This is a genomic window from Fictibacillus sp. B-59209, from assembly GCF_036216745.1.
Lineage (GTDB): Bacteria > Bacillota > Bacilli > Bacillales > Fictibacillaceae > Fictibacillus_C > Fictibacillus_C marinisediminis.
Genome location: NZ_JARMMC010000028.1, coordinates 1 through 55,355, shown reverse-complemented (window position 1 = coordinate 55,355; position 55,355 = coordinate 1). Strand labels below are relative to the sequence as shown.

Here is a 55,355-nt window from a genome sequence, read left to right as displayed (position 1 = left end):
TCTCATATAGAAAACGCACGTATTTTGTAGTTGGATCACTTTTTTTAAAAGTTTTTTAGATTTTTTTTAATTAGAGGGAAATGATAGACTACGGGAGAAAAAAATAGAATCTATTCGTCAAATGGGAGGCTATAGATATGAACCAGAATGAAGAAATCAGAAGGCAGCTGTTAGAAACGGTAAGCGGTCTAAGCGATGATCAGTTAAACGAACCGGAAGAGAAGGGCAGATGGTCGATCATGCAGACGCTGCATCATCTATATCTCATGGAAAAATCGATCACCATCATCATATCAAACCGTTTAAAAAGTAAAATAACGGTATCTGCAGAACCGAAACCGATTGAAATGACGGTGGACCGCAGCAGAAAAGTAGATGCTCCTGTTTTTGCTGTTCCCACGAAACGGTATCTGACCCTGGAAAAAATAAAAGAAAAATTGGAAGAATCACGAAATGAGCTGAATAAGGTAGCAAACAGCAATGATCAAGAGGCTTTGGAACAGAAATCCTACCCTCACCCGGTGTTTGGCCCGATGCCATTAAAACAATGGATTCCTTTCGTGGGGTATCATGAAAAGAGACATCTGGCTCAAATTGAAGAAATTAAGGAAAAGGTTCTTTCTTAGACAATTAAGCTAGACATCAACGGGAAGTTATACCTTAGTTGACTTATCAGAATACCTGCATTAAAATTTTACACAATAGAATAAATTGCTGATCAGAAAACTGAAGGCACCGCTATGCACAGCGGTGCCTTTTTGCTGTCCTTTTCTGGTGAGGGAATATTGGAGGTATGTTATGTCTTTCAGCTATGTCAGCCATCTTGAATGTCCAAAGTGCGGCAACATCTATGCTCATCACGAACCTAATCAATTGTGCCAGTGCGGTTCCCCCCTTCTCGTAAACTACGATTTAGAGGAACTGAAAAATGAGAATGAAATTATTAATAAGGAGAGGAATGATCTTTGGAGGTACCATAAGCTTCTTCCTGTTATAGACCCAGATCATGTGGTATCACTGGGAGAGGGGATGACTCCTTTATTATCCATGCCTGCTCTCGGTGAGAAGCTTGGAATTGCAAATCTGCTCATGAAAGATGAGGGCATGGTACCTACCGGGTCTTTTAAGGCCAGGGGAGCGGCAGTCGGCGTTTCAAAAGCCAGAGAGCTCGGTATTACCCGGCTTGCCATGCCGACCAATGGCAACGCAGGAGCCGCCTGGTCACTCTATTGTGCAAGGGCCGGCATAAAGCCGTACATCGTTATGCCAGTGGATGCCCCAGTCATTACGAGAAAAGAAGTGGCGATTTCAGGTGCAGAGCTCTTTCTTGTGAACGGCCTGATCAGTGATGCCGGAAAAATTGTCGCGTCCCTTGTGAAGGAAGAAGGTTTCTATGATGCTTCCACATTAAAAGAACCTTACCGGATTGAAGGCAAGAAAACGATGGGGTATGAAATTTTAGAACAATGCGGAAGCGAGCCACCTGATGTTATTTTATATCCAACAGGCGGAGGAGTGGGGCTGATTGGCATATATAAAGCATTGAAAGAATTCAGGGAACTGGGCTTATTTAAAGGAAGCAGACTGCCGCGTTTAGTCGCTGTCCAGGCTGAAGGATGTGCACCGATCGTAAAAGCATGGGAAGAACACAAGAGTGAATCGAAGTTCTGGGAAAATTCTGAGACAGCCGCTTTTGGTATCAATGTTCCAAAAGCGATCGGAGATTTTCTTGTCCTTGAAGCACTTTATGAAACGGATGGATGCGCCGTTGCCGTTTCAGAAGATGAAATTAGCTTTACTCAGCGCCAAACTGCAGAGCTTGAAGGAAGTTTTATTTGTCCGGAAGGAGCGGCTGTGTTTGCCGCCTCAAAACGATTGAGGGAAAATGGCTGGATCAAAGCAGATGAAAAGGTGATATGCCTAAATACTGGGCAGGGGATTAAATACCCTGATTCGGTTTCTGTAGATCCTCCCGTTTTAGAGCCTGGAGAAATCATTCGAAAATAAAATGAGTTATTGTCTTGACAATAAGATGGAAATCCCTATAATTGAATCCAATATAATACATTTATCTTATATTTCTTATTTAGAGAGGTGGAGGGATCTGGCCCTTTGAAGCCTCGGCAGCGGACTCAATTATGAGCACTGTGCCAATTCCACAAGCAAAACGCTTGAATGATAAGAAGAGTATAACTTACGATGGCGATTCAACCTCTTCTTGTGCGTATTTTTGCTTCCGCAAGAAGAGGTTTTTATTTATGCAAAAAAACCAACTAATTTACTGTGAAATATAAGGATTGCTGATTGGTCAACCAAAGGCGCTTCATCATGAAAATGACGGCGTTTATTTTTTTGTTAAAAGCTTTATCAGCAGAGCTGCAGAGGGAATTGTCAAAATGTCTTTCCAATCCAAGAAATAAACGCGGAACATATTTTTCATCGTCACAAATCCTTTTCAAAGCAATTTAATGAAGATAGCAGTTCTGCATAGTCTTTGTTTCAAACGGAAGTTTATGTAAAGCCCCTTATCAGGTGTTGAAAAGAATTGGACACAGCCGGCCAGGTTATGGTGTACTAATAAAGGAATCTTATTTAATGGAGGAATTCAGATTGAACGAACAAATGGCCAATGAAATTCTTTCTGATCTGCGCAGCGGGAATCTTAGTGAATACGTCGTTATTAAAGAAGAGTTTTTTGTCTTTCGTGAGGTTCTTGTAAAGCAAGAGGATAAGAAAGCATTCCGCGGATTCATCGTCCCGGGCGGTGGGGGGAACGTAAAGTATTTGTATCAGCCTGGCTGGACAGCTTAAACGGAAATATAAAATGAGCTGGATCTGGAGCATTCTGGATCCAACAAAAAAATCGGTACCCTATCTGAAGGGAACCGATTTTTTTATTATTTAACGATAATCACCGGGCATTCTGCTGCATGAGCTACCTGATGGCTGACACTTCCCAATAAGGCTTCTTTTATAAACCCCTTACCTGTGCTCCCCATGACAATGACATCGTACTCGTGTTTTTTTGCATACGAAGTGATGATCTGAGAAGGCTCCCCGTTATAGGCTTGCGTTTCATAGGGAATTCCTGATTCAGAGAGATACTGAATGGCAGGCTGCAATAGTTCTTTGTCCTCTTCTTCCATTATCTCATCCAGATCAAAGTTAAGAAGCGGTTCCTGCAAAGGAAGGTTTTTATTTACATGCAGAATTGTAACCATTTCAGTATTCATCTTATGAGCCAGTTCCACTCCGTGCTGAAGAGCGCGAGCAGAAGGAGCTGAACCATCAAAGGCAATCAGAATTTTATTGTACATTGTAGAGACCTTCCTTTCCTTTAATGAGAAATTGAATCCACATGAGCAAGATGTTTACGGCCAAACGCAACAACCAGCATGGCGAATAGAACAAAAATCGCGCCCGTTACAAATGGTACATGTGGTGAATAGGTTTCAGCCAGTTTATTGGCAAGCCATGGTCCGATCGCACCACCGATGAAACGTACAAAACTGTAGGCAGCCGAGGCGGTTGCCCGCTCAACCGGTGCTACCTGCATAACAGCTGTTGTGATCAATGTATTGTTTGTCCCAAGGAAAAGACCGGCAACGATAACGGCTACGATGACCACTGTGCTTGATTCTGTCCAGATTCCCATAGCCAGCAGTGTCAATGCGAATAAGATCAGCATCGCACACATGGATTTTACTGTACCGAATCTTGCCTGAATTTTTGGTGCAACGAATACAGAAGTTATGGCTAAGCATAAGCCCCATCCGAGGAACACATAGCCGAGGCCATGTTCGTCTAAATTCATAACAAATGGTGAATAGGCCATTAGAGTAAAGAATCCAATGTTATAAAGAAATGCGGTTAGACCCAGTCTAAGAAGTCCTGGATATTTCAATGCTTTAATCGGGTCGAGTACAGAACTTTTAACTTTTGGTTTAGGTACATGCGGCATTTTTAACAATAAGGCAAAGAATGCGATCACCATCAGTACGCTGACGCCGTAAAAAGGTCCGCGCCAAGAAATCGATCCCAGCTCCCCACCAAGTAATGGCCCAACGGAAATCCCCAATCCGATGGCTGCTTCATATAAAATAATGGCTTTTGCAGTACCTCCGATGGATAAACCAACAATGGCGGATAAAGCAGTTGCGATGAATAACGAGTTTCCTAACCCCCAACCGCCGCGAAAACCAACGATTTGGGAAATTTCATTAGAGGAGCCGGCTAAGGCAGAAAAAACGATAATCAATAATATTCCTGACAATAACGTCCACTTGATACCAACCCGGCTGGAAACCACGCCTGTAATCAGCATAGCGATACCGGTAATCAAATTGTAGCTGGAAAATAATAATGAGACCTGGCTCGGAGTAGCGTTAAGCTGATGAGCGATGGCAGGCAAAATAGGATCCACGAGACCCAATCCCATAAAAGAAATAATGGTGGCAAAGAAGATAACCCATATGACCAGAGGCTGTTTGCTTGGCTGTTCCTGGATACTCAATGCTTCTTGTTTCATACCTAAAAACCCCTTTTTCTATTTTAATATAAGTTAAAATAAATCACGTAATAGCATTGTTTACTCAAGAATTATAAAATATATTAACCTTAACGTCAACGTAAACATTTCCTTTTTAATATGCTTTTGTGGTATTTTTTATATTGAGCGATTTTTCGTAGATTTGAACTTTAATGGCAAAGGAGCAAGAAAAATGAATGGGTTAAAAATAGATGATGTGGCTAAGCAGAGCGGGTTAACAAAACGGACGATCCGTTATTATGAACAGATCGGCCTGCTAGCTTCACCTCCGAGGAGTGAGGGGGGAATAAGACTATATTCAGAAGAGCATGTGGAGTTCTTAAAGAAGATCACAAATGCAAAAGAAGTGATGGGCTTTTCGCTTTCGGAGCTACAGGAATTCATTACACTCAGTGACACCTTAGAACTTCAAAAACATGATTACAGACAGTTTAAAGGGACGAGCCAGCAAAAAGAAAAGCTGGAGAAAGTGTATATGACGGTAGAAGAACAATTAAAACTATTAGAACAAAAAAAGAAAAATATTCTCAAGGTGGAGGGAGACTTGGTCTCTCTTCGTGACAGGGCAAAAGCTGCGCTGATTCGGTTTGAACAGGAAAAATAAAAAAGCAGGCGGGAAAGGGTGTAAATAACACCCGTCCAGCCTGCTTTTTTTAATACGTTAATTGGTTTGTTCAATGACGTTTCCTTCTGCAGGAATAGGGTGCTCCTTGAGCAATTTCGCAAAATGAATCAAGTTATGCGCCATGATCTTGGAATGCTGCATCGTAAATTCGTTTTCATAGCCTTTGGACTCGATATAAGAAGGACCAGGGCCAGCTTCTCCGACCCAATACGTATCTACATTCGGAGGGACTGTAAATCCGATATGAGATAAAGCGTAGAGCACTGAACGGCTGACATGCTTGGCGCCGTCTTCGTTTCCTGTTACAACGACACCGCCGACTTTGTTATAGAAGAGATATTGCCCTTTATCGTTCGTTTGGCTGCTTGCCCCATACAGCCTTTCAATTAATACTGTTGTAAGACTGCTCTGCTGTCCTAGCCAGATCGGAGAACCAATAATTAAAATATCGGCTTCCTTTACTTTTTCGAAAATAATCGGCCATTCATCATTGTCGCTGATGGCATCTCCTGTTACTCCGTATTCAATGTTATAGTCTGCAAGGGTAACGAAATCTGTTTCAATTTCTTTTTCATCAAAAATTTTAACCGATTCATCAATGAGTGCTCTTGTATTTGATGTTTGGTTGCTCTTGTTTAAGGTACAGTTAATAACGAGTGCTTTTATGGACATTATTGATTCTACTCTCCTTCTGTTCGATTCTTTTTGATACAATGTACCCTTCTATTCAAACTGAAAACATAAAAAAGCCCGCCGGCTTCCCAGGATCTAGGAAACAGGCGGGCTCTTATTGTTTTATTAGTTCACTCCAACATTCGTCCACGCTGTTTTTACTGCTGTGTATTCAGCGCTTGTGCTGCCATACAGATCAGCAGTAGCGCTTAATAGTGCAGCACGTGCTCCGCTGAAGTTAGTAGTCGGCGTCATATAGCGAGTCAGTGCTCTGTAGTAAATTTTCTCTGCTTTAGCTTTTCCGATCGCAGTGATCGTGTTATAAGCAGCTTTGTTAGGGATACCGCTGTTCGTATGCACTCCGCCATTATCACTTGAAGTGTTGACATATCCGCTCATATTGTCAGGCTGACCATAGAGCTTTGGATTTGAGAGGCTGCGGAGGCCATCTCCAGCTGTTCCAGGAGTATATACATCTTCACCCATCAGCCAGTCGTTTGGATCAAGGAAATATCCGAACACGTCTGACATGGATTCATTTAATGCTCCTGATTGATAGGAATAATTGAGTCCTGCCGTTCGTTCTGTTACCGCATGCGTTAATTCATGGGCAACAACATCAAGTGCACCGGACAATGGACGGAACTGAACGCCATCGCCATCACCGTATACCATCTGTGATCCATTCCAGAATGCGTTGTTGTATTTATAGCTGTAATGAACGGTAGAACTAATGGATGCACCTGCATTATCAAAGCTGTTGCGTCCATGAGTATTTAAATAATAATCATAAACTTTGCCGGCATAGTAGTTCGCATCAACATCTGCACCTTGTGAAGATGAAGTCCAAGCGTTGTTGGAATCTACAGAATACGCTCCTGGAAGGCTTGACCCATTTTGAGCCGTGTAGGTTTCGATGACACCATTCATCGGTTTCGTGGTGTCAAATAAGTAATAATAGCCAGCAGACAGATAGGTGTTTAACGTTTTGCTGTCACCGAGGACACCGTATCCAGAACCGGTGGTCGGTCCATCGTTATTTACAGCGTTAAAGCTCTTAAGGACATCTCCATTGGCTGCATCAACGTAGACTTGCCAGTTTGCAGGATAAGGATCGATGAATTGAAGGGCAACACGGTAGGCAAGTTTGAATTTATCTCCGTCTTTAAACATGACAAGTTTGGACTTTTCGACCGTATCACTTATCTTTGCACCTTTAAAGGCAAGCGGCTTGAGGTTTTCTTTTTTTGGCTGTTCACCTATATGCTTCCAAGCAGCTTTTATGGCGTTCGCCTTTGTCAGCTTTTTAGTAGCTTTAAAATTTTTAGGAAGGTTGGAATGGACGTCTCCATTGATTGCAGTAATTTTTCCTTGCTTGTCCGTATGAACGATGAACGTTGCTCCATCAATTGGAACACCGTTGATCGACTGGTTAAACACATAGTGTGTCATACCTAAATCATCTTTTTCTTGTTTTACTAGAGTGAGATGCTTTGATGCTTCAAACGGAAAGAGTTGTTTATTGCTGTCTAGAAAGGCAAGGATTTCTTTCTTGGAAAGGTATGTACCTTTGGAAAGTTTGCCTGAAATAAAGGATGGAACAGCATTTTCTTTTGATCGAGTAACTTCAACCTGAGAGGTAACGGTTTTGTCATTCTCATGAAGAACCAGCTTTTGAGCTTTTGTTCCAGGCTCATTAGCTGCTGCTGCCTGATAGGCTGAACTGAATAGTAAACCAGCCGATAGTACTGCAATCAAACCTTTTTTCATAAAATACCCTCCTAAAATTCTGTGTAGGGGGCGCCCTTGAATTTATCATAGCACAGGGGCAGTACTTCGGTATTGGGAAAAAAAGGGTGGTTTACTGTGAAATTCAGATTAAAGTTTACACCTGTTTTCCCAAGTGTAAAGATAGTGAAAAAGGAGTATAATTTTGTGTCTTTTTTGTGTCAATTAATAAAAAGTGAATGTGATGGGTATTGCAAAACAATTACAATTCCCGTTCAGGGTATGAATTAAACCTGAAATATGTTATTCTATATAGAAATAATAAAAAATTATTTGGGCAATATAGCTATTTTGAGCTCCCCCTCATAATGGAAAGGGGATTGATGACCATGAATCAATCAAAAATTCAGGACATGCTGCTCGATCTAAAAACGAAACAATACATCGAATCAGATGTAACCCATACGCTAAGTCAAAATAGTATCCCATTAATCTCAATAAGCTACAGTAAATCCGACCATGTTTTTAAAATACAATATTCCGATAACCCCGAGATTGAGTCATACGCTAATATCGACGCAGCGATGGACGCTATCACCTCAGAGTTAAACAGACATAAATAAACACCGTGATTACGGTGTTTTTTCTTTTGCCTTGACACTCGTATTGTTAAGGGTATATCTACTTTTGTACTAGCAGATATGATATAATCACAGGAAAATTAGTAGAAAAGAAAGAGGCTGACAATGCTTACATTTTCAGAAAAAATAAATATTATTGAAGAAAACTTCCCTCAATTAACAAGGAAAGATATTTCCCTTGGGCGCATAAATTACCATCTCGAGGAGAGCAATCGCGACAAAAAAATTGTTATACAGCATCTGCATCCGAACGGGAACGGTTTTGTTTATGCTGGCCATCTGCCTAGAGGCAAGAAGAATGAAAAAGGCATGGTCAACATCCGGGATTATTCGGCTGACGAGCTGATTAACCTCGTACAGAAATCAATGAACTATTTATTAGAAGAAAAGGGTAATTCAGAAGAGGAGTCTAATCCTTCAGAACCGGAAAAAGAAAATTGGATTGGAGGAGTAGACCACGAAAAGCTCCTGCTCGTTCATGAAGATGAACTATGGAATATATATGCGGGCTTAAATTTAGAAGCTGCTTTTGAATCCTATAAAGAAGCACATGACTATTTAGTTGAAGAAGGCTTTCAAAAAATATAGCCAGCCATTTTCATGATACTTAATCTTAATTGAGGAGTTTATAGAGATGGACATAAATCAAGAATTGCATCAATTTCTTCTAAATAGAGCCAGAAATTTAACCGAGGAATGGTATGATTCCCTTGATAAGTCAGGCACGGCTGGAGTATACAGTTCTAATGATCCTGCAGTTATAAAGACGCTGAAAGAACAAAATTATGAATTTCATATTCATTTTTGTGAAGTGCTTGTAAAAGACGAAGAAGCCTTTTTTAAAGATTTTGATGAGTGGATTATTAAAATTGCAAAAGACAATGAACATTTAAAAACACCCATTCATTACATCATAAAAGAATTCATGAGGGTACGGCAGCAGTATCTTGATTATATCAACGAGTTCGTATCGATTCATCCAGAAGACATCGAACAGTTGCAGATCGAAGAATGGAATCGGGTGATGATCAAGGTTTTTGACAATGTCATGCTTCAATTCATTGAGGAGACCCATAAATATTCCACCAATCGGCTGAAAGCACAGCAAGAATTACTGAATGAATTGAGTTCACCTGTCATCTCATTAAATAACGATACCGCTTTACTGCCGCTTGTTGGCGATATTGACACGGCCCGTGCGAAGTTTATTCTGGAGAATACACTAAATCAATGTGTCCAAAAGGGAATTGGCCATCTCTTTATTGATTTATCGGGTGTTGTGATAATTGATACTATGGTAGCTCATGAGATCTTCCAGCTTATTGATGCACTTGATCTCGTCGGTGTGAAGACTACCCTTTCAGGTATTCGTCCAGAAATCGCTGCAACTGCAGTTCAGCTCGGCCTATCCTTTGACAAGGTTTCCATCTCTTCTACATTGGCTCAGGCGATGGACTTCAATAACGAGCAAAAAGGAAATAGCAACTGATATTTGCCAGGCAGCATTACTCATTGTAATGCTGCCTTTTTTATTTGAGTTTGAGGGATAAAAGGGTATGATACTAAATAAAAGGAAGAGTAACGAAAAATGTATTAATAGGAGGCATTATGGAACTAAAAGGAATACACCACGTCTCAGCCATCACGGCATTAGCGGGGAAAAACTATGAGTTTTATACGAAAGTCCTTGGAATGCGGCTGATCAAGAAAACCGTCAATCAGGATGACACCTCTGTGTATCATCTGTTCTATGGCGATGAAAAAGGGAATGCAGGAACTGAATTAACGTTTTTCGAAATCCCCAGAGCAGGAAGGAATCATGATGGGGCTAATAGCATTTCAGAAATATCCCTTCGCGTAAAGAACAATGAAGCGCTGCAATACTGGAAAACACGGTTCGAAGAGAAGAAGGTCGAACATGAGGAATTGTCGGAACGGTTCCGCCGGCTGTCATTAGCTTTTAAAGATGAAGAAGGACAGCGCCTGCGTCTTGTTTCAGACGAAACGAATAGTGGCGTAGCGGGCGGTGTGCCATGGGAAAAAAGCGCTGTTCCAAAGGACTTCGGAATTATCGGTCTTGGTCCGGTCATGCTGACGGTACGTACAAGAGAATTAACCGAAGAAGTCATCACTGAAATTTTAGGATTCAGAAAAAAAGGAGCTTATGCTTCTCAAGTACCTGGTCAGCCGGACATTCTCGTGTACGAAACGGGAGAGGGCGGTACGGGTGCAGAACTTCATATTGAAGAGCGTAAGGACTTGCCTCCTGAACGGCTGGGAAGAGGAGGAGTTCATCATGTGGCGTTCCGTGTGAATGATGAAGAGGAACTCAGACAATGGATCAATAAAATACAGGGCGCCCGAATTCCAAATTCAGATTTTGTAGACCGGTACTATTTTAAGTCGTTATATTTCAGAGAGCTTAATGGGATTTTATTTGAATTAGCGACGGATGGTCCAGGCTTTGCTACGGATGAGGACCTTGAACATCTTGGTGAATCATTGGCATTGCCTCCTTTCCTCGAACCGAAGCGCCAAGAGATTGAAGCCAAACTGAAACCGCTGGATACCAAATTGTCCTAAACTTAATGTAGTGGGTATGAGATTCCCTCCTTTGCATCATATTAACTAAGAAAATCAAACTGCAAAGGAAGGGATAACCTATGGCAACTATACTTTATATCACTGCCCACCCTCATGATGAAACACAATCCTACAGCATGACTGCAGGAAAGGCATTTATTGAATCCTATAGAGATGCAAATCCAAGTGATGAAGTTATCCACTTGGATCTATACAAAGAAAATATTCCTCAGATTGATGCTGATGTATTCAGCGGGTGGGGAAAGCTAAGAACCGGTTCAACGTTTGATCAGCTGTCTGAGAATGAGCAATCCAAGGTTCGGCGGCTATCCGAACTGACCGAGCAATTTGTTGGCGCGGACAAATATGTTTTTGTGACGCCGCTTTGGAATTTTTTGTTTCCACCGGTTATGAAGGCTTATATTGACTCCATCTGTACAGCAGGTAAGACATTTAAGTATACAGAGCAGGGTCCGGTCGGTTTGCTTACTGACAAGAAAGCACTGCATATCCAGGCGCGCGGAGGGATTTATTCGGAAGGCCCAGCCATGGAATTGGAGATGGGGCACCGTTATATTGGCGTAATCATGAATTTCTTTGGTGTTCCTTCTTTTGAAGGTTTATTTGTCGAAGGGCACAATCAATTTCCTGACCGGGCGGAAGAAATTAAACAAAATGCCATTGCGAGAGCAAAGGAAAAAGCCCTGAATTTCTAAATGAATAAAAAACGAAAAGGAAAGCCTTTTACGCAAGTAAAAAGCTTTCCTTTTTCTTTTAGCTTTGTTAAAGCATATTGTAGATTTTCTTTCATAATGGGCCTCGCATACTGATGCTTAAAAGAGACCCTCAAGTCTTTTTCTCCATTAATAAGGCGTGAGCTGGCGATTCAATCACCCCCACTTTCTTTTAAGTAGTAAAGAGCTCTCCTTGTATAGCTTTAATATATCGTTCTGCGGATCTTTGAACAGCTTGTGATGCATTTTCTTGTACGACTCTGTGAAAAGCATTGTACAAGCGATTAAATTTTAAATCCTTAACATTATCGGCAATACGGCTAACAACGGAAGCAGGCAGTGGGATAAGGTTAGGGTAGCTGTACATAAAACTGACCCAGCTGCGGTCAGCCACCACCTGTATGACGTCCCCTGTTAAAAGGACACCCTTACTTTGGCTGCCATCGGCCCAGTGAAGGACTGCTCCTCCCTTAAAGTGGCCGCCCAGATGGTGCAGCGTCAATCCCTTGCTAAGTTCAAGCTTCTCACCTGACCAAAAATGAATATGGCTGCTTGTGCGGGTGACCCATTCTTTATCGTCTTCATGTATGTAGATCGGTACGTTGAACGTTTCTGCCCACGCCACCTGGCTTGAATAATAATGGGGATGGGAAAGGGCAATCGCATCGATACCTCCAAGCTGTTTAACCGCTTCAATCGAAGCGTTGTCCAGGTAGGTAATGCAATCCCATAAAAGATTGAAACCTTCGCCTTGAACAAGGTAAGCCGTCTGTGAGATGGCAAAGTCTGGCTGGGTATGTATACTGTACAGGTTTGGCTCATCTTCCTTGATGGTGTTGTAAAAATCGTCAGCTCTCATTTCTTTGAGTGTTGTCCATTTTTGGCCAGACGGATTAACATACTGCCTCTCTTCATTGCAAATGATGCACTCTGAAGGGGGCTGCTCAGATTGCTGGTACTGAACACCGCATGTGCTGCAAATAAATAATTCCACATCATCAACTCCTAATCTTAAATAAATCTTAATAAATTCTGCACATGATTCTTAAGGTTTGAATCTTATGATAGAACTATAAATTCAAACCAACGGAGTGTGTTACAGTGTCCTTATCTTTTGTTTCTCAATACATCGTTAAGCCAAGAACGGTCGGAGCCATTCTCCCGAGTTCCACATATCTTGCTGCAAAAATGGTAGGAGAAATCGATTTTAACTCTGCCTCCTACATTATTGAACTGGGACCAGGGACGGGAGTCTTCACTGACAAATTGCTTGATAAACGAAATGAGAAAACTACAATCTTGATTATAGAGTATAATAGAGAATTTTATAAGCGATTAGCATATAAATACAAAGATGAGAAAAATTTCTATGTTGTTAATGGTTCTGCGGAAAACCTGCATCTTTATATGAAGATGTACAACATTCCTTATGCAGACGCCATTGTTTCAGGTCTGCCGTTTGCCAGTCTGCCAAAGGAAATGTCAGATTCAATTTTAATAAGTTCAAAAGCCGCGCTTCATCAAGACGGTAAATTTATTACGTTTCAATATACAAAATGGAAAAAGAAAATGATTGAAGAGTTCTTCTCTTCCATTAACGTAAAGAAAGAGCTAAGGAACATGCCGCCGGCCTATGTTTTCAGCTGCAGCAAACAGCTGAAGAACGATAAACATGTTCAGCATGAAGCAAGAGAGGGTTAATCCCTCTCTTTTTTTGTACATATTCATCCTGAATCTACAAACAATAAAAAGAAATCAGGGGTGATGTGATGAGCAAAACGAGCTGCAGTTCTTCAACTGGCCAAGACAGCAAGAGTGGAGACTTAAAATGGTGGCAGCTTTCTTTAATGGGAGTGGGCTGTACGATCGGAACCGGTTATTTTTTAGGTTCTTCTATAGGAATTATGATGACGGGGCCTTCTATCGTCATCTCTTTTATTCTTGCTGCAATCGGTACATATATCGTATTTAATGTTCTCGCCCAAATGACGGCTGAGGATCCTCAGAAAGGTTCTTTTTGTGCGTATTCGAAAAAAGCTTTTGGGCGCTGGGCCGGTTTCAGCTGCGGGTGGAACTATTGGATATCCAATATTCTTGTGATGGGAAGCCAGCTGACGGCATTATCAATTCTATCCCGCTTTTGGTTTCACAGTGTTCCTTTATGGGTGTTTGCCGCAGGTTACGCAATATTGGCTATCGCCGTTGTTTTGACGGGGACAAAAGGATTTGACAAAGTAGAGGATATTCTGGCCATTGTAAAGGTTGCCGCCATTTTGATGTTCATCGTCATTGCGGCAGCAACGATGATGGGCTGGATTGACGGCGATGTGAAAAAGCCGGGTCTTCCGGACAGTACACAAGTATTCTTTCACGATGGATTCAGGGGATTCTGGTCCTCACTCATCTATGCGTTCTATGCGTTTGGAGGGATTGAAGTCATTGGTTTGATGGCCATGCAGCTGAAAAAAAAGGAGGATGGGCCTAAGGCGGGAAAGGCGATGATGTTTCTGCTTACCGGCATCTATGTACTTTCCATGGGGCTTGCGGTAACCATGGTGTTTCAGCATGCATTTGATGATAAAGAAAGTCCTTTTGTTACAGCATTGAGTGATTATCATCTTCCGTTTTTTCCCCATGTGTTTAACGGTGCCATTATCATTGCGGGATTTTCCACGATGACCGCTTCACTGTTTGGAGTAACAAACCTTTTATGTACGATGTCTGAGGATGGAGATGCACCTGGCGTTTTTAGCAAAAAAGTGAAAAAGCTGAAGGACCTCCCCTTGGCCTCACTGGGGATCGGAGCTGCCGGTCTGCTGGCTTCCATCATTACGGCTTTACTTCTGCCGGGAAAGATTTATGAATACATTACAACAGCTGCAGGGATATTGCTTCTTTATAACTGGCTGTTCATTATTGTTTCATCCTTAAAGGTTCTGAAACAAAAGGTGTGGGGTAAAGTATTCTCTATTTTAGGAATCGTTCTTCTTTTAGCGAGCATCAGCGGCACGATGGCTGAGAAGACCATCCGTCCAGGTTTTTATGTGAGCCTTCTTCTTGCGGCAATCATTGGTGCAGCGGCCGTATTCATGGGGAAAGTTTGGAAAAAGGCTGAAGTTAAAGGCGATTGAAAGGCTGTTTCCAAGGAAACTTGGAGAGAGCTTTTTTATTTATGAAAATTATAGGTAAAATAAACGTATTAAAAATTTTAAGAGTAAAATGAACTTATTCTTATTTTTGACGTCATTTTATTAGAAGACAATTCGTTGAGGCAGTTTGTCTAGAAGCGGGTGAATAAAGTGTGGACCACGAACTCCAGCAATTAATCGTAAACGCCAAAAAAGGAGATCAGGATTCCTTTTCAAAAATCGTTCGAAAATATAAAGGGAAAGTGTACCGGCATGCCTTTGCGATGGTCCATGATCAAATGGAAGCGGAAGATATTACTCAGGAAGCTTTCGTAAAAGCTTATTTTTCACTTCATCATTTGAAGCAGGATTATGCCTTCGCCTCTTGGTTAACACGAATCGTTACAAACTTATGTTATGACCGGATAAAGAAAGCTGAAAAGTCGCCTGTGCTGCATGTGGATCCGGAAAAAACAGAACGGCTGCCAAGCACCCATTCTGAAGTTGAAAACGCACAGTTGAAAATGAATCTTCAGTTTGCGATGCAAAAGCTTTCGGCTGAGCATCGTACCGTGATCGTATTACGGGATGTACAAGGATTCTCTTACCAGGAGATTGCAGATATTTTAGAAATACCGGCAGGAACCGTTAAATCCAGAATCAATATGGCTCGAACAGAATTAAGGAGAGAACTCATGAGGGGTGATCGGGATGCATGATGAAGTAAAAGAGCTTCTTTCTGCATATGTGGATGAAGAATTAAACAGGGATGAACGTACAAAGATTGAGGAACATAGCAAGACCTGCAATGAATGCTGGAAAGAGCTGCAAGAACTGAATGAGTTAAAAGAACTGCTGTCTTCTGTTTATCATGGCGCAGAGCCGGATGAATGGCGGATTGAACAGGCGGTGCTTAATCAAATTCAAGCTGAAAGTTCACCTGACCGGCTTCTTTCATGGAAATGGATCTTTGCTACAGGTTTCAGTGCTTTGGTAATCATCAGTATCGTATGGATCATGATACCTGTAATCTATAAAAGCATACACGTTGGAATGACCTTAACTTCTATTTCGTTTAGTCTGCTGCATTCAGCATTTGCCGTTGCAGGCGGACTTCCTAACCTGCTCGAAGTAATTCTTGTTCTTACATTGATTATTTTATTTGCTTCCGGATGGTCCGTACGGCGATTATTAGGCACAAAAACAACAGGGTAGGAGGGCGGCCATGAAAAGATTCCATATTTTTATCTCGTTGATCATCATGTTATTTGCCAGTATGCCGCTGCTTAGCCCTACGGCTTATGCTGCAGAGAAGAACATTATGAAATCAAAAGAAGTCGTTATTCCGTTCAACCAAAGTGTAGAAAATGTGATTGTGTTTGGGCACGATGCGGTCATAAAAGGAAAGGTCAAAACGGCAGTAATCGTTTTTAATGGAGATGTGAACATTAAGCGGCAAGCAAAAATTAAAGAGTTGGTTCTTGTTGTTGGAGGGCATGTCAAACAGGAGCCTGGTTCCAATGTTACAGAGAATATAGTATCGATCAACTTGGACAGTCCATCACAGAATAGCCTGTTTCTTGGGGGAATGGTATTGGTCGGCGGCTGGCTGATGCGGCTCATTGGAAGCATTGTTCTTGTTCTGTTAACCATTTTGGCAGGCCTGTCGTTAAATAAAAGATTCAGCAGCTTTGCAGAAATCACCAAAGGAAAAGCGGCTCGTTTCATTTTGTCAGGAGCTATCACAAGTCTGGCGATCCTGATTTTAAGCCTGTTACTGGGCATTACCGTTATCGGCATCCCGATCTCCATCATTCTTCTGTTGTTCCCTTTGATTTCTTTCATAGCTGGAATGGCGGTTTTAAGTAAAGAAACGGCAAAGAGGATCGCCGGATTAGAGAACAAACCAGCTTGGATCGTCTATTTGACAGGATCTTTTTTAATCGTATCTATTTTTAATTTCCCGGTTATCGGAGGCATCGTCTTTTTTATCCTCTATTGTCTATCACTTGGAATGTCCATTCAATGGCTGTACAGCAGATTGAGGCGGGGGAAATAAATATAAGCATTGAAGTCCTTAACTACTTGTTAAGGACTTTTTTTATTTCTAAATGAACTTTTTGCGATTTTTCTCGTCTTTTTACTAGTGTAGGGACTTTTAAGCAAAATCCATTTATAAAAATAGGTGATGAAGAATGAAGAAAATATTGTTTTTACCGTTTTTGCAAATGCCGTCAGGGCATCATCAGGCTGCCGAGGCGTTAATTGATATGTTGAAGATCAGAAAAAAGGATATCGTCTTAAAGAAAGTGGACTTGTTAAGCTATATGAATGTTTCGCTAGAAAAGATGGTGACGGGAACGTATCTCAAGTGGATCAAACTCATGCCGGGAACCTACGATCTCGTTTATAAAAATTTTACCTATTCAACGATGAGAAAGGTCCATTCGTTCAAGGGTTATGAAATTTTGTTTCTGAAAAAAATGGAAAAGCTTCTGGAGGATGAACAGCCAGACGTTATTGTATGTACACACAGCATCCCGTCTTACCTTTTGAGTGCATTGAAGCGGAAAGGAAAGTGCCAGGTTCCGGTCATGAATGTATATACGGACTTTTTTATCAACGACGTATGGGGCAGGGAAGAAATTGACTATCACTTTGTCCCAAACCAGGATATGAAATCAAAATTAGTGACAGACCATCACATTTCTCATAAAAACATCATCGTATCAGGAATTCCTGTGCATGAGCAATTTACGAAAACAGAAAAACGGAGCAATGAGAGCAGCCGGAGAAAAATCTTGATCTCAGGAGGGAGCAGCGGTTTAGGGGATATTTATGAGTTAATAACAGCTGCTGAAACGTCTGGTGCTTTCGACTATTTTGTGCTTTGCGGAAATAACCGTAAGCTGTATGAAAAAATCAGGCAGCTGGATGCGGATCATATTCATCCTCTTCCATACATTGCTTCAAGGCAAGAGATGAACGAATGGTACGACCGGGTCGATGCTGTAGTGACGAAGCCGGGGGGAATCACAGTGAGTGAAGCGCTGCAGAAAAACCTGCCCATCTTCGTTCATTCCGTGCTACCGGGACAGGAAGAGATCAATCTTGAATATTTGGAAGAAAAGAATCTGGTTTTCCGGCTTGAAAGATCTCAATCCATTGAAGAGCAGCTGCATAGGGTCTTAGGCAATAAACCTGAATTAAAAAAATGGCATGCTGCCAAAAAAGCGTATGAAAAAGGCATAGAGATGCTGTCGCCAGATCAGATGGCAAAGTTTATCCAGTCCATTTTAGAACCGGCGATGTCTTTTACTCAGCACGCTTAACCACTAAAAATGTTTTGCCAATACATCAAGACAGGAGCTTAACGAAATGGTAAGGAGGCCTATATCAAGAGAATCAAAATACTTGTATGGTGCATGGATCATTCTTCTGATCTATCTCTCTCCGCTTTTTATTTTAGGAGAGAATGTTCACATCCGAGTCCATGATAATATGGATTCCAATATTGCGTGGTACCGGGTTCTCGTTCACAGCGGACAGCTGTTTGGAAATATTCACGCTGTCATACCGCAAGTGATCAACGGCCTGCCGAGGGATGCCTTTGAAACGGAATTCAGCGGCATCGTCTGGCTGCATGCGTTGTTTCCAGCAATGCAAGCCTATGCCATATCACAGGCGATAACACGGGTGTTTGCTTTTATTGGGATGTACCTGCTGCTGAAAGATCATTTTGTGAAAGAGCAGGAATTATCGTTTATCCGTGTTGGTGTAGCCTTAGCCTTTGCTTTAACGCCTTTTTGGCCTTCAGGCATGCTGAGCACCCTCGGAATGCCGCTCGCATTATGGGCGTTTTTAAATATTCGCAATCAGGCATCAGGTCGTAAGGAATGGCTGGTCCTTCTCCTGCTGCCCTTTTACTCCAGCTTTGTATTAGGTTTTTTCTTTTTTCTCTTTGCTATGGCTTTATTGTGGATAACAGATGTGTGGAGAAAGAGAAAGTGGAATTTTAAATTCCTCATTAGTATCAGCTTTATGATTTTGATCTACATGGTGACTGAATACCGCCTGGTGTATTCACTTCTGCTTCCACAGGCACCGACGAGCAGGAATGAATTCAAGGAATCTGTCCTTGATTTTTCATCTTCTATAAGGCTGATGCTGAAAAATTTTCTATTGGGCCATACTCATGTGATGACGATTCACACGTACTTCATTTTGCCGCTTTTATTCGTGGCCCTGTGGAAGGTCATTAGACAAAAGACATGGAGAAATGAAACTCTTTTTCTTTTTCTCATGGCATTGAATGCTGTCTTATCAGTATGGTATGGCTTTTGGTTTTTTAAAGGATGGCAGCCGCTGAAAGATCAAGTCTCTCTTTTAAATACGTTTAACTTTTCGAGGTTTCACTTTCTGCATCCGTTAATTTTGTATCTTTTGTTCGCAGTAGGCTTGAAGATTGTTGGGCAGGGGAAGGGTAAATGGAAAAAAACAGCCGTGGTTTTGCTTATCCTTCAGTTGCTATTGCTGTTCACACTGAATGAGGAAATCCGTTATCGAATCGCTGGATACCCTTCGTTCAAGGAATTTTACTCCACTCAGCTCTTTGAGAAAATTGACCGCTATATTGGAAAACCGAAATATACGTATCGGGTAGCAAGCATAGGACTGCATCCCTCGATCTCTCAATACAACGGATTTTACACGCTCGATACCTATAACAATTTTTATCCGCTCTCCTATAAACACCAATTCCGGTCCATTATTTCTAAGGAACTGGACAAGAACCGAAAACTGAAGAACTATTTTGACCACTGGGGCGGCCGATGTTATCTATTCTCAGCAGAACTCGGCAAGCATTATAGTTTTGAGAAAGATTCGGATAAAGAAATCTACCACCTGCAATTAAACACAAAGGCGTTTAAAAAGCTTGGAGGACGGTACATCTTTTCATCTGTTCCTATCGTCAATGCCAGGGAAGATCATTTAACGTATGAAAAAACATTTACGGACCCGCATTCGGTATGGAAAATCTATCTTTACCAGGTGAGATGAGCTAAAAGGGAGTGAATTTGATGAATGAACCTATCTTAACGATTGTTGTTCCCTGCTACAACGAAGAAGAAGTGCTGCAGGAAACAACAAAGCAATTAACCTATCTTCTGGAAGACCTGGAGACAGAAAAGTTGATTCATACACAAAGTAAAATCATGTTTGTGGATGACGGCAGCAAAGACAGGACATGGAACATGATTGAAGAAGAAAGCTTTGTGAATGGTTATGTAACTGGATTGAAATTATCCAGGAATGCCGGCCATCAGAACGCTTTGCTAGCTGGTTTGATGAAAGCAAAGGAATTCTCGGATTGTGTCATTTCCATTGATGCCGATCTGCAGGATGACATCACCGTCATCAGGGAATTTATCCTGAAATACAATGAAGGCTGCGAGATCGTGTATGGTGTCCGAAGAAAAAGAGATACCGATACATTTTTAAAACGAACGACAGCGAATGGTTTCTATCGTTTTATGCAAAAGATTGGAATAGACCTCATTCCTAATCACGCAGATTTTCGTTTAATGAGCAAGAGGGCCTTGGATGAGCTGTGCCGATATGAAGAAAACAACTTATTTTTGAGGGGGATCATTCCTCTCATTGGGTTTAAGTCTGCAAATGTTTATTACGACCGTAAAGAACGGATGGCGGGCACTACAAAATATCCATTACAGAAAATGCTCGCTTTTGCAGTGGATGGGATTACTTCGTTCAGTATTGCTCCGATCCGCTTTGTGACCCTCATCGGATTGATGTCCATCATCCTCAGCGTACTATTAGGAGGATATACCATTGTTCAGGAGGTCTTGGGCCGTACAGAATCAGGATGGTCATCCTTAATGATTTCCATATGGTTTATCGGAGGACTGCAGCTTTTAGGTATAGGGGTAATCGGGGAATACATCGGAAAAATCTTTAAAGAAGTAAAGCGGCGTCCAAAATACTCGATAGAAGCAAATCTTAATCTGGAAGATACGGCAAGAAAACGAGAGATTTTCCATGAAAGCACGGTCCGCTAATACAATAATAAATCCTCTTTCCTTACCAATTGTTAATCTATAAAATGGTAAGGGAGGGGGATTTTTTTATGTATATTTGAATAGCCTTTAACTGAAAATCTCATTTGAAGTACAAAGGTTAAATAAGGTGTGAGCAGCTTCCTTAACGGGAAGAATGATGTTGAACTCTATACATAAAATAAAAAATTAGAGAGTGAGGAACTAATGGGGCAGCTATTTAAACACTTAAAAAACGGAAATAAGTCCGCATTTTTAGCGGCAATCGTCAACACCATCATTGCCATCATTAAAGGCGGCGCCTATCTCAGTACAGGGAATGTGGCAATGTTTGCAGAAACGATGCACAGTCTAGGTGATGCTGCCAATCAATTCTTTGTATTCATCGGTTCTGCATTAAGCAAAAAAGGGGCAACAGACCGTTTTCCTAATGGGTTTGGAAGACTTGTGAACCTCGTGCTGCTGGGCGCCGTTCTGATTGTTGGGATCATGTCGTTTGAAACAGTTAAAGAAGGATTTACACACATCTTTCACCCGACGGAATCGACTGGCTTTGCCATCAATCTGGCTGTGCTGGGAGCGGCGGTCCTGCTCGAGGCATTCGTCCTTTTTAAAGCAATGAAAGAGATCATGCATGATGCAGGGGACACCACGAGCGGTTTTGCCGTATTCGCTAAAAGTTTCGGTTATCTTCCAAAAGCCAAACCAGCTACAAAACTTGTTTTTATGGAAGATATGGTAGCCACTGCAGGCGGACTGCTCGCTATCATAGCCATTGTCATCGCCCACTACACACCGTTTCACCAAGCGGAAGGCATCGCGTCAATACTGATCGGCCTTATGATGTTCTTTGTTGTCGGAAAAGTATTTCTTGATAATGCTGCAGGGGCTCTTGGAGAAGCGGATGAGGAAATGGAAGACAAAATTGGTGATTTGGTCTTGCGTGATCCTGATGTAAAAGATGTGGTCGGAGTAACCGTCATTAAAGAAGGCGAAGAGCTTCATGTCGAACTTGAAGTCGAAGTAGATCCATCGCTGACCGTCGCCCAGGCAGACGACATAAAAGACCGTCTTGAAGAGCAGATCTTATTGGAAAAAGGCGTAGCAGATGTCACCATTGAGTTTGATGAAGACGATGGTGTTCAGCAATGGCAGGAACACCGCAAAAACATGAATAAAACTGAAAAATGAGTAAAAAAACAAAGGATTTCTCCATGCTTTATGGAGGAATCCTTTGTTTTTGATGTTGATGAAGAGAAGAAATTGGAAGGTAAATGGAAATGCAAGCCGAAACAATAGATTTACATGCCGAAATCATCAGTTTACCGTCCAGAATTTAAATTCACCCGCCAAAATGGAGCAAATACCCGCCAAATGCCTATTATGGTCAACTAACTAGACTAAAACATTCCGGGATAGCCGTAATATGGGTAAAATACCTGCTGGCTTTGCTGTCCCTGCCCGCCTTGCTGCTGCCCGCCCGGCATCCCGGGGAACAAGCCAGGAAACTGCGGCATCTGCTGCTGTCCGCCCTGTCCTTGCTGAGGCTGCTGCCCGCCTTGCTGCTGTCCCCCAGGCATACCCGGAAACAGTCCCGGAAACTGCGGCATCTGCTGCTGTCCGCCCTGTCCTTGCTGAGGCTGCTGCCCTTGCTGTCCGCCTTGCTGCTGTCCCCCAGGCATACCCGGAAACAGTCCCGGAAATTGCGGCATCTGCTGCTGTCCGCCCTGTCCTTGCTGAGGCTGTTGCCCTTGCTGTCCGCCTTGCTGGGTCTGGCCGCCCTGCTGCTGCCCGCCCGGCATCTGTTGCTGTCCGCCCTGTCCCTGCTGAGACTGCTGACCTTGCTGTGCGCCTTGCTGGGTCTGGCCGCCTGGCATCCCGGGGAACATCCCAGGAAATTGTGGCATCTGAGGCTGCCCGCCTAATCCTTGCTGACTGGGTTGACCCTGGCCATAAAATCCATGGAATCCAGGTGTCTGCTGTCCTGATCCCTGGCCAGCCCCTTGTCCGGGAAATTGGGGATACATTCTTTTGCAATAATGATTCATCCAGAAACCTCCTTATTTAAATACAAACTATCCTATTCTGCCTTACAGTGGTTGGACACTGATTCTAAAGACCAGGTGAAAAACAGGGCATTGGTCACAAGAAAGAAAGGGTTAATTTTACGAAGAGGGGGAATCTTCAGGCTGAGGGGAAATTTGTAAGGAATATCAAATACATACAAAAAAGGGAGATGGCAAAATGAAAAAAATACTTGCTAGTTTGGCAGTTGTCATCATGGCCTGGGGGATTTCATTTTCAACAGCATCAGCTTCAGCGCCAGGATTTCATCACCCGGTGGACTGGGATAAAAATTCAATTTTACGCAAGGATTCGCGTGGTGTGGAAGTTAAAAACATGCAGTATATTATCAATGTTCTCAGATTTTATACCGATTCGTCAGTCATTGACTCCGATGGGATCTTTGGTCCAAAAACCGAAGCCGCTGTTAAACAATATCAAAAAACGCACAACCTGGTCGTTGATGGTGTAGTGGGGCCGAGGACATGGGACAGCTTCTCTCAATTCATTGAAAAGAGAGGAAAGAACACTTATGGAGCCGGTGGATACATGGCCCTAAGAATCCATTGGAAATACGATAGCTCTAATTTCTACGCGCCCTCCAAAGCATATATCTATGGAAATGGCGAAACATTAACCGATACGTATCGGTTATATGCCAATTAAATGTACTTAGGAATAACAATATCCTTATAAGCTTTCCTTCAAAGAGAACGTGCCTTATTCAGGCACGTTTTTCTTTGTTTTGCAATACTGAAGCTCTTAGCGTGCAAGGAATAAATCCTTTCTGACGGACGTACCTATAAAGTAGGAGGTGTATGATGTTTGGTCATCGAATGAAATTGCGGAAAGGACCTCTGCCGTTTAAACGTGTGCTGTTATACTCGTTGATCATGCTCCTCGGTATGACCATTTTTGCATTTTGGTTAGTGGACCATAAAATTGAACCCATCTTAAAAAACATCGCCCGTTCGGAAGTCCATAACATCGCGGATGAAGCCATCAATGATGCCATTCTTAAAACTACAAATCAATATGATATGAATAAATTGATTGTTATCCATGAACAAAAAGGCCAGCATCCGGCCTACAGTCTAAATTATCAAATGTTTAATAAGGTTTTGGGGAAAATGACGGAAAGTATTCATGATGAAATAAAGAGTCAGCAGCATACCAAAAAAGATAGATTCGGAAACAGACTTAACTCGATTGTCTATCAAATCCCGTTAGGTGCAGCATTTAACAACTCCTTGCTATCTGATGTAGGGCCTCCCGTACCAGTAGAAATGAGTGTGGTTGGAAACGTGGATTCAGAGCTGAAAACCAAGCCAATGAACGTAGGAATTAATAATCCATATCTTGAGGTTTATGTACATTTAAAAGTAAACGTACAGGTTGTTGTACCATTTTCTTCAGAGAAAGTAACCGTAGCGAACAATGTAAAACTTGGTGATCTTTTCTTGCCGCAAGACGTTCCAGAGTATTACGGAGACGGCGGAGGCTTATTCAAACCAGCAGTTATTGGCAATAAAGCGAAAAAGAACGATTAAACTCTATCCCTGGATCAGGATAGAGTTTTTTTACTTCTAATATATGGAATTTTACTGGTGGAGATATAATGAAAGTACAGATAAAAAGGAGAATATGAATCATGAAACTCATTTCTAATTATAAAGATCATGATAGATTTAGATGCAGCTTTAATAACCTTGCTCAAAAAACGTTCGGTATTAGCTTCGAACAATGGTATCAAGCCGGATACTGGACAGATAAGTATATTATTTACTTATTAACGGTCAAATCACCAAAGCAATCCAAATCGGCACTGTCATGACCCATCCGAATTACAGATATCAGGGGCTTTCCCGCAGGCTGATGGAAAGGGTGATGAATGATTATCATAATACAGATGCGTTCTACTTATTTGCCAATCGCGAGGTTCTTGAGTTTTATCCGAAATTTGGTTTTACAAGAATGGAAGAATTTCAGTTTGCGATGCCTGTTGAAAAGAAAAAAGAAACGAAAAATACATCGAGTGTGATAAAGCTTAATGCTGTCCATCAAGCAGACCGCAGCTTTATTTATGGTTTGGCAGCAGAACGAGTGCCGGCTTCCAAAAGATTCAGCACGGTTCATACGGCAGAACTTTTTATGTATTATTGTATGTATGTTTTCAAGGACAATATCTACTATTTGGAACAAGAAAATTGTATCTTGCTTTGTAAAACTATCGGTGAAGAACTGCACATGTTTGACGTGTTAAGCCAGAAAGGGAGAATTGACTGGTTTTACGTTGCTGAGCTATTGGGAACGTCAGAAACTACAAAACTGGTATTTCACTTTATCTTTGATGATCAGGGATATCCAGTTCAGTTCGTTCCTTACAAGGATGACCATGTTCTATTTGTACAGACGAAACAAGGAGTAGAATGGCCCGGCAACGCAAAACATCCGTTGACCTCCCAGGCTAGATGGCAACTATAAACGGCTTGCTGTGGGATTTATAACGTAAAATAAACGACGTGGTCCGTGCCCTCACAAAAAAAGCTGCCTCCTGCGATATGCGGGAGGCAGCTTTTTTTACTTTTCTTCCTCAGTTTCTGTCACAATTCCAAGTTCTTCTGCATCTTCAATTCTATAGCTGATCAATACATATTGATAAGTACCGACTTTGTTGGCTTCTTCTTCGGACAGTATCTTTTTTCCCGGGCGTTCCGGCCAGTCGAACTCTTTTTTATCCTTTTTTCCAAGAGCTTTCATAATGTGAGGAAAGGACTCCTGCCATTCTTTAGCCGTCATGCGGTCGCTCGAGGAATTGATCGTTACATGATAGGGGAGTTCATTCAGTTCAACACCCTGCTTTTTTTCTTCTCTTACCTTCGCAAGAGATCTTTCATACAGCTTTAACGCAGGTTCGATTAATTGATAGGTTAGTGAAAGTGCTACTTCGGGCTGTTCGGCCTGTGCCTGGAGATCACCTCTGTAAAGCACACCTTCCATATTAACGGTTTTATAATACTTCTCCACAAGATTACCGAGCTGCTTTGTTTCTGCCACTTCCAGAAGTTCCGCTTCTTCAAGCTTTTTCACGTGATAATACAGCCTGGAAGGGTGTTCGTTCAGTTCCGACGCGAGAAGTTTTACCGTGATCGGCTGTTCGGATGCAAGGTGAAGAATTCTCAGTCTCCTTGGATCGGAGAAGATTTTCATTAAATCGATCGATTGTGTTTTCCATTGAGCCATGTGACATCCCACCTAAACATTATCTTTATTAAAAAGAATACCACAAATTCAAGGGATAACGAGATGCCCAATTGTATGATTAGTCCATCGTTCGGATCACTTTGCTTCTCCAAAGCACGAGAACCACAAACATGGTAAGGACCACGCTTGAAACCAAAATAATTTTGTCAATCGGAATTCCTCCTGATAGTAAAGAGGATACAAGAGCGAATGAGAGTGGGACGAATCCCATAGAAGCTGTAGCCATTAAGCTTTGCACTCTGCCCATCATGTGTTTATCCGTCATCTCCTGAACTAAGGACGGAGAGATAATATTTGAGATGGATAAGCATACACCTGCCATTGATAGAAGCAAAATACCATGCCAGAGAGCGGACATTTGGCTTAAGAAAATATTAAAGACCGAGAGAAGAGCGATTAGAGAAAGGCTGATGACCGGCCGTTTTCTTTTTATGTTCAATAGCCCAGTAAGCAGTGCTCCCACTACCATGCCGCCAGCAAGCGAGCTTTCCAGATAGCTTAACGCCAAGACATCTCCTTTTAAATACTGATCCACCATTAGAGGCAATCCGATATTGAGAGGGCCGACCAAGAACAGATTGACAAAAATTGAAGTGGCCATCGTTATGAGCAGGTAGGGGACGCTTTTGACGTAGACAATGCCTTCCTTTAACTGCTGAAATGTGGATTCTCTTTTTTTTGTTTCTTTTGATTGCTGATCTGGATAGCGGATTTGCGAGATAAGAATGCTGCTGCAGATGAGCAGGATAGAAGTGCAGCCGAAAACGCCGCTGAAGGAGCCAAATTTAATGATAAAGCCGGCGATGACCGGGCCAGTTAATAAAGATAGCTGATTGGTGGTCTGCATGAGAGAGTTGGAGCGTACGATATGCTCCTTTTCAACGATGGTGGGAAGCATGGATTGGTTCGCCGGCCAGTAAAAGGCATCAAGTACACCAAAACAAAGAGCAAATATACCGAGGAAAATCAGGTTCATACTGTCGTTCATGATCAAAAGCACTAAGCCAAGTACAAGTAATCCTCTCGTCAGATTGGAAATGAAGATCACATGCGACCGCTTCATCCGGTCAGCGAGAACGCCGCCGATTGACATGAGCAGTACCCGTGGAATGGTGGTGAGCATCATAATAATTCCAAGCTTTGATGGGGCTTCTAGTGCACGTATAACAAACCAGGTCTCTGAAATTAAATAGATAGAGAACGACAGCCCTGTAAAAATACTGGCAATCCATAAAAATAAAAACTGCCGGTTGGCAAAAACCTCTCCAAATGATGCCTTTTTTATAAGCTTTGCTTCCTGTGCCAAACTGCTTTCCATACAAAAACTCCTCTCACAATTAAAATTTATTTATCGTTAAAATTTATTTTAATGGTAAAATCCTTTTTAGTGAATATTAATCGTTCGACAAAAGGCATAAAACATGAGAGCAATAGAGTTTGAAAAGCAGTTTGTGACAGCTGGAATTATCCTGAAACAAAAGTGAGGGCACAGGATTCACAAGGAATGGCTCCCGTTCTGATTAAAGGTGTATACGGTGAATATTCTGTCATGTACTTTGAGGAGTCCATGGATAAGCCTGTACCATCTTCTGAAGCGAAAGCGATTGTATTATTGAAACCGGCAGATATTGTGATAATTTGCAGCAGGACGCTGACTTTTGGTGAGTATATAGCCCGCAATGGAATTGTTGTAGAAAGAGAGAAGATGGACCGTAATCTTAATCTGGTGCCCTTTCCGCAGCTTCGTTTTTTATCCAGGCTGTTAAATGATGAATCAGAGTGGCTCAAGGGTCTTTTTAATATGAAAATCTAGCAATAGAATTAGCCCAAAGTGGATTCGAAAATTGATTCAAAGAGGTTTTCTATAAGTACCGTTAAACAGTTAGTTGAGCTAACTGTTTTTGTTTTGAAAATTTTATAAAATAAACAAAAGGATGTTTGGTGATATTTGTTATGATACCAATGGATTATGGCAAAGGGGTGCGGTCCATGAGCGATACAATCACTGCTGGTCGAAGATGATCTCTCGATACAAGAAACGGTAGAACGTTTTTTAGTAAAAGAAGGATATCAAGTAACAGCTGCAAGTAATGGGGAATAGGCTTTTCAACTCTAATCCATCACTTGGGCAGCCGTTTGCTTGCTTTTAAGGGAAAATAAAAAAGCCCAGCATTACGCTGAGCTGTAAATTTAAATTATTGAAATAGTCCGGAATGCAGAACTTCATTCACTGCAGAAACAACATTGAACAAGAAAGCTCCCCACCATACTAGACGGCCTCGGGAAGAAACTTTGCTCCATCTTGCTCCCTTGCCGTGTTCTTTGAAATAAATAAGAGCAGCAAGGGCCGTTATATTAAAGAAGATCATGCTCCAGCGGGCTACAACAAGGTAAGTCGGACTTACTAATCCACCGGCAAGCAGCAATCCATTGATTAAGAACAGCATATAGAAAAACGGAAGACTTTTCATGTCATCACTTCTCTCCAAGATGATCAAATCCTCGTTTATTCTAACACCGCAATTATGAAATTGGAATGGGTTTGCTCAATGGTTAACAATGTTGACACATTTCTTATCCGAGCGGAAGAATCAATGTTTTTTCGAAGGAACATGTATGACATCAGAAGATGAAATCATCACCATCATGCTCCCTCCATAGGTTTTGGCCCGGATTAGGATCGGCTGGTTATAACGGTTCTGAAAACGGAAATCAGGCCCGTACCAGCTTACGGTTGCATCCCTGCCTTTTGGAACATAAGGTACACTTCGGCTGTGTGAAAAACGCTGCACAATATGAAGTCCAGCCCGGTCCACGGCATTAAAAAGAGTAGAGGAGACCTGGCAGATTCCTCCGCCAACTCCCTCTGAAAGCTCTCCACGAACAATAACAGGTGCACGCATGTACCCTTTGTCCGTAGTCCGTCTGCCTACGACCCCGTTAAAGGAAAAGGTCTCTCCAGGAAACACGACTTGATTATCAATCGCTTTTGCGGCAAGTGAAATATTATGGGTCCTGGATGAATGAGAACTGTTAAAATAAGTGACATACTGAGCAAGGTGATTGGTCCTGATATTTCCAAGCAGCTCACTGTCAACCCTGGGGTGGACGGTTAATAGAGGGACTTCAAGTTTATGAGGCCCCTTGCTGAAAAAGCTGGCATAGAATTGCTCTTTAAACGCTTTTTTGTAGAGCATGGAACCATTTTCTCCAGGAGTAATTCCTCCTAAATCATTAATTCTTGCATTAAGGGGCGGACGGTAAACCTGACCTTCCAATTTTGCAGCAAAAGACTCGAATTTTTCACCGTCTATGATAGGCGTACCTGGCAGCGGGACCATAAAGTCTTTTCGATCAATAATTGCGATGGTTTGGCCTTGCTGAATCAATGATATACTCTCAGGCGTATAGACAGGCTGTACGGCCAGAAGAATACCGGTTAACCATGAAAGTAACATAACAAAACAACCTCCCAAAAGATAGTATGAGGAAGGACGGCTGGATTTATGTAGTAAGCATTCACGTAATAATATTTAGATTTTTCAAAAAAGTTATTGACTTTCCATTGCATACCTGTTTTAATAACAATTAATCCGATGAGGATTATATGAATTAAAAACTCCATAAATTTTTTCTTATTCTGAGAGGTGGAGGGAATTGGCCCTGCGAAACCTCGGCAGCGGACTCTTTAACGAGAGAACTGTGCCAAATCCAACAAGCATCAGCTTGGACGATAAGAGAAGTAGAACGCTATTTAACTTCTTCTTACACGTCCATGAGATGTAAGAGGAAGTTTTTTATTGAGTAAAAAAATATCGTGCAGCTGATTGGTAAACCAAAGGCCGTGTCTCAACATTAGCAGACATGGCCTTTTGGTTTTCTTTTTTTCATAAACTGTTTCCGTTTGAAAGGGGGATTTTATTCGCTGCAAATGTTCAAAACGTTTCGTCGACCGGACAACCGGAGGCTTTCCTTAAAAAGGAGGTTTCCGGTTGTTTTCTTTTTGCAAAAACGCAGGGAAGAAGGGAGATATGATATGACTTTACTGCAAATTAGTAAACTCAATCGGAGTTTTGAAACAGGAAAAGGCGTGACAAAAGCACTTGAGCAAATAGATCTCGATGTGAATCAAGGAGAATTTATTACAGTGATCGGCCCGAGCGGCTGCGGAAAAAGCACATTATTAAAAATAATTGCTGGATTGGATACAAGGCATGAGGGCTCTGTATTGCTGGATAACCAAAAAGTATCCGGGCCGAGCATTGATAAAGGGTTTATTTTTCAAGAACCCAGGCTGTTTCCCTGGCTGACCGTGGAAAAAAATATCGCGGCCAACTTGCCTGTGAAAGAAAGTGCTACACAAGAAAAAGTTCGCGAGCTGATTAAGCTGGTACGGTTGGAGGACTTTGAAAATGCCTATCCAAAAGAGCTGTCGGGAGGAATGGCACAGCGGGTATCCATCGCAAGAGCCCTGCTTAGAAATCCTAAGATTCTTCTCTTAGATGAACCATTTGGAGCGTTAGATGCCTTTACCCGGTCACATATGCAAGAGGTACTGCTCAATATCTGGCAGAAGAACCGGACGACGATGATATTTGTGACTCACGACATCGATGAGGCCATTTATCTCGCCAGCACTATAGTGATCATGAATCCCCGGCCAGGCACAGTCAGGGAGGTCATACCGATTGAACTGCCTCATCCACGGAGAAAAACAGATCTTGCTTTCCAGGAAATACGAAAGCGGGTATTGAGTGAATTTGAAAAAGTGGAGGAAAGCGAGCGAGCAGCAACCGTCCGATAACGATATAAAGGAGATGGAAAAATGAGCAATCAGACTGGGGTATTAACGAGAACGACTGTAGAACGAAAACAAAGCATCAAGGAAACAGCATCAAAAAAACAGAGGAAAAACCCATTTCTATCCCATTGGGCACGAGGATTGGCATTTCCCGTTTTTATCATCATTATTTGGGAACTGTCAGGTGCTTACGGACTTATTTCTGCCACCTTGCTGCCAAGGCCGAGTGAAATCCTTATCGCATTTAAGGACTTAATCCGTACCGGGGAATTATTCACCCATTTTAAAATCAGCTTGTTCCGGGCACTTACAGGATTTTTAATTGGCGGGGGACTAGGACTTCTGGCCGGGCTGGCAGTTGGTTTCTCGAGCAAAACAGAGCAATCGCTTGATCCTACGTTTCAGATGCTGCGGACTATTCCATCGTTAGCTGTAATTCCTTTATTCATTCTCTGGTTTGGCTTTGGCGAGCTGTCAAAAATATTGCTGATCTCAAAATCTGCGTTCTTTCCGCTTTATGTGAATGCGTTCCTAGGGATACGCGGTGTGGACTCTAAACTGTTTGATGTAGCGAAGGTGCTTGAATTCAGCAAATGGAAACAGATCACAAAACTCATTCTCCCTGCTGCACTACCAAATATTCTGCTCGGTTTACGGCTGTCATTAGGTGCGGCGTGGCTGGCTTTGGTCGCAGCTGAACTGATGGGATCGAGTGAAGGCATCGGATATCTTATCATGGATGCGAGGCAATTTTCTCAAACGTCCATCGTTTTTGTAGGCATTATCATTTTTGCGGTTTTCGGCAAAGCATCAGATTCACTGGTCCGATATTTTGAAAAGCGGCTTCTGAAATGGCGTGACAGCTATATCGGCTGATCAAAATCTTACATAACAGGAGAGGAGAAAACGGATGAAATTAACGAAGAGAAAAATAGCTGCGGGTGTATTAACACTGATTTTATTGCTAAATATGCTTTCCGGCTGCAGTGAGAAAACCACCACCGCGGAGCAGAAAGGGAATGTTACGGTCAACATCGGAGTTCAGGGAAGTACCGGTGTTCTGCCGTATGCACGTGAGAAGAAATATTTTGAAAAAGCGTTTGAGAAAGAAGGCGTAAAAGTAAAATGGAGTGAATTTGAAAGCGGCCCTCCTCACTTTGAGGCATTGGCATCTGGAAGGCTGGATTTCGGTGCAACCGGAGGAACTCCTCTTATTGCCGGACAGTCGGGCAACGTTGATTTTAAAGCGATCGCGGTAACTACGAATGGAAAAAAGGGAAATTCAATCATCATACCAAAAGGAAGCAAGATTAAAGAGTTAAAAGATTTAAAAGGAAAGAAAATTGCGGTGGCTAAAGGAAGCAGTGCCTATAACTTTCTTTATATGGCGCTTGATCAAGCAGGGTTGACGGACAAGGATATTAAAATTGTACAGTTGCAGCCAGATGAAGCAAGACCTGCCCTTGATAACGGTTCCGTGGATGCCTGGTCAACATGGGAACCGTATGCCACCACAGCCATCTATCAAACGGGAGCGAAGTCATTGGCTGATGGAGAAGACCTTAAAATTAATGCGCCCAGCTTTTTGGTGGCAAGGACTCAGTTCACAAAGGAACATCCTGATTTAACGGTACTGTTCCTAAAGACATATGAGAAAGTCAGACAAGAGTTTATCAACCATCCGGATGAAGTGACGGTAGATATCGCTAAAAAAGAGAAACTTGAACCGGAAATCGTCAGCACGGTCTTAAAGCGGGCCGATTTGATTCTTTCTCCGACAACCAAAGAATTTGCAAAAGCTCATCAGCAACAAGCTGATTTTCTATACAACGTAGGTGGCATCAAGACAAAGCTGGATACTTCAAAAGTCATAGAGAACAAGTTTGTTGAGAAGGTTTTAAAGAAGCAATGACCAGACGCCAACATTTGATGGAGGGATAAACATGGGAGAGACGTCTTTGAGAGAATGGCAGCGACCCAAAGACTTTATTGCATCGATTACGAAGGAACAGCTGAACTTTGTGAATTTGACAGATCTTCAGTTCACAGGGCTTTGCAAGGAAAAATACGGAGTGAATAAAGGGTTGTACAACACGATCGAAAACTACTTTGCAAAGAAAGGAATACGCAACATTCTCTATCGGAGAGTGTACATTCTTGAATTCCTGAACGATGTCCAGAGGAGAAAAGGCAAAGAATGCCGTGAAACACACGTTACGTTCGGTTCAGGAGGGCTGGCAAAAGCGCTCCACAACTTTTTTATTAAAAACATTTAAGGGAGGATTTTATTGTGGCAGATATTGTAACCATATCAGGCAGCCCTTCTGTAACCTCAAGAACGGGAATCGTCCTTCGATATTTAAGTGAATTGTCCCAGAAAGGGGGGCTTGAAACAGAATCTTTTTCAGTACTTGATGTCCCGCCGGAAGATCTTGTTCTTGGCCATTTTCAGAGTCCTCATCTGAAAGCCATTGAGAAGAGCATAATACAAGCAAAAGCTGTCATTATTGGAACACCTGTGTACAAGGCAGCCTATTCAGGAGTCCTTAAGTCGCTGTTGGATCTGCTGCCACAAGATATCCTCTCTGGAAAAAGTGTATTGCCCATTGCAACGGGCGGTACGATCGCCCATCTTCTGAGCATCGATTACGCGTTAAAGCCTGTTCTTTATGCCATTGGAGCAAGGAACATATTAAATGGAATTTATTTAATCGATCTGCAGCTGCAGCATAACAATGGCCGTGAAGTTGCGTTTGATCAGGAAATCGAGAAGCGGCTGATTGTATCATTATACGAACTGATCGATGAGGTAAAGAAAGATACGTACATCAAGGACTTAGAAAAAGCGGAGCTGCAAATTGCGGGAAACATTGATGGAAAGGGGAATAAAGCATGAACGTATATTGGTTTTTGCCGACACATGGAGACAGCCGGTATTTGGGAACATCAGAAGGAGGACGGCCTATCACGCTTTCCTATCTTCGCCAGATTGCGCAGGCGGCAGATAGCCTTGGCTTTAAAGGAGCACTCCTGCCGACAGGGCACTCCTGCGAAGATGCTTGGGTTACCGCTTCTTCCTTAATTCAGGCCACCGAAAAGATGAAATTCCTCATCGCTGTACGTCCGGGTTTGATCTCTCCCTCTCTAGCGGCACGAATGGCTTCAACCTTTGACCGGCTTTCTGATGGAAGGTTATTAATTAATGTTGTGACAGGAGGAGATCCGGTAGAGCTTGCCGGTGACGGATTGCACTTATCGCATAGTGAACGCTATAAACTGACGGATGAATTTTTAACCATCTGGAGGGAGCTGCTGGCCGGAGAAGAGGTTGACTATGAGGGTAATCACCTTAAGGTAAAAAAAGGAAAAAATCTTCTTCCTTCAGAGCAAGAGCCTTTTCCGCCACTGTATTTCGGAGGGTCGTCGGATGCGGCGCTTGAAGTGGCTGCCAAGCATATTGACGTTTATCTGACTTGGGGAGAGCCGCCTGAACAGGTCAGAGAAAAGATTGATAGAGTCAGAAAGCTGGCAGCTCAGCAGGGGAGAACTGTGAGCTTCGGAATCCGGCTCCATGTGATTGTCAGGGAAACAGAAGAAGAGGCTTGGGCTGCGGCTGATTCGTTAATTCAATATGTAGATGAAGAAACCATCATTGCTTCACAAAAAGTCTTTTCACGTTATGATTCAGTCGGACAGAAACGGATGGCTGCTCTTCACAACGGAAAAAGAGATTCTCTTGAGATCAGCCCAAACCTTTGGACCGGCATAGGCTTGGTGAGAGGCGGGGCTGGAACCGCACTTGTCGGTGATGCAGACACGGTTGCGGAGCGAATGAAAGAATACCAGGAAATCGGGATTGATCATTTTATCTTCTCAGGCTATCCGCATCTTGAAGAAGCATACCGAGTGGCTGAACTCCTTTTTCCTAGGCTTCCGATCTCACATAAAAATCCGGCGGCAAAGCGTTCGCTTCATTCGTTTGGCGAAGTGGTCGCCAATACGTACCTACCGCTGAAAAGCAAAGTAAAATAAAAACTTCTAGTAAACTTGCTCACTTTTTCTTACAGAAAAAAGTAGTTATTGACAAATTTAACCATCTTAAGTAATCTATAAATGGAATTCATACAAAACCAGTCAGAATTATAAGGTTTGAGCTTTTTTTACAGCAAAAACTCATAAGCATGTTTATTGAGTTTTTGCTGTACATAATGATTGGTCCAGTTAAAAATAAAATAACGGGGGTTAGTGTATGAAAAGAGGATTACTCAGTATTACTTTCCTGGTTGTTTTCTCCATGCTTCTTTCCGCATGTGCACTCAACAGCTCAGATAACGAATCAAAGGACAGCAAAGCCAATACTTCTGCTGTTAAAGATAAAAGGCAAAAGCTATAAAGCAACCGATGAGGCTTATTCCATTATATTATTTTTAATAATTTCAAATTTTCTAACTTATTAAGAGAGGTGGAGGGATTTGGCCCTTTGAAGTCTCGGCAGCGGTTCCGGAGAGGGATCTGTGCCAATTCCAACAAGCTTTGGCTTGGACAATAAGAAGGGTAATTTGGTTATGTCTAACCTCTTCTTATTACGTGATCGTAGTAGGAAGAGGTTTTTATTACGGTATAAAACAGAGTAAATCCATAGGGATATTTTTATATTCTTTTTTGCTGCTGATTGAAAAACCAAAGGCAACTCTCTTTTTGGGATGTATGCCTTTGTTTTTTTTATTCAGCTTGAGCAAAAAGAAATAGTTGAAATAAGAGAGAGAAGGGAGATGCTGGTATGTCGTCGTTATTAATTGTTGGTGGAGATCATCTTGGGAAAATTACGAAGAAACTGGAGCATCAAGGGATAAGGGAGATCATTCATGTGAGCGGAAGAAAAGCTAGAATGTCTCAAAAGGATATTCCAAGTCATGTGAACTTGGTTCTGGTCCTGACCGATTTTATAAACCATGAGTTTTCAGCAGCGATCAAGAAAAAGGCGAACAAACAGAGTGTTCCCATCTATTTTTCCAAGAGGTCCTGGTGCTCGATCTATGCTGTACTTGAAAAATCGGAGCTTTTAAGCAATCGCACAAAACGGAAGAAGATAGCCGTTAATTAGTAATAAGAAAACCTGCCTCACAGGGCAGGTTTTCATTCCGTTGAATCAATTTTTACAACTTCAAGCTGAAAGGGAACGCACTCTTCCAGCCTTTCTTTAATCTGTTCGGCTTCCTCTCTGGACAATGGAGTATTTGAGTCTCTTAACGTTTCCAGGCTGAAAGTAAACCGCCCGCTGGATTCAATAACCTTGTATTCTTTCATGGGAATTCCCCTTTCTCCCTTTCATTTGAGATTGCAAAAATGGCACGATGGTATATCTATATACTTCTACATACCCGGTTCGTTCCCTTTTTAGTATTTTGATTGGAGGAATTGAAAAAATATAGTTATAGGAAAATCATCACTCTAATATACATAATCGATGGAATCTCGATGGGAAACCGTGCTGATGGAGGGATGAAGGTATGGCTGTTAAACCACCGATACTGCAGAGAGGGGACACCATCGGGATCGTGACACTAGGAAGCCCTCTGGAGGCCCAAATAATTAATGAAGGATTAACCACGCTGCGAAATTTTGGATTCAATATTGTCCTCGGGAAAAATGTTTACACGAGTACTGGTTTTTTGGCCGGAACGGATGAACAGCGGGCAGCTGATTTAATGGCGATGTTTACGAATAAAAAGGTGAAAATGATTTTGCCGACAAGAGGGGGAGTAGGAGTAGAGGGAATTCTGCCGTATCTGGATTTTGATGTCATCCGGCAGAATCCAAAAATCGTATCAGGATACAGCGATATTACGATCCTGCTGAATGTACTGTATCAATATACCGATTTAATCACCTTTCAGAGCCTTCTCCTGCTGGACTTTAATCCAAATACACCGGCTTATAACTACCAACAGTTTTTCCAGGCAACTTCAACTGTTCAGTCACCCCGGCAAATTGTTAATCCGCCGGGTATTCCTCAAATTAGCAGAGTACAAGGAAATATAACGGGAGAAGTTGTTGGCGGCAATTTGACCTCGCTTGTGGATTCACTTGGAACTCCGTTTGAGATTGATACAGCAGGAAAAATTTTAGTGATAGAGGAGACCCATGAACCGATTAACCAGGTTTACCGGTATCTCAATCATTTAAAAATTGCGGGTAAATTTGATGATTGTGCAGGCATTGTGATGGGTGAATGCACAGCGTGTGAACCGGCGTACGGTGTAACGTATGATCAGCTCATTACTACGTTTGTCGTACCACTTGGGAAGCCGCTCATGACAAATGTTACAACAGCACATGGGTATTATAAGGCAGCCATTCCAATCGGTGCACAAGCGAACCTCGATACCGTTAACAACCGTTTTTCGATTTTAGAGCCGAGTGTGAGCAATATGTAATATAAAAGAGATTATCCAGCTGCCAGCTCCATCCATAAATAAAAGGTGGCATAGGCTCTCCAGCCTGTCCAACTTTGAGACCACTCGATGATTTCTGGAAGGCTTGGCTTGGAGTAGGAACCAAGCACCTTTTTTAACGCGTTATGCAAACCAACGTCTGCAGCAGGAAATCCATCAGGATGGCGCAGGCACCTCATGATGACATAGTTTGCTGACCAGCTCCCTATTCCGCGGATCGAAGTCAATTTCTTTTCCATCTCGTGAAGGGGCAGTTCTTGGAGTCCTGTTTTGGTTAATCTGCTGTTAGAGATTAATTCAGCAGCATCTAACAAGTACTCTGCCTTTCGGTTTGTGAACTTTAGGGAGAGTAAATTTTCTTTAGTAAGATTGGCGACTTTATCAGGCTCAGGAAACATCCAATAATCTTTTCCGTTAAATGCCATGTTTTCTCCGAAGTGTTCAACTAACCGCCTCTTCAATAAATAAGCCACGTGAAGGCTGACTTGCTGCCCCATTATAGACCAGGCCAAGGCTTCAAACAGGTCAGGCACTCCAATGATTCTCAGCCCTTCCCGCCCTGGGACAACCTTACGCAAAATACGGTCTTCTTCTGCCATTTGATAGAAAGGGGTTAAATCCCGTTCCAAATCCATCCAATCGATGACGTGATGAACAATCTCTGCTTTTGTATTGTGATCGGGAACTTCGATTGGAAATGATAGAACGAGGTGCTGATCTGTGGCCTCCAACTGAATCAAAACACACTCTTTTTCACATCTAACCGCCTTTCTTACGGATTTGTTGTCCATATCCACGGAATGCAGCAGTTCATTTTGATTTCGGTTTAAGTAACGAAGACACTCTTCAAAAAGAACATCATGCCGTTTGATCTCAATATATTTTCCTTTGTCACTCCACATAAACAATCTCCTAAGCTTTTTAATATAGGAAGTCGATTAGCTTCCGGCTTCCTCCCGCAGACGGTTGAAGTCTCCTTCATGCCTTGTAGCCACAGCAATATCAAAAAGGGCATGGTTGAACTTCTCGTGGTCCAGACTGAACAAAAAGCTATTTACAAAGCCTTTGGCGGTGTATACGGCAAAATTCCATACTGCATCAAAGTCTTTGGGATTGATTGAGCTCGCCATTAAATGAGTACTTTTAGGATTTCAATCCCTACAATGCAGCCTTGCTTTTGCCATATGGATACCCTCCCAGAAGTAAAAACGTCCTAGCGATTATTAGATGGTTCGGTTTAGCTATCTTACATATGTCTTTTGTTATAGGCTCTTAATGATTGCGACAAACCCTTTAGTCCACTATATCGTAAAGCAGGGTTACTCAATGGGATCACCTAGCATTATTCAATCAAATGTGGAGGTCAGGGATGGCGTAATACAAAGAACATGCATTACAGGTAAAGCGATTATAGTAGAATAGACCCGCTTAAACCCCTAGAAACCAACCAACTTACTCGATAACTTATGTAAGGGGTGCCTGGCACCAGTAAAATGCTATTTCTTGCTCACACCCAGATATTGGGGTAAATTGTAAAAAAGACACAAGTTGAAGAAAGGAACACACTATGAAAAAAAAGTTATTATCTTTTTTTGGAGGAAACAGTGGAGCTTCAGGAAAAAGTGAACAGATTCAGAATCGTGAAAGCTGGCTTAAGGTGATTGTAATTGGTGCATTTGCTCTTTTACTTTTTTATAAGATTGCCACTTCGCCATTTGTTTTCCGTTTCTCTGATTTTATTTCTCTCTTTGCTTCTCTTTTTGCGTTGACGATTTCAGTGATGTACTATAAAAAATTTAATGACCTCGTTCGTAGATTAGAGGAGGGGTCCATTAAGGGGCAAAGGGATGATGCCCCGGTAATACAATCACTTCCGGAAACGGTAGCTTCAAGGAATGATCAACAAGATTTAGAAGCAGAAGAAACATTTCTTGAAGGAGAAATGGAGACTCCAAAGGAAAAAATGCTTAAAGAGGAAGAACTGCCGGTTGATGATAAGCTGGCAGAGGAAGTACAAGAAGAACAGGCTGAAGAAGCCTCAGAAAAGGATGAGCCAAAAGAACAGGCTGCTGAACGGCTTGAAGAGGCTCAGGCTTCCTCCGTCACTCCTCAGGTAACAGAAGAAGAACCGCCGGAAACAGAGGATAGGATTGAATATAAAAAGTCAGATGAAGATTACGTCTATGAGCCGAATGAAGAAGATATGAAAACCCAGCGAATTAAAGAAGAAGAGCTTAAACAGATTGAGATGGACAAAACCCAGATTTACCAGCAGCTGTATACGAGAGCAGATTTGAATGAAGAAGAGAGGAAATATTTCCAACAGCAGCTTCAGGAAAAAGAAACTCAAGCCTCTAATCTAAAACAGGAACTCATTCAGTTTACGAACAAGATCTCACAGGCGATCAATAAAACACCGCAGCTATTTCAAAAGCGTGATTCCAGGATTGAAGGAATCGTTCGGCTGCTCAAGCCTGACTTTGTAAATACTGCATCATTAAGTGAAATCAATGAACGTCTTGACGAACTGACCATTAATATACCGGAGGAGACACTGGAATCTCTTCAGCGTGAAGGGTTACTCGATGAATCGTTCCATTTTACCCGTTCCGGTTACAGGGAAGCGATCAACACAAGCAAACTGATCTAATCTATTTATATTTCAAAGAAAAGAAGCATCTTCTTAATGGGTGCTTCTTTTTTGATTCCAAATAAAAAAGCGGTGCCAGGCACCGAAATCCCGGTGCCTGACACCCTAAAAGAAATGCACTTACATTTCCCGCTTAAACCCCAAATATTGAAGGGCAAGATGCAGGCTAGAAAATGTGGTGACCCCATTAAATTCCACACCAAGTGCGGTCATTGTCAGAGCAAGCTCTGGGCGAAGGCCGCTGATTTTTGTCTTCACACCAATCAGTTCGAGTGCTTGAATGACCTGATGGATTTTTTGCGCGACCATCGTATCAATGATTGGTACTCCAGATAAATCCAGAATAAGGTGATCGAGCTTTAGGTCTACAGAACTCCGCAAGGCGTTTTCCATGAGTACCTGAGCACGATTTGTATCGATATCGCCAATCATAGGCAGAATACCCACTCCGTCCCCGAGAGGCACGACGGGAACAGAAAGTTCATCGATTTCATGCCCGGCGGTCTCCAGGTTGGAAGCGTGTTTTTCCATATAAGAAGTACTTACCATAAGAACAGCAGTATCAACTACGGAATCAAATTCAGAAATCAGTTCGTAAAACGTATCGAGATCCAATTTTTGCATTTTGGCTTCTTCTTTTATGATGATGCCGATTTTAGTACGGTAAAAATGTACTTCTTCGATGGCACGATCCAATGGGATATTAAGCGAAACAAAGATATCAGCATATTCAGCTCCCCATTCCTTCAGCCTTTCAACAGAGACAGCTGGTGGAAGCGATACGGTCTCTCCATACAAATGAATCAGCTTCATACGAAGATGTTCTAACCGACTCCGATTGTTTCCTAAGTGGCTGTAATCGAATCGCTCTTCATCTAATATGGTTTTCGCTAAGGTTTCCTTTTGATTTAAAATAAGTCCGCTAATTGTTTTGAAATAGGGTCTTGTTTCTTTGCTCAATACTTTCGACACTTTCAGACCCCTCCTTTAATAAAGAATAAAAAAACAGTTGTTATAGTTTTCGTCGTTTTTCCGTTTTTTGTAACGTTTTGAGAGGGATTGAATGCTCTAGTAGCTGGAAATGGTGCCAGGCACCGCTTTTACATACTTGTGTAATCGCGGTGCCTGGCACCTTTCATTGGCACCTTTCATTTTTCACCGGAAGGTTTACTCCAGGGCAATAAGGATAATATTAAACGAGATGTTATTTCTTTTGTTACATAAAAAAGTTCATTATAGTAGGATACATATGTTGGAACATAATTGCTTGAAAAGAAGGGTTGCACATGCTGGAAAAAAGAGTGGTCAGAATTGCTTTTGAAGTGCTTTGCATTATTTTTGGGAGTTTGCTCATTGGGGTAGGATCGAATACGCTGCTTCTGCCGGCACATTTACTTTCTGGCGGCCTGATGGGTATTTGCATGATCATCTACAATACGTTAGGCTGGTCGGTCGGAACGCAATATTTTCTCTATAATATTCCGCTCCTAGTCCTGGCCTATATTCATCTGGGCAAGAAATTTATTATTTATACACTGCTGGCTGTTGGTTTCGATTCACTGTTTCTGCATCTTATACCGATTAAGATGATGTGGACGCACAATATTATTCTTGCCTCGATCTTCGGGGGTGTGGTTTCTTTTGCTGGCGGAGCCATTATGCTTCGTGCCGGAGGTTCAAATGGGGGACTCGATGTTCTTGGGCGAGTGATCGCCAAGTATAAAAATCTTTCGATCGCCCGCTTCGGCCTGATCATGAATTTTATCATTATTTCCGTTTCCGCTGTTATCTTCAATGTACAGTCGGCCATGTTCACGATTCTTTCGATGTATGTCGGCGCGAAAACATACGATACTATCCTGACTGTTGCAGAAAGAAGTTCCGTCATGATTGTGACCGATAAAGGAAACGAGGTGTCAGGTGCATTAAACGAAGCCTTTAACCGGGGGGTAACATTCTGGGAAGGTGAAGGAGCGTATTCTCATGAAAGCAAACAGGTAGTTTTTTGTGTCATTGTGAATATTCAATGGGCTGATTTGGTTGATATTGTGAAAGGTATTGATGAAACAGCCTTTATTTCAGCAATTCCTGCTCATAAGATTGTCGGAAACTTTAAAAATGTGTGGTAAACAAAAACCTGCTCAAGAAGGCAGGTTTTTGTTATGTCTGAGTGTCTTTTTCCACTAAAGTTTTTAGCATCGACATCTTGTTCTGCCAGAACTGTTCGAAGTAGGAGAGCCATTGTTCCAATTCAGACAAAGGCTCAGCTTGAAGCGTGTAAAGTTTCTCCCTGCCGGACTTTCGTTTTTTAACTAAGCCTGCTTCAGAAAGGATCAGCAGATGCTTGGACACCGCGGTCCTGCTCATAGGAAATCGTTCCGAAAGTTCAGTGATGGCAAATTCCTTTCCTGCCAGCAATTTTAAAATTTCACGGCGTGTAGGGTCTGCGATGGCCTGGAAAACATCGTGCTTTTTAGCTGAAGCGTTCATTCTTTTTCTGCAAGTTCCTTTAGACTTTGCATGATTTTCGCCCAGCCGCCGTTCATATTGTCCCGTACAGCGGATACTTTTTGCTGGGCTTTAGGCAGGATAGCATCCGGATGGCCCCAGCCTGAATGAGTAAGGGTAAAACGGGTCTTACCTTCTTCTTCCTTAAGTTCAAACGTTACGATCCAGCCAAATTGATCCCACGCAAAAGAAAGCTTATGCGGCTCCTCAACCAATAACACTTTGCATGGTGACGGGCCAAACGGAGATTGAATATGGAAATCATGGCCAACATGCGGCTCAAAGTCATTGGGCATAAACCAAGCGGAGATCCCATCTGCAGTTGCAACGGTCTTCCACACTTTTTCAATAGGGGCATTGAAAACATCAGTATATTGAATATCTTTTACTCGTTCTTCCGTAAAATCGGACATCATGGTTTCCCTCACTTTTTAAAATTATATGAAACTATATGGTTTCGCTTCCTGAATTATATACAACCATTTGGTTTCATGTCAACAATGTTTCGGTTTTTTACAAATATTACATAGTATGGTTTGCAATCATTAGAGAGAAAATTTAAGTATACCAATTGAGGAGGTGAAAACACATGGCTCAACAAGGTGGAAACAACAACGAACTATTGGTTCAAGGTGCTCAACAAGCTATCGACCAAATGAAGTACGAAATCGCTTCTGAATTTGGTGTACAACTTGGTGCTGACCAAACAGCTCGTGCTAACGGATCTGTTGGTGGAGAAATCACTAAACGTCTAGTAGCTCAAGCTCAATCTCAACTTTCTGGATTTGGTGGAAAACGCTAATTCTAGCGAAGACATAACAGAATACTCAATGGACAAGGCTGCCTATTTTAAATAGGCAGTCCTTATTTTTTTCCAATCATTAAAAAGTATGAGCGTCAACATTATGTCAAATAATACAGTTGTGTACGAGATTCTACTTTCGGAGGTCATGAAATGGTATGGTCACAGCAGAGCATCAATCAGTTTAAAGACCGTCTCCAGCAGATGCAAAATGAATTGAACGAGCGGTTGGCGTATAACCGTCATTATGGAAATGAGTTAGAGCTTATTAAAGAATCGGTCAGCGAGCTTTCGAGTTATGATAACCATCCGGGGGATCTGGGTACAGAATTGTTCGAAAGGCAAAAAGATATCGCATTGAATGAATTAAATGAATCGGAATTAAAATCCATTCATCAGGCACTTGAAAGAATTGATGCAGGGGAATATGGATATTGCAAAACGTGCAAACAGCCAATCAGTATGGCAAGACTAGAGGCCTTGCCAACAACGGCTTACTGCAAAGAGCACAGCCTTGAACAAAGCAGTTCCAATAACCGGCCAATTGAAGAAGAAGTATTGAAGCCTCCATATGGCCAATATAATAATGATCAAAAAGATGCAACCTTTTACGATTCAGAAGATTCCTGGCAGGACGTAGCTGTTTACGGGACGAGTGAGTCCCCGTCTGATTTCTCGGAAAATGGAATGATGAATTATAATGAAATGTTTATTGAATCCGAAGAAAATGTGGGGTACGTTGAGGATATTGAAGGTTTTATCGCAACAGACATGGATGGAAGCAATACTCGCATCATTCCGAATAAAATGCACAAGGATTATGAACGGTTTCTGGTGGATCAGGAACAAACGGACGAAGATTCTGACTATGTGTAATCATAAACTCCTTATCAAGCTGGATAAGGAGTTTATTTGTGTTAATGAAAAGAGGAATTATTTTCATTCAATTTTGTATAAAAAAACTTCTTAGAGAGATGTTAAAAAAAAGGAGGTGAACATACATATGGCAAAGCAATCTAATCAAGTATTAGTACAAGGTGCTCAACAAGCACTTGATCAAATGAAGTGGGAAATCGCTTCTGAATTTGGAGTTCAGCTTGGAGCTGACACTACTTCCCGTCAAAACGGATCTGTAGGCGGAGAAATTACAAAACGTTTAGTGGCTACTGCTCAACAGCAGCTTTCTGGTTACGCTCGTTAATTTCAATGAAAAAGCTGGCCGCAGTGCTGCGGACCAGCTTTTTCTTATTTCTGATCTAAATCTTCTTCACCCATGAATTGGTGTCATATCATCTCACTTGCCAGTAGCCCATATACGAGTGATCAATGAATTCCATTCGTACGAGTACGAGTCCACTGGCTCCCGTAACTATTGTGTAATTGAACCAAACCATTGAAGAGGGAGCGATGTTTCTTTTTAAGCAATAATCGGGCCATAGTATGGAACAACATCTATAAAAGGGACCCTTTTAATGTTATGCCTAGATTTTTACAAATAAAAAGCTACAAGGAAATTCTTGTAGCCGACTTTACTTATTTGTGTGCCTCTTCTCGATCTCTGCGTCTTAGTCCTAACAGGCCTACTAATCCAAGTAGCCCAATCCATTCCCAGTTTGTATCATTATCGTTGTTATCGTTAACAGTAGAGACATTTCGAGTAGCTGGAGTGCGATCGTTGTAATTATTGTTTGTGATTCTGTCTCCGCGATCCATCATGTCCGTCCCACGTTCAGCAAATACTGGCATGGAAAATGTAAAAATGGAAATTGCAATTGCACATACTAAAGCAGTTATCTTATTCATCAAATTATCCCTCCTTTCAAACATCTATAATTTTTCCTAAAAAGAAGGATTTATTCTCTAAGCAAGGACAAGTTTTTACCTTTTGTATTTTTAACATTTCACGAATATCTTTTTAGCGGTTTAGATACTCTATATATTGTGGCCAAATGACCAAGAGAGGTGGTCCACAATGAATAAAACAAATTTAATTCAATTGGGGAGGACGATTATGGGAATCTTAAGCGGAAATCCACAGAATGAACCAATGCATTATGGGGAAGTCTTCGGTATGTGGAGTTACCTTGCCGGAAATAAGGGATATGTCGCAGGATATGAAACGCTAATCAATCATACTGGAGACGGAGACTTGAAAAAATTCCTGGAAGACTCTGTTCAAGCCATGAAACAAGAAATCGAACAGGTCGAAAAGGTTCTAAAAGCCAATGGAATTGGTTTACCGCCAGCACCTCCTGAACGTCCAACAGCTTCTTTAGAAAGTATTCCTGCAGGAGCCCGCTTTAGCGATCCAGAAATTGCAGCTTCAGTTGCAAAAGATGGAGCAGCAGGTTTAGTCGCTTGCAGTCAGATTATGGGGCAGTCTATCAGGGAAGATATCGGAGCCATGTTTGGGCAGTTCCACATGAATAAAGCACAGTTTGGTGTACGACTCTTGAGGATGATGAAAGAAAAAGGATGGTTGGTTCCTCCTCCCCTCCACATGGAGATACCTGAGGCTGTTCACGCATAACGATTAAAAAAGGGATGCCAGTCTGATTTTATAATCGACTCGCATCTCTTTATTATAATAATTATTTAAGAAATAAAAATAATTGAACCAACACCGAAGTATTCTCATAACAAGAATGAACGGCCATTTTTTGTTGCAAACTAGTAGCAGAAAAAGGAGGTTTTAACTTTGGAACAAGCAAAAGTCATATTAATAAAATTTATTGTAAGCTTGATTGCTTTTTCAATCGGACTGGACTTGTTTTTCGATGCAACGCTGACAGATATCATTTCTTTTGGTGTTACCGTAACGGCTGTATCTTATATCCTGGCTGACCGAATTCTCCTGCCTCGGATTGGAAGCACCAATACACTGATGGCAGAATTCATTTTAACGTACATGATCGTTTGGATTTTTGGAGCGATACTTCTTCACGGCTACCTGCAGATCGCTTGGGGGAGCGCTATCTCTGCTATAATCATCACAGCTGCGGAGGTTTATGTTCATCGTTATCTGCTCAAACACCTGCCGGAAAGAAAAAGAGAGATCAGGCATCATGGGGCCACACCTAAATTGCGATTTGTCACAGAATTTGCTGAAGATGACGATCCAACCCGCAAGAAGTAATACTGGCTAAGATTGACAAATGAGTGTGTATTTGCGTAAACTATTAGCGTAACGAAAAATTCCAGATTGAGGTGGAAAGGATGTTTTTTTTATCAACTGTTCTTATTAGAGATTTAGCTTGATACGGGAGAAGTCTGCCCTTTTTTAGAAATTAAGCTAATCGAAGAACAGTAGGTAAAATCGCCAATCCCTTCTTATGTTATTAACTATTCAATGGGTAAGGTGTATTCACCTTACCCATTTTTTATTGCCCAAAAAATAAATAGGTTTTTTTATCATGCTGTTCTCTCAGTTAGCTTTGAAGCGAATCAAAGCAAAAGGAGAGAATGAAATGAGTATTTTAACTGTCAATCAAGTGACCCATATGTATGGAGATCAACTAAATTTTAAAGATATCAGTTTCCGGCTGCTGCCTGGTGAACACGCCGGATTGGCCGGGAGAAACGGAGCCGGCAAATCAACCTTGCTGCGTATATTGTCGCAGGAATTGCTGCCTGACTCAGGAGGGGTTCATTGGCTTCCCAATGTTCAGCTAAAAACCATATTGGGAATGATTAACCCATTAAATGGTTCAGTTAAGATGGGGGCTCATGTTAAGCCAGCATACTTTGCACAGGAGGAAGCTGCCTTTTCGTTCCATAGTCCGCTGAATGGCTGCGAAGAGCAACTTCCTTGTCTTGGATGAACCGACCAACCATTTGGATACCCTGTCAAAACAAGCATTTAAAGAAGCTCTTGAAAAATATGAGGGAACCGTGCTGCTCGTCTCACATGAACCTGACTTTTATAAAGACTGGATCACACAGGTTTGGAATATTGATGATTGGCATCAAAAACGTTAATCAATCAGAAAAGAACAGCTGAATATATCGCTGTTCTTTTTTTGGCAGGGATAGCCGCTATACTATAGTATAAAGGTTCCATAAAAGACATATTTAGGATTATCCGCAATAATAGTAAAGGGGAGGGAGACGTATGAAAGTACTGATTGGCTCAATTCTGATTGTGCTAGTGCTTTGTTTTGGTGTATGGCTAATCCTATCTCCTTCATTTAAAAAAGTGGGAGATAAGGCTACAAAATTCAAAGAAAAGCTACAGGAGGAACAAGATGGAGAAGAAAAGCAAAAAGGGGAATAACCGCAGAATTTTAGGGGGAGTCATAGTTGGAGTGGCATTGCTGCTGGCAGTAGGGCTCACATCATTATTCATTGAAAAGATTCCGAATGGCTATGTCGGTGTCGTATACAGCCCGAATGGGGGAGTTCAGGAGGATACGCTCGGCCAAGGCTGGCACCTGGTTGGTCTTTTTGACAAAGTGACGATTTATCCGGTCAGGATGCAGACCGTAAATTATAGCAACATACAAGTAGCTACTTCGGACGGTAAGAGTGTGACGATTGATTTTGCCTATAACTACAGCATACAGCCGGATAAAGTCGTGAATGTTTTTAACAAATTCGGCCCGGTTGAGATCGAAGAGATTGAAGGCTCTTATCTAAGAACAAGATTATGGGATGCAGGGCGTAAAGCGATCGCTAAATATTCCGTTATCGATACATATGGTGAAAAATCATCAGAAGCAGCAGGAAACGTTCAAAAAATCTTTGCAGATGATGTCCGAAAGCTCGGCTTTAATGTCAACAACCTGACGCTTGGCGTGCCTAAGCCTGATAAATCAACGCAAGCTGCTATCGACAAGAGGGTCGAAGCGGCACAGGAGCTTGAACGCAAGCAGATTGAGCTGAAGATCGCAAAAGCAGAAGCAGCGAAGAAACAGATCGAAGCCAAGGGGATTGCTGATTACAATGACATCATAAAAAAATCAATCTCTAAAGAAGTGATTCAGAACAAGTGGATTGAGAAATGGGACGGCAAGATGCCGAAAGCCACTGGTTCCAATCAATTGATTCAAATGCCGATCGACGAAAAATAAAAGCAGGCAATGACCCGACTTTTCACACATGCCGATAAACACTTTTTTCTAAACAGCCATTCGCTATCGAATGGCTGTTTTCGCTCCTTCATATTGATTTAACAGCCGAAAAAATGGCGGGAGGATCATAAAGATAGAAAAAAGCAAAATGAATATCTGCTTGAACTTACGTGTTTTTTTTCACAATATCCATAAAATTTCACATAACGATTACATAAGAACGTAAAAAGACACCGCCAACTAGTGGCGGTGTCCTGAGGATCATCCTGTGTTTCGGAGCCCGGCTGCAATTCCATTAATGGTGAGCAGCGCTTCTCTTAACAGATCTTCATCCAGTTGCTCGTCTTCACGCAGCTTAGAAATCAATTCTACCTGCAGGAAGCTGAGTGGATCTACATATGGGTTTCTTAGTCTGATGGATTCTTTGATGTTTGGCAGCTGATCCATCAAATGATCCTGCTGTGTGATAAGCAGGATGGCTTCAGTTGTGCGGTGGTACTCATTTTCAATTTCGGAAAATATACGTTTAGCCATCTCCTGGTCTTTCACCATCCCCGTATATTCTCGTGCAGCGGTTAAGTCAGCTTTCATCAAGGCCATTTGCAAATTATCAATGGTCGAACGGAAGAACGGCCAATCATTGTACATTTGCTGGAGAAGGTTGAGTTGGTCATTGTTTTCCATATAATGCTGCAGTCCTGTTCCTGCCGCATACCAGGCTGGAAGGAGCTGACGGCTTTGGGTCCATGCGAACACCCAAGGAATGGCACGCAGGTCTTCAAAACGTTCGCTTCCTTTACGGCTCATAGGACGGGATCCGATATTGAGAGATCCCAATTCAGGAAGAGGAGTCGCTTGTTTAAAGTACGTAAGGAAATCAGGATCATTGAAGACAAGCTCTTGGTATTTCATAAGTGATGCGGAAGAGATGCCTTCCATGACATCTTCCCATGCTTTTGTCCTGCTGTCGTTTTGCTGTGCATCTGTTGAAGCATCAGCGGCTGCAGAAAGCAATGTTGAAGTTGCTTGTTCAAGGCTCCTGTAGGCAATGTCATATAAGGAATACCTTGAGGACAGCACTTCACCTTGTTCAGTAATCTTAAATCCGTCTCCCAATGTTTCGGCTGGCTGAGAGAGGATGCTTCGATTCAGCGGGCCGCCCCCGCGTCCTAATGAACCCCCGCGGCCATGGAAGAATTTTAAACGGACATTGTATTGATCAGCCACCTCATGGATTTCCTGCTGAGCCTTGTATAGCTTCCAGTTGGCCGTCAGTGTACCGCCATCCTTGCTTCCATCCGAATAACCAAGCATGATTTCCTGCACGTTTCCATGCTGTTTTAGCTGTTGCTGGTAAAAATCCATTGAAAACAGCTTTTTCATAATGGCAGGTCCGGAAACAAGATCATCAATCGTTTCCAGCAGGGGAGCGACATTCAGTTTGCTTTCAACTCGCCCGTCAGCATGAAGGCGATAAACTCCGGCTTCTTTTGCAAGTACAAGAACTTCCAGCAGATCACTTACCGATTCCGTCATACTGACCAAATACACTTCGATGGAGCGATCTCCAAATTCCTCATGGGCTTTATTAATCATCCGGAAGACATCAATCATCTGACTTGTTTCATTAGAATAATCTTCAGCGTATGGAAGAAGCAAAGGCCGGGGATCCTGTAATACTTTCCCTAACAGTTCTACTTTTTCTTCTTCATCCAGACGAGAATAGTCAGCAGCCAGATTTACAGAATGGAAGATCTCCGTGATTGCCGTTTCATGCTCCCCGCTGTGATTGCGGATATCGAGTGTGGCCAGATGAAAACCGAATAATTCCACCTGCCGAATGAGCTGGTCAAGGCTTTTAAGCCTGAATCCATCTGGAGAATGTCCAAGGAGACTGCGTTTAATAAGCTGCAAGTCTTCCAAGAACTCCTCAGAATTTTGGTACCCTTCTATAGGTTTGCCGACCCGTTCTAACTTTTTCAGCATGATGGCCATTTTGCACCGATAGGCCTCATGCTCGATCTTCCACTGTTCTCCATCTTTTAGTATGGATAACTCCTCATGAATGGAGTCTGTTAATTCTTTTGATATGGCGACCTGTTTAGAAGATTGGCTCATCTGTTTCATTAAATTCGTCAGCGATGTATGATATTTTCGCAGTGCCAGTTTACGATGTTTCTTTAATGTTTCCCATGTTAACTCTGGAGTAACGTTGGGATTGCCGTCACGGTCACCGCCAATCCAAGAACCGAATCGCAGAATGTTCGGCACATGCCAGTCTTCAGCTGAATAATGCTCCTGCAGCGTTTCTTCAAGCTCCTGATGAATCTGAGGAAGGACCTCAAACAATGTTTCATCGAAATAGTAAAGCCCGTTCGCAACTTCGTCCATCACGGTCGGTTTTCTGTCACGCAATTCATCGGTCTGCCACAGGATGGTGATCTCGTTAAACAGTTTTTCATTGAGCTCTTCCCGCTCACGGGGTGTAAGAACGGTCTGGTCGAGCTGGTGAAGCAAAAGAGCGATCCGTTTATGGATCTCCAGCACACTCCGTCGTGTCGCTTCTGTCGGATGGGCAGTAATAATCAGCTCCATCGACAGTTTTTCAATGACGTTTTTAATGATCTCAGCGTCGATGCCGTTTTCTTTAAACTGGGTGACTGTGTACTCCAGTGACCCAGGCTGGTGCCCATCCTTGAGCTGGTACTCCCGTCTGCGCCGTATGCGGTGGTTTTGTTCAGCGATATTAACAAGATGGAAATAGACGGCAAACGCCCGTATGACTTGCTGGCGCTCAGGGTGTTTTAAGCTGGCAATCTCATTTTTCAGCTCCTGATAGGATAATTCATCATTGTTTCTAAGAGATTTTGTCATTTCTCTAATTTTTTCAACTTTATCAAGCAGTGCCTGTCCGCCTTGCTGAACAAGGACATTCCCCAGCAACTGGCCGAGAGATTTAACATCCCGGCGAAGGGGTGAACTGCTGTGTTCTGATTTTGCTGATTCTAAGATTGTTGTCATCATCTCACCTTCCGTTTCTTAGCTGTCATTCCTTTATTTTTGTACTGTTTTATTATTAGAATATTTCGATTTATAGGCATTGTATCATAAAACATCTTGATTTTCACAAATGAAAACAAGCCGGCGGGAAATCTGTACAACTATCAGATCGTGAAAAACTATAACAGTTCTGCGTGTAAGCGGATACATGAAACGAGAACAAAAAAAGACCCGGCCAGGGCTTTAGACAAAAAAATTTGTCAAAAAACTCTGTTTGCCGGGTTATTACGTCTAAATATGAAAAGGGGTTGTTGGGATGTCTTAACTATATCAGCTTGTCCTGTGATGGGAGTAAATATGGGACATTTTAGACATTCAACAAAAATATTAAACAGCTACGTCTGCCGCTCATACTTTGTTCATTTCTTTCAGGTATAGTAAAGGCATGGAAGGGAAACAAATTTTACCAATGAAGGTGATGAACTTTGAAAAAAGAGAATAACGTAAGCTCGAAGCAGTTTATTGATTTAATAAAAAAGACCAACCCGCCAAAACTGAAACTGAGTATGGCCATCCTCATGAGTGTCATTACGACACTTGTCGGTCTATGTGTTCCGCTTTTCACGAAAAACTTTGTAGATAAATTTTCATTATCCACATTAAACGCTGCGCAGATCGCACTGCTGGCTGCTGTACTGCTCGCACGGGCAGCGGCAGGGGGGATATCCGTCTTCGTCCTCCGAGGACTTAAGCTGAAAACTGAAATTCGTTTTCAGCCCTGGGCGCTAGAGCTAGAAATTACTTCTATGCAAGCAGAATTATATGCTTTCTTATCTAATAAAAAGCGGAAGACCGCTCATTCATAGAGCGGTCTTTTTATGTGCTTTATTCAGCATTGTTAATGATGGCAAGCATCTGATGATCTTCCCAGCTGCCGTTTATTTTTACAGATTTTACAGCAATACCTTCTTTATGAAATCCTGCTTTTTCTAATACCCGGATGGAACCTTTGTTGTGCGGCATGACACCCGCTTCGATGCGGTGAAGCTTCTGGACTTCGAATGCATACGAAATCATCAGTTTGACGATCTGCGTCATATACCCTTTTCCATTGTAATGTTGATCAAGACAGTAGCCAAGCATTCCGGTTTGAGCAGGTTCGCGTTCAATCTTGAACAATGAAATATCACCAATGAGTTTTCCGGATTCTTTTAAATGGATGCCGAAACTGTACTGATGATCCAGTTCTTGCATGCTCTTGATCACATTCAGCCGTTCTCGCTGTCCTTCCAAAGTATAGAACTCAGGATCTCTAAACGGGGTATATTTTTGAAAAAATTCACGGTTATCAAGCTCTAACTGAAGCATTGCTTCTGAATGTGAAGTGTCAAGAGGCTTCAAAAAGAAGTGTACACCTTCCATCCTCATAATCTCACCTTTTTAATTCATATGGTATCACATTGAAGACAAAAACGGGCAGAGAGCGAACGTTTTCATTCCAATTCTAAGAAAATCTTACAATTGCGACAAAATACGCTATAATAGGTTTTAGTAGTTTACAGGGTTAAAAATTTACTTTGCTATCAAACTCTGATTTCAATTTTAGCATGCTGAATGATATAAAAAATATAGGAGTGTATGTTCATGAACTCAATCATCCCTATGGCTAACTATCTATTGGAGAACTCTGGCACACTCTCTTCAAACATTGTTGATGAGATCATCGGCAGTTTTCATTTTGATGTTCCAGAAGAGGAGATCAAGCAAGCTAAATTAATGTATGATGAGTTTTTTGTTTTTTTAGCACAATCCCTAGATTGTCAGGAAGGCTCTGTTCCTGATGCTCTATTGTCATGGAGTAAGGCTAACGGAGAAGCAGCTGCAAGAAGCCAGCTCAATATCTCTAAAATTATTATACGTTATCCTGATACTCGTATGGTTTTTTCGGATTTTGTAACGCGAGTTGGCATAGAATTCGGATTAAACACTCGAGAAGTAGTCATGGTCATTAAACGGGTGAATCAGATGCTGGATCTAAGCATGAATGAAACGGTGTTTGCTTTTGAACGCTATAAAGACAGTGTTATACAAGAAGCACAAAAAGAAATCAAGGAATTATCCACACCTATTGTACCCATCCAAGACGGAATTGCGATTCTTCCTTTAATCGGGACGATTGACTCGAATCGATCCGACCACTTGCTAAATCGTGTGGTTCCAAAGATTTCTCCATTGGGTGTCAAATATCTGATACTTGATTTTTCAGGAATTGTTACCATTGATACTGAAGTGGCAAGGCACATCTTTACTGTACACAGTGTTTTGGCTCTCCTCGGAATTGATATTGCAGTAACAGGGATACGTCCTGAATTGGCCAGCAGAATTGTAAATGCCGGCATTGATTTTACTTCTATCAAAGTCTATGGAAATGTGAAACAGGCCATTGAAAACATGACGTTTCATTAAAAGTGTCAGGCAACAGTGCCTGGCACCAACGAAAGATTATGCAGTTCACCATCATCATCTATGATTCCTTCAGAAAATAGTCCTTTAGTTGGCTTACATACCTATAATATACGAACAAACGTTCTTGTTAAACAAGAAATATTTGTTAAACTAGAAGAAGCAGGCTGTTTGAGTGATCCACAGCCTGCAAAAAGATTTAAAATGTATTGTAAACATTGTCGCACTCTTCAGGAGTGGGCTGATAGAAGCAATGGAGTTTATATCTGGCAACAAACGGCTGGCCATACCAGGTAGACGGACAATTTCCCTGCGGTCTGAAATACCATAAGCTATATTTTGCCGGCCAGTATCTTTCTCCATTAATGGCGCGTTTTGCCAGACGTTTTTCACTCGATCTTGCTGCTTGATAAAAATATCCGTGTGTTACGGCCTCAAACGCATGGGGCTGGTAAATCATCTGGGGAATCGTCCTCAGCCCTCTAAAATCGGAACAATTGGCACGGATTCTGTTAATACCAACATTTCCAACCAGCTGCATTCCCCGGACGCCTTCTCCTTCTCCTTCCGCTCGAAGTAATCGGGCTAACAACGTAATATCTGAACTGCTCGCTTGCACAACGGCCACGGTACCACCTCCAAGAATCCTTCCTTAAACTATATAAAAAATAAGTTTGGGCCATAACCGAAAACCATAATTTAATCCTATGTATTGGTAAATGGGAATAAAATCCATTAACGAGAAGGATATACGTCCTGTTTGAAGAATCAATAAAAAAGATGCAGGAGGTTTAAAACATGATTGAACAAGCGAACCGTGAGGAAACAGCGTACATACTATCCAATGCTGCTCTTTCTGCAAATGAAGGATTGCAAGGGACTGGGGTTCTAACGCAGGAAAAGGCAGAGCATATGCTTACCGCTATCGTGGAAAAGGGGGCGTATCACCTCGTATACAAAGATCGGGATAAAGTAGGCGGCTGGATCATGATTGGCCATAATACGGATTATTTTACTGAAAAAGAGATCGGTTTTATTTACGACGTCTACGTACTGCAGGATTATAGGGGAAGAGGACTCTCTAAAAAACTAGTCGAGGCAGGAATCAGTGAGTTAAAGGAAAAAGGGTATGAAGAGGTAAGGCTCAATGTATTTGACGCCAATTTTGCGAAAGGCATTTACGAAAAAATGTGTTTTGAGCCGCTGCAAACGATCATGGTGTATAAGTGATGAATGATGAATCTAAAGAGATTGAACCAGAAGAAATAACGGTTCATGGGTTACCAGCAGAAACACTCGATTGATGACTTTCCTAAAAAGTCACAGCCGTGGATCAAATGGTTCGTCATCCTGTTATTAATTGTTTTCGGAGGAAGCTTGCTGATCGGTATTCTGGGCTCTTTATAGAATCAAATAAAAAAGGGGCTGTCCTGAAAGTCGAAAATTGACCTTTAGGCAGCTCCTTTGACGTGAAAAATCTTCAATGAAAAGTTGATTGGAGTGCAAGGTGCGAGACTCCTGCGGGACTAGCGTGACAGGTGA

At 42.0% G+C, this 55,355-nt stretch carries 66 protein-coding genes, 2 pseudogenes and 3 riboswitches; of the genes and pseudogenes, 48 read left to right on the top strand and 20 right to left on the bottom strand.

From position 1 onward, the window contains the following. The first annotated feature begins 137 nt into the window (after positions 1-137). The 3 genes from P4361_RS20085 to P4361_RS20075 all read left to right on the top strand — a co-directional run bounded on the left by P4361_RS20085 (position 138) and on the right by P4361_RS20075 (position 2,811). Entirely contained in the window at positions 138-626 is a 489-nt protein-coding gene (locus P4361_RS20085) for a DinB family protein (RefSeq protein ID WP_328090696.1), read from the top strand. A 172-nt stretch (positions 627-798) separates the two neighbouring features. Continuing rightward, on the top strand, positions 799-2,007 hold the full coding sequence (locus tag P4361_RS20080; RefSeq protein WP_328090694.1) for a threonine synthase: 1,209 nt from the start codon (positions 799-801) through the stop codon (positions 2,005-2,007). A 72-nt stretch (positions 2,008-2,079) separates the two neighbouring features. After that, a riboswitch (SAM riboswitch) is annotated at positions 2,080-2,185 on the top strand. A 425-nt stretch (positions 2,186-2,610) separates the two neighbouring features. Further along, positions 2,611-2,811, top strand: coding sequence for a hypothetical protein (locus P4361_RS20075; RefSeq protein ID WP_091007106.1), 201 nt, complete (start codon positions 2,611-2,613; stop codon positions 2,809-2,811). Positions 2,812-2,897: 86 nt separating this feature from the next. On the opposite strand, the gene P4361_RS20070 is transcribed toward P4361_RS20075, so the two are convergent. Both P4361_RS20070 and P4361_RS20065 read right to left on the bottom strand, forming a co-directional pair. Next, positions 2,898-3,317 carry a universal stress protein gene (locus P4361_RS20070; protein WP_328090693.1) on the bottom strand — a complete coding sequence of 140 codons (420 nt, stop codon included), beginning with the start codon at positions 3,315-3,317 and terminating at the stop codon, positions 2,898-2,900. A gap of 20 nt (positions 3,318-3,337) precedes the next feature. Continuing rightward, a complete protein-coding gene (locus P4361_RS20065; RefSeq protein WP_091007103.1) occupies positions 3,338-4,528 on the bottom strand; it encodes an MFS transporter in 1,191 nt (396 codons plus the stop codon). Positions 4,529-4,721: 193 nt separating this feature from the next. Between P4361_RS20065 and P4361_RS20060 the strand changes: the two genes are divergently transcribed. Further along, a complete protein-coding gene (locus P4361_RS20060) occupies positions 4,722-5,153 on the top strand; it encodes a MerR family transcriptional regulator (RefSeq protein WP_328090692.1) in 432 nt (143 codons plus the stop codon). Between the two features lie 57 nt (positions 5,154-5,210). Here P4361_RS20060 and P4361_RS20055 read toward each other — a convergent pair whose 3' ends face one another. Both P4361_RS20055 and P4361_RS20050 read right to left on the bottom strand, forming a co-directional pair. After that, positions 5,211-5,846 carry a flavodoxin family protein gene (locus P4361_RS20055; protein WP_328090690.1) on the bottom strand — a complete coding sequence of 212 codons (636 nt, stop codon included), beginning with the start codon at positions 5,844-5,846 and terminating at the stop codon, positions 5,211-5,213. Positions 5,847-5,972: 126 nt separating this feature from the next. Beyond that, positions 5,973-7,616, bottom strand: a complete 1,644-nt coding sequence (locus P4361_RS20050; RefSeq protein ID WP_328090689.1) for a M4 family metallopeptidase — start codon at positions 7,614-7,616, stop codon at positions 5,973-5,975. 347 nt (positions 7,617-7,963) lie between these two features. On the opposite strand from P4361_RS20050, the gene P4361_RS20045 reads away from it, so the two are divergent. The 5 genes from P4361_RS20045 to P4361_RS20025 all read left to right on the top strand — a co-directional run bounded on the left by P4361_RS20045 (position 7,964) and on the right by P4361_RS20025 (position 11,514). Further along, positions 7,964-8,197: a hypothetical protein gene (locus P4361_RS20045; protein WP_053355290.1), complete on the top strand. Its 234-nt coding sequence runs from the start codon at positions 7,964-7,966 to the stop codon at positions 8,195-8,197. A 123-nt stretch (positions 8,198-8,320) separates the two neighbouring features. Then, positions 8,321-8,803, top strand: coding sequence for a hypothetical protein (locus P4361_RS20040; protein WP_091007097.1), 483 nt, complete (start codon positions 8,321-8,323; stop codon positions 8,801-8,803). A gap of 46 nt (positions 8,804-8,849) precedes the next feature. Beyond that, the gene (locus P4361_RS20035) at positions 8,850-9,704 is read left to right on the top strand and encodes an STAS domain-containing protein (protein ID WP_328090687.1); all 855 of its coding nucleotides are present in this window, start codon (positions 8,850-8,852) and stop codon (positions 9,702-9,704) included. Positions 9,705-9,823: 119 nt separating this feature from the next. Beyond that, positions 9,824-10,798 (top strand): ring-cleaving dioxygenase, encoded by a 975-nt coding sequence (locus P4361_RS20030; RefSeq protein WP_328090686.1) that lies wholly within the window; start codon positions 9,824-9,826, stop codon positions 10,796-10,798. A gap of 80 nt (positions 10,799-10,878) precedes the next feature. Beyond that, positions 10,879-11,514: an FMN-dependent NADH-azoreductase gene (locus P4361_RS20025; RefSeq protein ID WP_328090685.1), complete on the top strand. Its 636-nt coding sequence runs from the start codon at positions 10,879-10,881 to the stop codon at positions 11,512-11,514. A 190-nt stretch (positions 11,515-11,704) separates the two neighbouring features. On the opposite strand, the gene P4361_RS20020 is transcribed toward P4361_RS20025, so the two are convergent. Further along, the gene (locus P4361_RS20020) at positions 11,705-12,526 is read right to left on the bottom strand and encodes an MBL fold metallo-hydrolase (protein WP_328090684.1); all 822 of its coding nucleotides are present in this window, start codon (positions 12,524-12,526) and stop codon (positions 11,705-11,707) included. A gap of 107 nt (positions 12,527-12,633) precedes the next feature. Here P4361_RS20020 and P4361_RS20015 point away from each other — a divergent pair, with 107 nt between their 5' ends. The 9 genes from P4361_RS20015 to P4361_RS19975 all read left to right on the top strand — a co-directional run bounded on the left by P4361_RS20015 (position 12,634) and on the right by P4361_RS19975 (position 21,928). After that, positions 12,634-13,233, top strand: a complete 600-nt coding sequence (locus tag P4361_RS20015) for a class I SAM-dependent methyltransferase (protein WP_328090683.1) — start codon at positions 12,634-12,636, stop codon at positions 13,231-13,233. 68 nt (positions 13,234-13,301) lie between these two features. Then, positions 13,302-14,663: an amino acid permease gene (locus tag P4361_RS20010; RefSeq protein ID WP_328090682.1), complete on the top strand. Its 1,362-nt coding sequence runs from the start codon at positions 13,302-13,304 to the stop codon at positions 14,661-14,663. Positions 14,664-14,833: 170 nt separating this feature from the next. Further along, entirely contained in the window at positions 14,834-15,379 is a 546-nt protein-coding gene (locus tag P4361_RS20005) for an RNA polymerase sigma factor (RefSeq protein WP_062235948.1), read from the top strand. Further along, positions 15,372-15,875 carry an anti-sigma factor family protein gene (locus P4361_RS20000; RefSeq protein ID WP_053355280.1) on the top strand — a complete coding sequence of 168 codons (504 nt, stop codon included), beginning with the start codon at positions 15,372-15,374 and terminating at the stop codon, positions 15,873-15,875. The genes P4361_RS20005 and P4361_RS20000 overlap by 8 nt, the downstream gene beginning before the upstream one ends. 10 nt (positions 15,876-15,885) lie before the next feature. Continuing rightward, positions 15,886-16,719, top strand: a complete 834-nt coding sequence (locus P4361_RS19995; protein ID WP_053355279.1) for a hypothetical protein — start codon at positions 15,886-15,888, stop codon at positions 16,717-16,719. A 136-nt stretch (positions 16,720-16,855) separates the two neighbouring features. Beyond that, complete coding sequence (locus tag P4361_RS19990) at positions 16,856-17,992, top strand: MGDG synthase family glycosyltransferase (protein WP_328090681.1); 1,137 nt, start codon at positions 16,856-16,858, stop codon at positions 17,990-17,992. A 46-nt stretch (positions 17,993-18,038) separates the two neighbouring features. Next, entirely contained in the window at positions 18,039-19,721 is a 1,683-nt protein-coding gene (locus P4361_RS19985; protein ID WP_328090679.1) for a DUF6044 family protein, read from the top strand. Positions 19,722-19,741: 20 nt separating this feature from the next. Further along, entirely contained in the window at positions 19,742-20,740 is a 999-nt protein-coding gene (locus P4361_RS19980; protein WP_328090678.1) for a glycosyltransferase family 2 protein, read from the top strand. A 204-nt stretch (positions 20,741-20,944) separates the two neighbouring features. Then, the gene (locus tag P4361_RS19975) at positions 20,945-21,928 is read left to right on the top strand and encodes a cation diffusion facilitator family transporter (RefSeq protein WP_328090677.1); all 984 of its coding nucleotides are present in this window, start codon (positions 20,945-20,947) and stop codon (positions 21,926-21,928) included. A gap of 209 nt (positions 21,929-22,137) precedes the next feature. On the opposite strand, the gene P4361_RS19970 is transcribed toward P4361_RS19975, so the two are convergent. Continuing rightward, complete coding sequence (locus tag P4361_RS19970) at positions 22,138-22,785, bottom strand: hypothetical protein (protein WP_328090676.1); 648 nt, start codon at positions 22,783-22,785, stop codon at positions 22,138-22,140. A 196-nt stretch (positions 22,786-22,981) separates the two neighbouring features. On the opposite strand from P4361_RS19970, the gene P4361_RS19965 reads away from it, so the two are divergent. The 4 genes from P4361_RS19965 to P4361_RS19950 all read left to right on the top strand — a co-directional run bounded on the left by P4361_RS19965 (position 22,982) and on the right by P4361_RS19950 (position 25,285). Further along, positions 22,982-23,467, top strand: coding sequence for a peptidoglycan-binding domain-containing protein (locus tag P4361_RS19965; RefSeq protein ID WP_091007081.1), 486 nt, complete (start codon positions 22,982-22,984; stop codon positions 23,465-23,467). 155 nt (positions 23,468-23,622) lie between these two features. Then, complete coding sequence (yunB, locus tag P4361_RS19960; RefSeq protein WP_053355271.1) at positions 23,623-24,351, top strand: sporulation protein YunB; 729 nt, start codon at positions 23,623-23,625, stop codon at positions 24,349-24,351. Between the two features lie 101 nt (positions 24,352-24,452). Next, complete coding sequence (locus tag P4361_RS19955; RefSeq protein ID WP_328090675.1) at positions 24,453-24,635, top strand: hypothetical protein; 183 nt, start codon at positions 24,453-24,455, stop codon at positions 24,633-24,635. Continuing rightward, a complete protein-coding gene (locus P4361_RS19950; RefSeq protein ID WP_328090674.1) occupies positions 24,632-25,285 on the top strand; it encodes a GNAT family N-acetyltransferase in 654 nt (217 codons plus the stop codon). The genes P4361_RS19955 and P4361_RS19950 overlap by 4 nt, the downstream gene beginning before the upstream one ends. Before the next feature lie 96 nt (positions 25,286-25,381). On the opposite strand, the gene P4361_RS19945 is transcribed toward P4361_RS19950, so the two are convergent. Next, the gene (locus tag P4361_RS19945; protein WP_328090673.1) at positions 25,382-26,044 is read right to left on the bottom strand and encodes a winged helix-turn-helix domain-containing protein; all 663 of its coding nucleotides are present in this window, start codon (positions 26,042-26,044) and stop codon (positions 25,382-25,384) included. 79 nt (positions 26,045-26,123) lie between these two features. Continuing rightward, a complete protein-coding gene (locus tag P4361_RS19940) occupies positions 26,124-27,383 on the bottom strand; it encodes an MFS transporter (protein ID WP_328090672.1) in 1,260 nt (419 codons plus the stop codon). Between the two features lie 186 nt (positions 27,384-27,569). On the opposite strand from P4361_RS19940, the gene P4361_RS19935 reads away from it, so the two are divergent. Further along, the gene (locus P4361_RS19935; protein ID WP_328090671.1) at positions 27,570-27,878 is read left to right on the top strand and encodes a hypothetical protein; all 309 of its coding nucleotides are present in this window, start codon (positions 27,570-27,572) and stop codon (positions 27,876-27,878) included. 183 nt (positions 27,879-28,061) lie between these two features. Beyond that, positions 28,062-28,163, top strand: a pseudogene (locus P4361_RS19930) (DNA-binding response regulator); the annotation flags it as partial. Between the two features lie 97 nt (positions 28,164-28,260). On the opposite strand, the gene P4361_RS19925 reads toward P4361_RS19930, so the two are convergent. Both P4361_RS19925 and P4361_RS19920 read right to left on the bottom strand, forming a co-directional pair. Continuing rightward, positions 28,261-28,554: a hypothetical protein gene (locus P4361_RS19925; protein ID WP_328090670.1), complete on the bottom strand. Its 294-nt coding sequence runs from the start codon at positions 28,552-28,554 to the stop codon at positions 28,261-28,263. 102 nt (positions 28,555-28,656) lie between these two features. Beyond that, the gene (locus tag P4361_RS19920; protein WP_328090669.1) at positions 28,657-29,523 is read right to left on the bottom strand and encodes a VanW family protein; all 867 of its coding nucleotides are present in this window, start codon (positions 29,521-29,523) and stop codon (positions 28,657-28,659) included. Between the two features lie 174 nt (positions 29,524-29,697). Next, positions 29,698-29,805, top strand: a riboswitch (SAM riboswitch). Between the two features lie 296 nt (positions 29,806-30,101). Between P4361_RS19920 and P4361_RS19915 the strand changes: the two genes are divergently transcribed. The 8 genes from P4361_RS19915 (at position 30,102) to P4361_RS19880 (ending at position 35,970) form a co-directional block, all read left to right on the top strand. Continuing rightward, positions 30,102-30,869, top strand: a complete 768-nt coding sequence (locus P4361_RS19915) for an ABC transporter ATP-binding protein (RefSeq protein ID WP_328090668.1) — start codon at positions 30,102-30,104, stop codon at positions 30,867-30,869. Positions 30,870-30,890: 21 nt separating this feature from the next. Continuing rightward, positions 30,891-31,742 (top strand): ABC transporter permease, encoded by an 852-nt coding sequence (locus tag P4361_RS19910; protein WP_091010273.1) that lies wholly within the window; start codon positions 30,891-30,893, stop codon positions 31,740-31,742. A gap of 34 nt (positions 31,743-31,776) precedes the next feature. Beyond that, positions 31,777-32,778 carry an aliphatic sulfonate ABC transporter substrate-binding protein gene (locus P4361_RS19905; protein ID WP_425590295.1) on the top strand — a complete coding sequence of 334 codons (1,002 nt, stop codon included), beginning with the start codon at positions 31,777-31,779 and terminating at the stop codon, positions 32,776-32,778. Positions 32,779-32,809: 31 nt separating this feature from the next. Then, positions 32,810-33,142, top strand: coding sequence for a hypothetical protein (locus P4361_RS19900; RefSeq protein WP_091010276.1), 333 nt, complete (start codon positions 32,810-32,812; stop codon positions 33,140-33,142). A 14-nt stretch (positions 33,143-33,156) separates the two neighbouring features. Further along, a complete protein-coding gene (gene ssuE, locus P4361_RS19895) occupies positions 33,157-33,762 on the top strand; it encodes an NADPH-dependent FMN reductase (RefSeq protein WP_328090666.1) in 606 nt (201 codons plus the stop codon). Further along, positions 33,759-34,898: an FMNH2-dependent alkanesulfonate monooxygenase gene (ssuD, locus tag P4361_RS19890; protein WP_328090665.1), complete on the top strand. Its 1,140-nt coding sequence runs from the start codon at positions 33,759-33,761 to the stop codon at positions 34,896-34,898. Before ssuE ends, ssuD begins: the two co-directional genes overlap by 4 nt. A gap of 217 nt (positions 34,899-35,115) precedes the next feature. Further along, positions 35,116-35,259: a hypothetical protein gene (locus tag P4361_RS19885; protein WP_328090664.1), complete on the top strand. Its 144-nt coding sequence runs from the start codon at positions 35,116-35,118 to the stop codon at positions 35,257-35,259. A 54-nt stretch (positions 35,260-35,313) separates the two neighbouring features. Next, positions 35,314-35,418: riboswitch (SAM riboswitch) on the top strand. A 228-nt stretch (positions 35,419-35,646) separates the two neighbouring features. After that, positions 35,647-35,970, top strand: coding sequence for a DUF2325 domain-containing protein (locus P4361_RS19880; RefSeq protein WP_328090663.1), 324 nt, complete (start codon positions 35,647-35,649; stop codon positions 35,968-35,970). Between the two features lie 32 nt (positions 35,971-36,002). Here P4361_RS19880 and P4361_RS19875 read toward each other — a convergent pair whose 3' ends face one another. Then, positions 36,003-36,173, bottom strand: coding sequence for a hypothetical protein (locus P4361_RS19875; RefSeq protein ID WP_248251902.1), 171 nt, complete (start codon positions 36,171-36,173; stop codon positions 36,003-36,005). A 203-nt stretch (positions 36,174-36,376) separates the two neighbouring features. Between P4361_RS19875 and P4361_RS19870 the strand changes: the two genes are divergently transcribed. Next, a complete protein-coding gene (locus P4361_RS19870) occupies positions 36,377-37,303 on the top strand; it encodes an LD-carboxypeptidase (RefSeq protein WP_328090662.1) in 927 nt (308 codons plus the stop codon). An 11-nt stretch (positions 37,304-37,314) separates the two neighbouring features. On the opposite strand, the gene P4361_RS19865 is transcribed toward P4361_RS19870, so the two are convergent. Together P4361_RS19865 and P4361_RS19860 are read right to left on the bottom strand one after the other, a co-directional pair. Further along, the gene (locus P4361_RS19865) at positions 37,315-38,223 is read right to left on the bottom strand and encodes a DNA-3-methyladenine glycosylase (protein ID WP_328090661.1); all 909 of its coding nucleotides are present in this window, start codon (positions 38,221-38,223) and stop codon (positions 37,315-37,317) included. 36 nt (positions 38,224-38,259) lie between these two features. Next, the gene (locus P4361_RS19860; protein ID WP_256227240.1) at positions 38,260-38,451 is read right to left on the bottom strand and encodes a hypothetical protein; all 192 of its coding nucleotides are present in this window, start codon (positions 38,449-38,451) and stop codon (positions 38,260-38,262) included. 437 nt (positions 38,452-38,888) lie between these two features. Here P4361_RS19860 and P4361_RS19855 point away from each other — a divergent pair, with 437 nt between their 5' ends. Further along, positions 38,889-39,971 (top strand): hypothetical protein, encoded by a 1,083-nt coding sequence (locus tag P4361_RS19855; RefSeq protein ID WP_328090660.1) that lies wholly within the window; start codon positions 38,889-38,891, stop codon positions 39,969-39,971. 120 nt (positions 39,972-40,091) lie between these two features. Here the strand turns inward: P4361_RS19855 and P4361_RS19850 are convergent, their stop codons facing one another. Then, positions 40,092-40,943: an STAS domain-containing protein gene (locus P4361_RS19850; protein ID WP_328090658.1), complete on the bottom strand. Its 852-nt coding sequence runs from the start codon at positions 40,941-40,943 to the stop codon at positions 40,092-40,094. A gap of 314 nt (positions 40,944-41,257) precedes the next feature. On the opposite strand from P4361_RS19850, the gene P4361_RS19845 reads away from it, so the two are divergent. Further along, complete coding sequence (locus tag P4361_RS19845) at positions 41,258-42,100, top strand: YitT family protein (RefSeq protein WP_062235878.1); 843 nt, start codon at positions 41,258-41,260, stop codon at positions 42,098-42,100. A gap of 31 nt (positions 42,101-42,131) precedes the next feature. Here the strand turns inward: P4361_RS19845 and P4361_RS19840 are convergent, their stop codons facing one another. Then, positions 42,132-42,461, bottom strand: a complete 330-nt coding sequence (locus tag P4361_RS19840) for a metalloregulator ArsR/SmtB family transcription factor (protein ID WP_328090657.1) — start codon at positions 42,459-42,461, stop codon at positions 42,132-42,134. Continuing rightward, positions 42,458-42,892, bottom strand: coding sequence for an SRPBCC family protein (locus P4361_RS19835; protein ID WP_053355251.1), 435 nt, complete (start codon positions 42,890-42,892; stop codon positions 42,458-42,460). The genes P4361_RS19840 and P4361_RS19835 overlap by 4 nt, the downstream gene beginning before the upstream one ends. Positions 42,893-43,068: 176 nt before the next feature. On the opposite strand from P4361_RS19835, the gene P4361_RS19830 reads away from it, so the two are divergent. From P4361_RS19830 to P4361_RS19820, 3 genes are all read left to right on the top strand, one after another. Next, entirely contained in the window at positions 43,069-43,281 is a 213-nt protein-coding gene (locus P4361_RS19830; RefSeq protein ID WP_053355250.1) for an alpha/beta-type small acid-soluble spore protein, read from the top strand. A 153-nt stretch (positions 43,282-43,434) separates the two neighbouring features. Continuing rightward, complete coding sequence (locus P4361_RS19825; RefSeq protein WP_256227234.1) at positions 43,435-44,157, top strand: TraR/DksA C4-type zinc finger protein; 723 nt, start codon at positions 43,435-43,437, stop codon at positions 44,155-44,157. 127 nt (positions 44,158-44,284) lie between these two features. Continuing rightward, on the top strand, positions 44,285-44,482 hold the full coding sequence (locus tag P4361_RS19820; RefSeq protein ID WP_248251910.1) for an alpha/beta-type small acid-soluble spore protein: 198 nt from the start codon (positions 44,285-44,287) through the stop codon (positions 44,480-44,482). Between the two features lie 332 nt (positions 44,483-44,814). Here P4361_RS19820 and P4361_RS19815 read toward each other — a convergent pair whose 3' ends face one another. Then, on the bottom strand, positions 44,815-45,084 hold the full coding sequence (locus P4361_RS19815; protein WP_328090656.1) for a WGxxGxxG family protein: 270 nt from the start codon (positions 45,082-45,084) through the stop codon (positions 44,815-44,817). Between the two features lie 208 nt (positions 45,085-45,292). Between P4361_RS19815 and P4361_RS19810 the strand changes: the two genes are divergently transcribed. From P4361_RS19810 to P4361_RS19790, 6 genes and pseudogenes are all read left to right on the top strand, one after another. Beyond that, positions 45,293-45,811 carry a DUF3231 family protein gene (locus P4361_RS19810; RefSeq protein WP_328090704.1) on the top strand — a complete coding sequence of 173 codons (519 nt, stop codon included), beginning with the start codon at positions 45,293-45,295 and terminating at the stop codon, positions 45,809-45,811. Between the two features lie 168 nt (positions 45,812-45,979). Further along, complete coding sequence (locus P4361_RS19805) at positions 45,980-46,417, top strand: YndM family protein (RefSeq protein ID WP_248251911.1); 438 nt, start codon at positions 45,980-45,982, stop codon at positions 46,415-46,417. A 331-nt stretch (positions 46,418-46,748) separates the two neighbouring features. Then, a pseudogene (locus P4361_RS23320) lies at positions 46,749-46,928 on the top strand (ATP-binding cassette domain-containing protein); the annotation flags it as partial. Positions 46,929-47,094: 166 nt separating this feature from the next. After that, complete coding sequence (locus P4361_RS23315) at positions 47,095-47,259, top strand: hypothetical protein (protein WP_425590294.1); 165 nt, start codon at positions 47,095-47,097, stop codon at positions 47,257-47,259. 133 nt (positions 47,260-47,392) lie between these two features. Beyond that, a complete protein-coding gene (locus P4361_RS19795) occupies positions 47,393-47,554 on the top strand; it encodes a hypothetical protein (protein WP_248251912.1) in 162 nt (53 codons plus the stop codon). Beyond that, positions 47,526-48,350, top strand: coding sequence for a prohibitin family protein (locus P4361_RS19790; protein WP_328090654.1), 825 nt, complete (start codon positions 47,526-47,528; stop codon positions 48,348-48,350). Before P4361_RS19795 ends, P4361_RS19790 begins: the two co-directional genes overlap by 29 nt. Positions 48,351-48,611: 261 nt before the next feature. On the opposite strand, the gene ppc is transcribed toward P4361_RS19790, so the two are convergent. After that, complete coding sequence (gene ppc / locus P4361_RS19785) at positions 48,612-51,371, bottom strand: phosphoenolpyruvate carboxylase (RefSeq protein ID WP_328090703.1); 2,760 nt, start codon at positions 51,369-51,371, stop codon at positions 48,612-48,614. A gap of 464 nt (positions 51,372-51,835) precedes the next feature. Here ppc and P4361_RS19780 point away from each other — a divergent pair, with 464 nt between their 5' ends. Next, positions 51,836-52,216 (top strand): hypothetical protein, encoded by a 381-nt coding sequence (locus P4361_RS19780; RefSeq protein WP_328090653.1) that lies wholly within the window; start codon positions 51,836-51,838, stop codon positions 52,214-52,216. A gap of 19 nt (positions 52,217-52,235) precedes the next feature. Here P4361_RS19780 and P4361_RS19775 read toward each other — a convergent pair whose 3' ends face one another. Further along, positions 52,236-52,778: a GNAT family protein gene (locus P4361_RS19775; RefSeq protein ID WP_328090652.1), complete on the bottom strand. Its 543-nt coding sequence runs from the start codon at positions 52,776-52,778 to the stop codon at positions 52,236-52,238. Between the two features lie 216 nt (positions 52,779-52,994). On the opposite strand from P4361_RS19775, the gene P4361_RS19770 reads away from it, so the two are divergent. Further along, a complete protein-coding gene (locus P4361_RS19770) occupies positions 52,995-53,816 on the top strand; it encodes an STAS domain-containing protein (protein ID WP_328090651.1) in 822 nt (273 codons plus the stop codon). A 196-nt stretch (positions 53,817-54,012) separates the two neighbouring features. Here the strand turns inward: P4361_RS19770 and P4361_RS19765 are convergent, their stop codons facing one another. Further along, on the bottom strand, positions 54,013-54,441 hold the full coding sequence (locus P4361_RS19765) for a cell wall hydrolase (RefSeq protein ID WP_256227226.1): 429 nt from the start codon (positions 54,439-54,441) through the stop codon (positions 54,013-54,015). A 170-nt stretch (positions 54,442-54,611) separates the two neighbouring features. Here P4361_RS19765 and P4361_RS19760 point away from each other — a divergent pair, with 170 nt between their 5' ends. Both P4361_RS19760 and P4361_RS19755 read left to right on the top strand, forming a co-directional pair. Further along, positions 54,612-55,043, top strand: a complete 432-nt coding sequence (locus P4361_RS19760) for a GNAT family N-acetyltransferase (RefSeq protein ID WP_328090650.1) — start codon at positions 54,612-54,614, stop codon at positions 55,041-55,043. A 45-nt stretch (positions 55,044-55,088) separates the two neighbouring features. Further along, positions 55,089-55,220, top strand: coding sequence for a hypothetical protein (locus tag P4361_RS19755; protein ID WP_328090649.1), 132 nt, complete (start codon positions 55,089-55,091; stop codon positions 55,218-55,220). The last annotated feature ends 135 nt before the right edge of the window (positions 55,221-55,355 follow it).

Coding starts and splice junctions, on each gene's coding strand:
- P4361_RS20085 (WP_328090696.1), top strand. CDS start 138: ATGAACCAGAATGAAGAAATCAGAAGGCAGCTGTTAGAAACGGTAAGC.
- P4361_RS20080 (WP_328090694.1), top strand. CDS start 799: ATGTCTTTCAGCTATGTCAGCCATCTTGAATGTCCAAAGTGCGGCAAC.
- P4361_RS20070 (WP_328090693.1), bottom strand. CDS start 3,317: ATGTACAATAAAATTCTGATTGCCTTTGATGGTTCAGCTCCTTCTGCT.
- P4361_RS20065 (WP_091007103.1), bottom strand. CDS start 4,528: ATGAAACAAGAAGCATTGAGTATCCAGGAACAGCCAAGCAAACAGCCT.
- P4361_RS20060 (WP_328090692.1), top strand. CDS start 4,722: ATGAATGGGTTAAAAATAGATGATGTGGCTAAGCAGAGCGGGTTAACA.
- P4361_RS20055 (WP_328090690.1), bottom strand. CDS start 5,846: ATGTCCATAAAAGCACTCGTTATTAACTGTACCTTAAACAAGAGCAAC.
- P4361_RS20050 (WP_328090689.1), bottom strand. CDS start 7,616: ATGAAAAAAGGTTTGATTGCAGTACTATCGGCTGGTTTACTATTCAGT.
- P4361_RS20045 (WP_053355290.1), top strand. CDS start 7,964: ATGAATCAATCAAAAATTCAGGACATGCTGCTCGATCTAAAAACGAAA.
- P4361_RS20040 (WP_091007097.1), top strand. CDS start 8,321: ATGCTTACATTTTCAGAAAAAATAAATATTATTGAAGAAAACTTCCCT.
- P4361_RS20035 (WP_328090687.1), top strand. CDS start 8,850: ATGGACATAAATCAAGAATTGCATCAATTTCTTCTAAATAGAGCCAGA.
- P4361_RS20030 (WP_328090686.1), top strand. CDS start 9,824: ATGGAACTAAAAGGAATACACCACGTCTCAGCCATCACGGCATTAGCG.
- P4361_RS20025 (WP_328090685.1), top strand. CDS start 10,879: ATGGCAACTATACTTTATATCACTGCCCACCCTCATGATGAAACACAA.
- P4361_RS20010 (WP_328090682.1), top strand. CDS start 13,302: ATGAGCAAAACGAGCTGCAGTTCTTCAACTGGCCAAGACAGCAAGAGT.
- P4361_RS20000 (WP_053355280.1), top strand. CDS start 15,372: ATGCATGATGAAGTAAAAGAGCTTCTTTCTGCATATGTGGATGAAGAA.
- P4361_RS19995 (WP_053355279.1), top strand. CDS start 15,886: ATGAAAAGATTCCATATTTTTATCTCGTTGATCATCATGTTATTTGCC.
- P4361_RS19990 (WP_328090681.1), top strand. CDS start 16,856: ATGAAGAAAATATTGTTTTTACCGTTTTTGCAAATGCCGTCAGGGCAT.
- P4361_RS19985 (WP_328090679.1), top strand. CDS start 18,039: ATGGTAAGGAGGCCTATATCAAGAGAATCAAAATACTTGTATGGTGCA.
- P4361_RS19980 (WP_328090678.1), top strand. CDS start 19,742: ATGAATGAACCTATCTTAACGATTGTTGTTCCCTGCTACAACGAAGAA.
- P4361_RS19975 (WP_328090677.1), top strand. CDS start 20,945: ATGGGGCAGCTATTTAAACACTTAAAAAACGGAAATAAGTCCGCATTT.
- P4361_RS19970 (WP_328090676.1), bottom strand. CDS start 22,785: ATGAATCATTATTGCAAAAGAATGTATCCCCAATTTCCCGGACAAGGG.
- P4361_RS19965 (WP_091007081.1), top strand. CDS start 22,982: ATGAAAAAAATACTTGCTAGTTTGGCAGTTGTCATCATGGCCTGGGGG.
- yunB (WP_053355271.1), top strand. CDS start 23,623: ATGTTTGGTCATCGAATGAAATTGCGGAAAGGACCTCTGCCGTTTAAA.
- P4361_RS19955 (WP_328090675.1), top strand. CDS start 24,453: ATGAAACTCATTTCTAATTATAAAGATCATGATAGATTTAGATGCAGC.
- P4361_RS19950 (WP_328090674.1), top strand. CDS start 24,632: ATGACCCATCCGAATTACAGATATCAGGGGCTTTCCCGCAGGCTGATG.
- P4361_RS19945 (WP_328090673.1), bottom strand. CDS start 26,044: ATGGCTCAATGGAAAACACAATCGATCGATTTAATGAAAATCTTCTCC.
- P4361_RS19940 (WP_328090672.1), bottom strand. CDS start 27,383: ATGGAAAGCAGTTTGGCACAGGAAGCAAAGCTTATAAAAAAGGCATCA.
- P4361_RS19935 (WP_328090671.1), top strand. CDS start 27,570: ATGGCTCCCGTTCTGATTAAAGGTGTATACGGTGAATATTCTGTCATG.
- P4361_RS19920 (WP_328090669.1), bottom strand. CDS start 29,523: ATGTTACTTTCATGGTTAACCGGTATTCTTCTGGCCGTACAGCCTGTC.
- P4361_RS19915 (WP_328090668.1), top strand. CDS start 30,102: ATGACTTTACTGCAAATTAGTAAACTCAATCGGAGTTTTGAAACAGGA.
- P4361_RS19910 (WP_091010273.1), top strand. CDS start 30,891: ATGAGCAATCAGACTGGGGTATTAACGAGAACGACTGTAGAACGAAAA.
- P4361_RS19905 (WP_425590295.1), top strand. CDS start 31,777: ATGAAATTAACGAAGAGAAAAATAGCTGCGGGTGTATTAACACTGATT.
- P4361_RS19900 (WP_091010276.1), top strand. CDS start 32,810: ATGGGAGAGACGTCTTTGAGAGAATGGCAGCGACCCAAAGACTTTATT.
- ssuD (WP_328090665.1), top strand. CDS start 33,759: ATGAACGTATATTGGTTTTTGCCGACACATGGAGACAGCCGGTATTTG.
- P4361_RS19885 (WP_328090664.1), top strand. CDS start 35,116: ATGAAAAGAGGATTACTCAGTATTACTTTCCTGGTTGTTTTCTCCATG.
- P4361_RS19880 (WP_328090663.1), top strand. CDS start 35,647: ATGTCGTCGTTATTAATTGTTGGTGGAGATCATCTTGGGAAAATTACG.
- P4361_RS19875 (WP_248251902.1), bottom strand. CDS start 36,173: ATGAAAGAATACAAGGTTATTGAATCCAGCGGGCGGTTTACTTTCAGC.
- P4361_RS19870 (WP_328090662.1), top strand. CDS start 36,377: ATGGCTGTTAAACCACCGATACTGCAGAGAGGGGACACCATCGGGATC.
- P4361_RS19865 (WP_328090661.1), bottom strand. CDS start 38,223: ATGTGGAGTGACAAAGGAAAATATATTGAGATCAAACGGCATGATGTT.
- P4361_RS19860 (WP_256227240.1), bottom strand. CDS start 38,451: ATGGCGAGCTCAATCAATCCCAAAGACTTTGATGCAGTATGGAATTTT.
- P4361_RS19855 (WP_328090660.1), top strand. CDS start 38,889: ATGAAAAAAAAGTTATTATCTTTTTTTGGAGGAAACAGTGGAGCTTCA.
- P4361_RS19845 (WP_062235878.1), top strand. CDS start 41,258: ATGCTGGAAAAAAGAGTGGTCAGAATTGCTTTTGAAGTGCTTTGCATT.
- P4361_RS19840 (WP_328090657.1), bottom strand. CDS start 42,461: ATGAACGCTTCAGCTAAAAAGCACGATGTTTTCCAGGCCATCGCAGAC.
- P4361_RS19835 (WP_053355251.1), bottom strand. CDS start 42,892: ATGTCCGATTTTACGGAAGAACGAGTAAAAGATATTCAATATACTGAT.
- P4361_RS19830 (WP_053355250.1), top strand. CDS start 43,069: ATGGCTCAACAAGGTGGAAACAACAACGAACTATTGGTTCAAGGTGCT.
- P4361_RS19825 (WP_256227234.1), top strand. CDS start 43,435: ATGGTATGGTCACAGCAGAGCATCAATCAGTTTAAAGACCGTCTCCAG.
- P4361_RS19820 (WP_248251910.1), top strand. CDS start 44,285: ATGGCAAAGCAATCTAATCAAGTATTAGTACAAGGTGCTCAACAAGCA.
- P4361_RS19815 (WP_328090656.1), bottom strand. CDS start 45,084: ATGAATAAGATAACTGCTTTAGTATGTGCAATTGCAATTTCCATTTTT.
- P4361_RS19810 (WP_328090704.1), top strand. CDS start 45,293: ATGGGAATCTTAAGCGGAAATCCACAGAATGAACCAATGCATTATGGG.
- P4361_RS19795 (WP_248251912.1), top strand. CDS start 47,393: ATGAAAGTACTGATTGGCTCAATTCTGATTGTGCTAGTGCTTTGTTTT.
- P4361_RS19790 (WP_328090654.1), top strand. CDS start 47,526: ATGGAGAAGAAAAGCAAAAAGGGGAATAACCGCAGAATTTTAGGGGGA.
- ppc (WP_328090703.1), bottom strand. CDS start 51,371: ATGACAACAATCTTAGAATCAGCAAAATCAGAACACAGCAGTTCACCC.
- P4361_RS19775 (WP_328090652.1), bottom strand. CDS start 52,778: ATGAGGATGGAAGGTGTACACTTCTTTTTGAAGCCTCTTGACACTTCA.
- P4361_RS19770 (WP_328090651.1), top strand. CDS start 52,995: ATGAACTCAATCATCCCTATGGCTAACTATCTATTGGAGAACTCTGGC.
- P4361_RS19760 (WP_328090650.1), top strand. CDS start 54,612: ATGATTGAACAAGCGAACCGTGAGGAAACAGCGTACATACTATCCAAT.
- P4361_RS19755 (WP_328090649.1), top strand. CDS start 55,089: ATGGGTTACCAGCAGAAACACTCGATTGATGACTTTCCTAAAAAGTCA.